Origin of the sequence: Amycolatopsis acididurans (assembly GCF_012328925.1) — a bacterium.
GTDB classification, from domain to species: Bacteria; Actinomycetota; Actinomycetes; order Mycobacteriales; family Pseudonocardiaceae; genus Amycolatopsis_E; species Amycolatopsis_E acididurans.
Window position 1 is genome coordinate 53,987 of the sequence record NZ_JAAXLS010000016.1, and the last position, 54,540, is coordinate 108,526.

Genomic DNA, 54,540 nt, shown 5'->3' on the forward strand with positions numbered 1-54,540 from the left:
GCGCGCCGAGCAGGCGCCCGGTGCCGCGTTCGGCGACCAACTTGACCAGGCCGCTGGTGTCGCGATTGACCAGCGCTCGGGGCACGTGTTCCAGGGGCAGCACCCGGCATTCGCAGTCATAGCCCTGCGCTTGGGCCTCGGCGTCGGTGAGACCGGCGGCGGCGACCTGGGGGCGGGTGAAGGTCACGCGTGGCAGGTGGTGGTAATCCAGTGTTCGACCGGCCTGGTGGAAGGCGTTGTCGACCACGACCGCACCGTGCGCGCCGGCGACGTAGACGAACTGCGGGTGCCCGGTCACGTCTCCGGCGGCCCAGATCCGTGGGTTGTCGGTGCGCAGCTGCTCGTCGGTGACGATCTGGCCGCGTTCGCCGATGCGCACCCCGACACTGTCGAGACCGAGCCCGTCGGTGACGGGCTTGCGGCCGGTGGCCATCAACAGCTCATCGGCCCGCAGCTGGTGGGGGTGTCCGTCCGCGTCGCGCAGCTCGGCGACCACCTGCCCGTCTTTTCGGCTCACGCGGGTGAGGATCGTGCCGGTGTGCACGCCGATCCCGGCTTCGGTGAAGATCTCGGCGAGCGCGCCGGAGATCGCGGGTTCCTCGGCCGGGGCCAGTCGATCCTGCATCTCCACGACCTCGACACGCGCCCCCAGGTGGGAGAACAGCTGAGCTTGTTCCAGCCCGACGTAGTTGCCGCCGACCACCAGCATCGAGCCGGGCAAGGCTTGGAGTTCCATGGCCGTGGTGGAGGACAGGTAATCCACCTCGTCGAGCCCGTCCACCGGCGGCGTCCACGGCGCCGATCCCGTTGCGAGGAGGTAGTGCTCGGCCTCAATCCGACGCGTGCCGCCCTCGGCGAGGGAGACCTCCAGCGCGGGACCGTCGACGAACCGGGCGTGGCCGGGAAGGATGTCCCAGCCGTACTCGGTGGCCAAACCGGTGTATTTGTCGTGCTGCATCCCAGCGACCAGGTCGGCTTTGCCCTTGATCAACTCGGCGAAGGCGAGCTCGTCGGCGCTGGCCCGAACACCGGGGAAGCGGTCGGCCGAGAGCGCGACGTGCCGGGCCTCGGCGGCGGCCAGCAGCGCCTTCGAGGGCACGCACCCGGTGTTCACGCAGGTGCCGCCGACGGTGCCGCGCTCGATCATCACGACCGAGCGGTCCTCCCGCCGGGCGGCGATCGCCGCGGCGAACGCGGCACCCCCGGAGCCGATGATCGCCAGATCGAAATCCATCCCATCACCCTTTCCGCGTGCGGCGGCGCACCCGCCCGCTCGTATTCGTCTTGCCGGATGTATGTTGGCACCATAATATCCGTCTTGGCGAATATGTACAGATGGCTGGGAGGCGCCCCGCATGAGTGAGGCCGCGAAGCTGGCCCCGGTCTCCGGGTTGCTCGGCGATGGAAACGAAGTGGGCACGGTGGCGAAGTTCTTCCGTGCCCTGGGTGATCCAAGCCGACTGCGGCTGCTGGAGTTCTTGCTGGACGGCGAGCGCTCGGTCAGCGAGTGCGTAACTCATATAGATCTGTCCCAGGGTCGGGTCTCCACCCACCTGGCGTGTTTGGCTGACTGCGGCTATGTGCAGGCTCGCCGGGAAGGTCGCTGGTGCTACTACCGGGTGGCCGATCCGCGGGTGGCCGAGCTGGTGATGCTGGCCCGCGCGCTGGCCGCTGACAACTGCGCGGCCCTGGCCGCCTGCGAGCGCATCGACGCCCCGGAGACCGCGCCGAGGCGGAGCTGAGCGAGGGAGAGCCGATGGCTGCCATGGACAAGCGGGGCGTGCTGGCCACACTCGGCGTCGGTGTGGTGCTGGTGTTGTGCTGTGCCGCTCCCGCCCTGATCGCCGCGGGCGTGTTGGGTGCGCTCAGTGCGTGGCTGCGTAACCCATGGGTGATCGGTGCTGCGATCGCGGCGGTGCTCGTGCTGGTGTGGCAGGTCCGGACGCGGGACCGGCGCGGAGACACAACCGGTAGTCACTCCGATCGCTGCCACCCCAGCGGCGACGACAGGCCGTCCTCCCCGTAGCACGCGCTGAAAACGATCGCGCCGTACACGACGGTGATCCGCACCGCGACGCTGCTGCTGTTGTCCTGCTCGGGTGGTGGATGCTTCGACGCCTCGCTCGCCAGCACCCTCGTTTGCGCTGGTGGACCAGGTCGTCGGACGCGTACGGGGCCAGCATGTTGCCGATGCGACGAATGCGAGCCCGCGCCGCACGGCGCTGCTGGTCTGCGGCGAATGCGATATGACCGCCCAATTCGACATCGGCCCCGGTCTCGTGATCCGCGGTCTCGACGCCTACCTCGATACCGCGAAGCAAGCCAGCGCGGCCAGCGCACGTTGACCCTGGCCTGTTGGCCTGTCAGCGGGTGCTACGTGCTGCCCCAGCTCGGTCGATTGCCGGTACAGGTCGAACCTTGTTGACATGTTGACCGGACTACGGCACGACACACTCGCGTGTCGGAACAGGCGAGGAAAACGGTCTCGATAAGGAGTTGCGCAGCCGAGTTGGAGGAGACTGCACGGTGCCACCAGGCGATGTCCCATGCTTCGCATAGAGCCCCGGCAACGGGCCCTGCTGGTGGAGATCGCCCGCAACCTCACCGACCGAATGGGGCTCAAGGTCAGCCTGGAGGCGGCGCGCACGAAACTGGTTTCACTGGACAGGCTGGTCCGCAACCATACCGTCGGCGGTCTCGTCGACATCGGCATGCCGGTCATTAGCCACCGGTAACGGTGCCGGGTCCCGGAAGTTCATGGCCTTGCCGAGCGACGGATCGGCGCCGCCGCAACAGCAGGTGCGCGGTGATCACGGTCAGCGCCCAGGCCGCGCCGAGCGCCGCGGCGGCGAGGACGTCGGTGGCCCAGTGCACGCCGAGGTAGACCCGGCTGGCGGCGACCAGCGCTGCCAGCGCGCACGCGCCGGGCCACCACGCCAACACCGCCACATGCGTGCGGGTGTGGCGGGCCAGCAGGTAGGCGGCGATCAGCAGCAGCGCGGTCGCGACCGTGGTGTGCCGTGAGGGAAAGGAGAACCCGGTTTCGGGCAGCAGTTGCCACCACGAGTCGGGTCGGGTGCGGCCGGTGAGGTTTTTCACCACCGTGGCCAGCACGACCGCGCCGAGCCCGGTCACCGCGGTCAATACCAGTGGTGCCCAGGTCCGCGCCCGCCACGTCATCACCATCGCGAACCCGACAACCAGGGCGGCGAGCGGGTCTCAGCGGCCGTCGATACTGCCTCGAAGAAACCGGTCAGCGGCCCAGCGCGGTGCTCGACCGCCTCGGCCAGCACGTCATTGTCGACCAGCGCGGTCTGCCGATCGAGCACCTGGTCGGACACCGCGCCGAACACCGCGAGGGCCAGCAGCGTGCCGGCGGCGGCGATGCCGGTCCGCAGGAGCAAGCCCTCCGGGCGGACTGAGCTGGTGGCGGGCTGGTGAACAGTCATCCACGTCTCCTCGGGGACACCTGGACCAGGTCGTTGTAAAGCCCGTAGCATAGCGACGTGACGAACGAAGCACACGAGCGGGCCTGGTCGCTGATCAGTGTCTCGACTGCCGGCGGTGCGGGCACGCTGCGCGTGCAGGTGTGGCGCAAGCTGCGCTCCCTCGGCGCGCTGTACTTGCAGCAGTCGGTCTGTCTGCTGCCCGCTCGCCCGGAGGTCGTCAAGGAGGTGCGGCGGCTTGCCGACCGGATCCGCCACCAGGGCGGCACCGCCCGCGTGCTGTCGATGGCGTTCACCGACCCGGCCGAGGAACAGGCCGTGATCGCCGAGTTCAACGACGCCCGTGACGCCGAGTACGCCGAGGTCCTCGAGCGCCTGCCGGAACTCCGGCAGGAGCTGGCCGCGGAAGAAGCGCGGGGCAACGCCACCTACGCCGAGGTCGAGGAATCGGAGGCCGACTTGGAACGCTTCCGCGCCTGGATGTCCAAGATCGCCGCCCGCGACTACTTCACCGCCCCCGGTGGGCAAGCGGCCCGCGACGCGATCGAACAGGCCGCCGCAGAACTCGCCGCGTTTGAGGAAGCCGCGCTACATGCCGAAGCCCCCGAGCACGGCCAGGCCCCGACCGGCACGCAGGCGCCGCACCTACGGGTGGTGGATCAGCCATGACCGACTCGTTTTGGCTGGACCTGCTCATCGGTATCGCCGCCGCGCTGCTGCTCGCGTGGCTGGCCCTAGTCGTCGTCCTCATTATCGCCCGCCCGCGCGGTGGCCTGCTACTGGAGGCGCTGCGGCTGCTGCCCGACGTACTTCGCCTGGCTCGGCGACTCGCCGCGGACAAGACCCTGCCGCGCGGGGTCCGCGTCCGGCTCGGCCTACTGCTGGCCTACCTCGCGTTCCCGATCGACCTGGTCCCCGACTTCATTCCCGTACTGGGCTACGCCGACGACGCCATCATCGTCACCGCCGTGCTCCGCAGCGTCGTCCGCCGCACCGGAATCGACGCCGTCCGCGCGCATTGGCCCGGCACCGACGACGGGTTTACCGCCGTCGCCAGCCTCACCGGACTCAATCACCCAGCGCGGTGACGCAGCTGGGCTCACCGTGCTGGCCGTCTCGGCCGCCGCGTTCGCGCTCGCCCTGCTGTCGGCGGTCGCAGGCTTCGGCGGCGGGGTGCTGTTGCTGCCGGTGTTCACCGTTCTGCTCGGACTCCGGGTTGCGGTGCCGATGCTGACACTGACCCAGTTGTCCAGCACCGCTAGCGGGTCTGGCTCAACCGCCGCGAGCTGCGCTGGCCACTCATCAGCTGGTTCGCGCTCGGCGCGGTGCCCTGCGCCGTCGCCGGCAGGCTGCTGCTCGCCCACGCGCCACTCGCCCCGCTCAAGTGACTCCTCGACGTGTTCCTGATCGGCTTGGTGATCTGGCGACGGATGCGGTTGCAACCGCGCCGACCCACCGAGCCGGCCTTCGCTGCGTCCGGCCTCGGGGCCGGCGCTACTGGGCTCGGTCGGACCGTTGACCGCACCGTTTTTCCTCACCGTCGGCCTGACCCGCGCGGCCTACGTCGGCACCGAGGCCGCCAGCGCCCTGACCATGCACCTGACCAAGATCGCCACCTACGGCTCCGGAGACCTGCTCACCAGCACCGTCTGGCTCTACGGCGCCGCGCTGACTCCGGCGACCCTGCTCGGCGCCTGGGCCGGCAAGAAGATCGTCGGCCGATCAGCGACCGCGCGTTTGTCCTGCTCGCCGAGATCGGCCTGCTCGCTGCGGGCGCGCTTCCTGATTGGCCTATAGGACAAGAACTTCGCGTTGGGATCGGCCGTATAGGACAGAGTGTTAGTCCAGTAAAGGCAGCGTTGCCCGACGTGGCGCGTCAGCGAGCAGGCTTCGCGGGGCGACTGTGGGATGTCGGCGCGGGTGCCGGCTGAAACCCGAGTCGAGGGAGGTTTCCGGGTTCGGTGTCCAGTCGGTGCGCCTGCTCGCAGAGGGCGCAGATGCACACGTCTGTTGCCCCACCCGAAGCAAGGGGCATCGGCAGCCGCCATTCATGGCCGGGTCGGGTCTCCCGGCTTGCCTGTTGGCAGTGCGGTGAGTCGCCGAGCGACCTCGGTGAGGTCTTGCCCGACGACGTCTGCGGGGAGGAACACGTCGGCGTAGTGGCCTTCCAGCCGACTGGCCCAGCCGGTGGTCAGCCCGGCGCGTTTCGCGCCGTGGCAGTCGAAAGCGTGCACGGCGACCAAGGCGACCTCGGAAGCGGCGTGGCCGATCTCATTCAGCGCATGCTCGTAGACCTGAATCGGCGGTTTCCAGCTGTGGATATCGGCCACGCTGATCACCTGATCAACGTGGTCGGCGAGCTCGTTGCGTTGCAGGAACTGGGTTGTGGTCTCGGCGGTGCCGTTGCTCAGGCACGCCAGGGAAATCCCCGCGTCGGCCAAGATCTGCATGGCGGGTTCGACGTCGGGGTGGGCAGGCAGGTCACCGAAGCCAGTCAGCACATGGGCGATGGCATCGTCGTCGAGTTCACCGCGGGCAAGCGTACGCAGGGCCGCTGCGGCCACGTTCGGGAACGGTTCGTAGTCGCCGGCCAGGGTCAAGGCCATGCCGTCGCGCAGCAGCCGGTCGAACCAACGTTCCAGCAGCTCCGGGGCCAGGCCAATCTCGGTGAATCGAAGCCGGAGAGGCTCCAGGGACATCAGCGTCTCCACGACGTCGAACGCCACTGTTCGAGGCCGAGTGGGCATAGGATCTGCCTCCTGTGGTCGTGGCTGCTTGCCCGATGAGAGCTGCGGGTGGGGTGGGCGCTCGCACCCACCCCACCCGCAGTGGGTCAGGTGTTCCAGGTGTGTTCCTGGAAGGCGTCGTCGACCGGGGTGTTGGCGAAGTGGTTGGTGTAGTTCGACAGGGTCTTCATCGCGACGCCGAGCACGATGTCCAGGATCTGGCGTTGGCCGTACCCGGCAGCGAGGAAAGCCTGCGTCTCGTCCTCGGGCACGAAGCCTTGATGGGCGATCACCGCCTGGGTGAAGCGCCGTACAGCCTCCAGCGACTCATCCGGGATGGGCTTGTCGGTGCGCACGGCTTCGATGGTGTCGGTATCCACCCCGGCTTGCTGGGCCATCGCCGAGTGCACCGCCATGCAGTAGTGGCAGGAGTTCTGTCGGCTGGCGGCCAGCCACACGACATGCTTGGCCTGTGTGGACAGTGACGTGTTCTGGAATTGTTCGCTCAGCGCCTGGTACCCGTTGAACGCCTGCGGCGACTCGGCAAACACGCCGTACAGATTCGGCACAAACCCGAAGTTCCGCTTGGCGTGCTCCAGCGCGGGGGCCACCTCCTGCGGGGCGGTGTGCTCGTCGTGGATGCGGAATTCCACCATGGACTCGATCCTTTCGTTAGTGGTGTTTTGTCGCGTCGTCGGCGAAACCAGCGCCGGAATCAGGCCGGGGACGCCTCCGGCCAGGTGGTGGCCGGGCTGGCCGGATGTCGGAGCACGCCCAAGGCGGCATCAACGGCCGAACGCAACGTGGACGGGTCGGCGCCCGCGCGCGACCGCAGGTTGACCCCTTGCGCGAGCAGTGCGAGATGTTCGGCACTGGCGTCGATCACCACATCGTCGCGGAGCTGACCACCCTGCTCGGCCGCGCGCAGCGCCGCGGCCAGGCCAGTGACGAGATGCTGGTGATGCTCGCCCAGCACCTCGCGAACACCCGGGTTCGTGCCTTCGGCGGCGACCTGCAGATTGGTGGCCAGGCAGCCCCAGCGGGCGCGCGGCCCCGAGCAGCGCACTGCGATCAGCTGACCGAAGAACGCCGCGACGGCTGGCAACCCCCGCCCGTCCGTTTCCAATTGCCGGAACGCCGGGTCCGCGTGATCGGCCAGGTACCGTCGCAAGGCGCTCAAGCAGAGTTCGTCCTTGCTGCCGAACGTCGCGTACAAGCTGGAGCGGCTCAGGCCCGTGGCGGCCACGATCTCTTCCATCCCGGTGCGTGACCAGCCGCGCCGCCACAGCAGCGGCACCACCTGGGCCACCGCCACATCAGGATCGAAGTGTCTGACGTCCGGCACCACACCTCCAACTTGGAACGACCATTCCAAGTTAGGTTGTTGGTAGGCCACTCCGCAACAGGGCTGTGGAACTGGGATCAGCACCGAGCTGCGTTGACCACGCCCCGGGTGCCGGCGAGGACGACGGCGCTGTTGGGCACGGCCCCTTCCTCCTCGGCGCTCCGGGCGGGTGAGCGCGTCATCCCGCCCGCTTACCCGCCGTGCCCCTCATGCGAACCCGCCCTCGCGCTGGAGCCGACGAAAATGTCAGCGTGATGACATGATGGGCCCATGACGTTCTCCCGCGTGTCGTCCGCGGCGCTGGACCGCGCCGTACGCCTGCTCGGGCCCGGTGGCGCTACGGAGATGGCCATCCGGCAGGCCGCGTGGGTGGCACGGTGCGTCGGGCGCGGAGAGTCCTCGCCATTGAGCCCCGACGATCTCACCGCGCTGGCGACATTCCTGCGCACCCGCGCGCTCGCTCGGGGCGAGCTGCTGTTCCCGGCCGGTTCGGCACCGCCCGGGGTGTGGATCATCCAGCACGGACGCGTCGAGCTGTCGGTGGGCACCGGCAGACGGCGTTCGGTGGTGCACGTACTGCAGCCCGGCGACGTCGACGGCGACATCCAGCACCTGCTGGACATGCCCCTGCCCTACACCGCCCACGCGCTCGACGAGGCCACCGTGCTTTTCTTGGCCGCGCCCGACTTCGAACAGCTGCTCGGGCAACGCCTGACGATCACACGGCGCTGGCTGTCCAGCGTCGCCGAGCGCCTGGCGGCCAGCCAGCACCGCGTGATCGGCCTGCTGGGCCGGTCGCTGACCGAGCAGGTCGCCCAGCTCTTGCTGGACGAAGCCGTCGAGGACCAAGTTCTGCTACCCCAGCGCACGCTGGCGGCCATGGTCGGCGTGCAGCGACCCTCGCTGAACAAGGTGCTCAAGGACTTTGAACGGCAAGGCTTGATCGCCGTGCGCTACGCGGCGATCGAACTGGTCGACCGCGACGGGTTGTACCGGCTCCTCGAACCGGGCCCCACGTAGTTCAGGCGGTGGCGGGGGCTAACTCCTCGCGGAATGGTGCGACGCACGCACAACGGGATTTCCCTGTTCGGGTGCTGACACTCCACCGGCGGACGGCGAGCACCCGTGGTGTGCTGACCGGCGGTGGTGCAGCCGCATGCTTGGAGGATCACTCATGGCCGCTGAAGAGGTCGACATCGTCGTGGTCGGGATGGGCCCGGGTGGCGAGGAGGTGGCGGCGCGGCTCGCCCGTGCGGGGCTGCACGTGGTGGGCGTGGACCGGCGCCTGGTAGGGGGTGAGTGCCCGTACTTCGCCTGCGTTCCGACGAAGATGATGGTCCGCGGCGCCGACGCTCTGGCCGAGGCCCGGCGGGTGCCAGAACTCGCGGGTACGACCGAGGTGCGGCCCGATTGGGCACCGATCGCAGACCGGATTCGCGAGGAAGCCACCACTGACTGGGACGACGCGAGCGCCGTGCGGCGATTCGAAGACACGGGTGGGCATTTCGTCCGGGGCACCGGTCGCGTGACCGGCCCCGCCGAAGTCACCGTCGCCACGGGCGAGAGTGAACGTGTCTTCCAGGCTCGCCGCGGGATCGTGCTCAACCCCGGCACTGAGCCCGCCATCCCGCCGATCGACGGCCTGGAGGGCACTGGATTCTGGACCAACCGGGAGGCTGCGCAGGCCCGCGAGATCCCTCGCTCCCTGGTGGTGCTCGGTGGTGGCCCTGTCGGCGTCGAGTTCGCCCAAGTGTTTTCCCGCTTCGGCAGTGATACCGCGCTGGTCGAGGCCGCACCGCGCCTGTTGCCCGGAGGGGAGCCCGAAACCTCCGAGAGCATCACCGACGTGCTCACCAGCGAAGAAATCACCGTCCACACCGGTGTCGCTGCCCGACGGGTGCGGCATCACGACGGCCAATTCACGGTGGAGCTTGATTCCGGCATGACCCTGTCGGCGGAACAGCTGCTCGTCGCGACTGGGCGGCGCACGGATCTCGCAGAGCTCGGTGTGAAGCAGGTGGGCCTCGACGACAGCGTGAACACCATCGAGGTGGACAAATGGATGCGCGCCGCCGACCGGGTGTGGGCCATCGGGGACGTGACCGGGCGTGGCGCCTTCACCCACACCTCTGTGTACCAGGCGCGGATCGCCGCCGCCGACATCCTGGAGCAGGGCGGGGAAACCGCTGACTACCGAGCAGCTCCTGCGGTGACGTTCACCGACCCGGAAGTCGCGGCAGTCGGACTCACTGAAGCACAGGCGCGCGAACACGGGCTCGCGGCCCGCACTGCTGTGAGCGAGATCCCGTCTTCGGCACGCGGGTGGATCCACAAAACCGGCAACGCTGGTCTGATCAAGCTCGTGGCCGACGGCGACCGTGACGTGCTCGTGGGGGCGAGTGTGGTCGCTCCCGCAGGCGGCGAGATTCTGGGAATGCTAGCCGTCGCGATACACGCCGAGGTGCCGCTTTCTCAGCTGCGGAGCATGATGTTCGCCTACCCTACGTTCCACAGGGCGATCGAACCCGCCCTGGAGGCCCTCTCCAGCTAAAGCTGCTTTGTCATCGGTCGTGGGCAAGTGCGCAGAGGCGGGCGCGTTCGGAGGCTGTGCTGGCTATCGACGCCCACATCGAGTAGGTCGACCAGCGAAACGCGGTCTCCTGCCGCTGGGAGCACGTGCTTCGCGCTGTGGTCAACCGTGGCCCCGTAGGCTGGTCGAACGCCGTCCGCGCGTCGGGCGTCTGCTGGGTGCGCACGTGCTCGCCGGGCTTGCGGGCGATATCCTGACGACCGTCATCCACGACTCGCAACCAAGTGATGGTGTGCGAGTCGGATCAGTCGTGCTGCCCACATCCGGCCCTGGTCACGCTCGTTTGCTGCCGCCGGGAGCAGGACATGGCGTAATCTTTGTAGATGGCCGATGCGGACATCCACTTCTATTTCGACCCGGTGTGCCCGTTCTGCTGGATGACGAGCAAATGGGTGCGCACCGTCCAGGCACAGCGCGGTTACAGGGTGGATTGGCGGTTCATCTCGCTGCGGCTGGTGAACGCTACCGTCGACTACGAGGCGCAGTTCCCGCCCGAATACGAGGCTGGCCACACTGCGGGGCTTCGTCTGCTACGGGTAGCGGCTCGTGCTCGCGCCGAACATGGGCGCGACTCGGTGGCCCTGCTGTACACCGCACTGGGAAGCCGCATTTTCGACCGGGAGCCCGTACCGGACACTGCTGCACACCATGGGTACCGTGGCACTCGCGAGTTCGTGGAGCCGATCCTGGCCGAAGTGGGTCTGCCCAGCCAGCTCGCTGACGCCCTGGACGACGACTGCCGAGATGAGGAGATCCGCGCGGAAACCGACGAAGCCTTGGCCCTGACCGGAAAGGACGTCGGCACACCGATCCTGCACTTCGAGCCCCCAGACGGGATCGCGTTCTTCGGCCCGGTGATCAGTCGACTACCTGACGAGGAACAGGCACTCGTGCTGTGGGACCACGTCGTCGGTCTGGCGCGCTTTCCCGGTTTCGCCGAGCTGAAGCGCAGCTTGCGTGAACTGCCGCAACTGCGTGCTCTCGGGATGAGCAACGACGAGGTGGGCGTGCAGGAGGACTGGCACGGTGGCAGCCGCCGCCAAAAGCGTTAACACCGCTCGTGAAGATTCGCCGGGGAAGGCGCCCCCGGAATGAGCCGTAGATGCCCGGCGACGTGGTCATCGTACGGCTCAATCCGGGCGGCGATGGGCTTTCGGGAACGGTCTGAAGTCGTCGCCGAGACTGCTACCGATCCCGATGGTTCCGATCAGGCTGCCACGCCGGGTGCGGCCGGGATGTCGAGTTCGGTGTGGGCGTAGTGGTTGAAGTAGTTGGTGAAGATGTTGACGATCACGTGGGTGAACAGCTCGGTCAGTTCGGTGTCGCTCCAGCCGGCGTTGCGGGCCTGATTCCAGGTGGCCTCGTCGACGTCGCCGCCGTTGCTGTTGATGGCGCGTGCCACGTTGAGCAGCGCTGTCAGCTTCGGGTCGGCGTCGATGCCGCCGTTGCGGATAGCCACGGTCTCGTCCTGCGACCAGCCGGCTGCCTTGGCGCCCTGGGTGTGGGCTGACTGGCAGTAGCCGCAGTCGTTGCTGTTACCGACAGCCAGGGCGATGGCTTCGCGCGTGGCGGCATCGAAGGTGCCGTGCTCGGCGATCGCGTCCTGAATACCGCCGTAAGCGGCGAGCACTACCGGGGCATGGGCCATCTCACCGTGAATGTTGAGCACTTTGCCCACCTGAGCCTGAAGCGCTTGCAGACGCTCGCGTGCCGCGTGCGGGGCGTTGTCCACTGAGTACACCGGGATGCGTGGCATTTGATGTTTCCTTTCGTCGCATGTTTCTCGTGCGTTCGGAAGCGACGACCATGCCCGGACCTCGCTGGTGCGGTGTCCGGTCGTTCGTCGGCGACTGCGCTTGTGGTCTAAAACTAGGCGAGTGCCTCCTTCATTCCAGGGAAAGCCGAACGAGGCGGCTGAGCCAGATGAGTGTCAGCGTGGTGACAGGACGACGCGGTGCGCAGCGCGATGCGCGTACCGAACGTGACGTTTCGCCGTGCCTCGGATAGGGAATCCCACAACTCGCACTGTGTTGAGGAGCGTGTTCATGAAGGCCGTCGTGTACCACTCGCCGTACGAACTCTCTCCGTTGACGACGTAGCTGATCCGACCATCAAGCATCCGACCGATGCTCTGGTGCGCATCACGACGACCGCGATCTGCGGATCTGACCTGCACATGTACGAAGGCCGCACGGACGCCGAGTCCGGGATCATCTTCGGTCACGAGAACATGGGGATCATCGAAAAGGTCGGGCAGGGCGTCACCACGCGTCGCGAGGGCGATCGCGTGGTCTTGCCGTTCAACGTCGCTTGTGGTTACTGCGACAACTGCCGAGCGGGCAAGACCGCGTTCTGCCTGACGGTGAACGCACCGGGCGCGGGCGGCGCCTACGGCTACGTCGGCATGGGGCCGTACTCGGGTGGGCAGGCCGAATACCTGCGCGTGCCGTTCGCGGACTTCAACTGCGTCCCGCTGCCGCCGGGCGAGCAGCACGAGGACGATTTCGCCCTGCTGGCCGACAGCTTCCCGACCGGGTACCACGCCACGGAGCTCGCCGGGATCCGGCCCGGGCAGACGGTCGCGGTCTACGGCGCGGGGCCCGTCGGTCTGATGGCTGCCTGCTCGGCGATGCTCAAGGGGGCCAGTCGGGTGTTCGTCGTGGACAAGGTCAGCGAACGGCTGAAGCTGGCCGAGCGCATCGGTGCCGAGCCGATCGACTTCACCCGTGGTGACCCGGCCGGGCAGATCAAGGAAGCGCTCTCCTCCGCAGGCGTGGATCGCGGTATCGACGCCGTCGGGTACCAGGCGACGGTGGCCGAAGGCGAGGAACAACCCGCGGTCGTGCTCAACCAGCTGATCGACACGGTGCGACCCACGGGTGCGATGGGTACGGTCGGCCTCTACTTGCCATCCGATCCGGGAGCGCCGAGCCAAGACGCCGCGAACGGCCGGCTGCTGATCAACATCGGTACCTTCTTCGAGAAGGGCCTGCGGATGGGGACCGGTCAGGCCGACGCCAAGAGGTACGCGCACCAGCTGCGGGATCTGATCATCGCCGGGCGCGCGGAGCCGAGTTTCGTCGTGTCCCAACGGCTACCGCTGTCCCAGGCGCCGGATGCCTACGCCCGGTTCGACAAGCGCGAGGCAGGTTATTCGAAGGTCTTGCTGCGGCCCGCGTTGGGCCGCTGAAGCGGTGCCTGTCACGGTGACAACCGACCTCTTGGCAGACCCATGTACCTGTAGCAACGTAGCTGGTCATCAGTGGTGACACCTTTCCGGACCGCCGAAACCTGGGCAGACCCCATGATGGAGGTGCACACTGTGCTCGTTTCGTTGCCAGCACGGAGGAATCCGGCGACACGTACCGCCTGGTTTCAGGCAGGTACAGGCATTCGCCCAGCCTACAGCGGGTTCCCGGGATCGGAGAGTGGTCGGCCACCGTCTTCAGCGTAGGTCAGCAGACGTTCCCGGTTGGTGACGGTGATCTTTCCACGATGCAGCCGGATCAGCCCGTGGTCGGCCAGCTCCCCCAGAGCAGTGGTGGTGCGTTCGCGGGTAGCGTTGACCAGGCTGGCGAGCTGGTGGTGAGTCAACCGGACCGGCTCGGGCTCTGTCCCCGAGGGAGTCCCCTTGGACAGGGTCCACAGTGTGCTGACCAGTCGTTCCGGGAGGCTCTTGCATGCCAGGTCGGTCAGGCGGTGTTCGAGTTCGCTGATCCGCTCGGTCATGTGCTCGACGATGCGGGTGGCGATTCGCGGGTCCGCGAGCAGCAGCTGCCGCACATCGTGCACACTCATGAGACACAGTTGCGACGGTTCCAGTGCCTCGGCCCAGTTGCCGCCCATCCGCAGCCCCATGAGCGGGATCTCCCCAAACACGGTGCCGGCGGCTCAGCAGCGCGGTGGTAACCGTCTGGGCCGTGGCGCTGATCTGGTAAAGGCGTAACCGGCCTCGTTTGATGATGAACAGCGTCTCGGTCGGCCGCTGCGGGCTGTAGACCACCTGCCCCGCCGCGACGGTGCGCAGCGGGGCATGCGCTCCCAGGTTGGCGATTTCCCGCCGGGACAAGTCCCGGAAGAGATCGACCTCGGACAGACAGTAGAGGTTGTCCGGCACCGGCCCTCCGGTAGTGGTTGCGGCTCTATTCACCATCGTCACCGAGCTGCGGGTTGTCCAGCCGGTACAAGAGCTCCCGCAATGAAGGGTTACCCAGTGCGATGGTGGTCTGCCCGAGCCGGTATAGGTCGGGGTGCCCACGAGCCCTTCGGGCGTCGGTCCCTCGTGTTGGGTGAGGTCGATGACCTCGACCGGCTGGGCTGGCCGCACGCGGCGCACGGTGTCCGCGAGTTTCTCGGCGGTCCGGCAACTGGCGCAGCCGGGCGAGGTGTAGATCCGCAGCACTGGGTGTTCTGCGCGGTGGCCCGTCATGTGTGGTTCGTCCTGCGCCGGAACCCGTAGACGATCAGTGCGGTGACGATGCCGTAGATCACGTGGCCCATCAGGCTCTGCATGGCGCTGGCGCCCATCTGAAACACCGGCATGCCCAGCCCGGCGGGCATAAGCAGCAGGCCGCCGAGCACCCACCAGATCACGCCGTAGACCACCCCGGCCCCCAGCAGCGGCCAGAACCGGGTCAGCGGCACGACAAGCCCGAAGCCCGCGCCGAGGACTGCCGAGATCGCCAGGTGCACGACAGCTCCAATAGCGGCGCTGTCGCTGCCCACGAGCATCGCGACCTGGGTGAGTTTTCCCATCATCGCCATCAGGATGCCGAACATGATGCCGCCGCCTGCCCCGGCGAGGGCACCGTAGAGCACGCGGGAGGCAGCCGCCTGGACCGGTCGGGCGGGGTGAGCAGTAGTGGACATGACAGATCCTTCCTTCGGTGTTGCGACGCGACGATCAATCTGATCCCCAGCGTGGCCGTCGCATCCCGGCTTGCTCGGTAACTGCCGTTACACAACGCCGCCCACGCCACCGTTGGGCGAGTAGTGCGACCTCCTGCACGGCATCTCCGGCTCGTCGCGAGGGGCAGTGCCACGTGGGAAGCGTGCTCGTGATTTGCGCTTGCCCCTGGGGGAAGGGGCTACAACCGGCACCCACGGGTCAGGACTGACCCGGCAGACGAGTCCGTTTCTGAGGAGGCCGTGATGCCCGCAACGATGATCGAGCAGCGGTATCAGGAGGCGGTGCAGGCGTGCGCGCGCTGCCGCCAGTCGTGCGAAACCTGCCATTACAACTGCTGCTTGCCCAACGGCAGCACCGCCTGCGGTCGGCTGTGCGTGGATTGCGCGGAGATCTGCCGGCTGTGCGAGACCCTGATGGCCCGCGGCTCGCAGTGGGCACCGCAGGTGGCTGCGCTGTGCGCCCAGGTGTGTGCTGCCTGCGCCGAACAGTGCGAGCGCAGCGACTCCGAGTACTGCCGGGCGTGTGCGCAAGCCTGCCGCGAGTGCGCCCGCCAGTGCCGCGCCGTTGCCGCAGGTTGACTCCGCTCGGACGTCGGATCGCGGGTGGGGCCTGGTGCCCCACCCGCTGATCAGGCTGGGCAGCGCTCTCGCTAGCAGGGACTCGGATCGTGCCCACGACCGCGCTGGTCGGTTCCCGGAGCGGGTGCAGGCTGGGCTTGGATGATCGCGCAGAACCCGGAACCGGGGTCGGCTCCGGCGTCATCGTGCTGGAGCAGGTTCTGGATCCGGTCGCGGAGCACGGAAAGTTCCGCGAGCACCGTGTCGAGCTCGGTTAGGCGCTGTCCGAGGGTGGCGCGCACCTGCTCGCAGGGTGTGTGCCCGTTGCGGTGCAGCTCCAGCACCGTTTTGATCTCGGTGAGCTGCAGGCCCGCGGCCTTGGCCTGGCCGACGAACCGCAGCGTCTCGACGTCGGCCTGGGTGAACAGCCGGTGGCCCTGCGCCGAGCGCGGGGCGGGCCGGAGCAACCCTCGGGATTCGTACAGCCGGATCGATTTCGCGCTCACGCCTGCCAGCCGGGCGGCTTGCCCAATCGTCCGGTGGTCCCCGACGGTCAACTCCTGCCTCCCCGCGGACGACGTCATTTCCGTACAGGCGAGCACATGCAGCCCGCCCCTCCAGTGTAGCCCCACCCCGGGTGGGGTGGGAATATCGAGGTAGGGGTGGGCGTTGCCCTAGTGAATACCGCAGACGAGGAGCACAGGATGGCCGACGAACTCACGGCGAAGAAGCGCGCGGCGTTGAACCGGTTGAAGACGGTGCGGGGTCACCTGGACGGGATCATCCGGATGCTCGAAGCCGACGCGTACTGCGTGGATGTGATGAAGCAGGTCTCGGCGACCCAGTCGTCGCTGGAGCGGGCCAATCGGATCATGCTGCATAACCACCTGGAGACCTGCTTTTCCGATGCAGTACTGGATGGCCGGGGACAGCCGGCGATCGACGAACTTCTCGAGGCGGTGAAGTTCAACCCCGCGCTGACCGGCCCGCACGCCCACGTCACCGGCGCAGCGGTCGGCGAAGCCGAGCCCGCCATCGAGACGCAGCCGGATTCCGTTGAGGAAGGGAGCGCTGTATGACGACCACGGTGCTGTCGGTGCCCGAGATCAGTTGTGGAGCCTGCCGGTCGGCGATCGAGACTGCGGTGGCACCAACGGCCGGGGTGCAGTCGGTCGAGGTCGACCTGGACACGAAGACGGTGACCGTCCACCACGACCAGACGGTGTCACTGGTCGCGCTAAGCACGCCCATCGAAGACCAGGGCTACGACGTGGCGGATACCCACGAGCAGGTCGGGCGAGGCGACCAGCAGTGACGACCTCCGAGCAGACAGCGCGCAGCGAGGGTGTTGACCGTCGGGAGTTCTCCGTCGAGGGCATGACGTGCGCCTCCTGCGCAGTCCGGGTGCAGAAGACCCTCAACAAGCAGCTGGGTGTGACCGAGGCTCAGGTCAACTTCGCCACCGGCAATGCCTGGGTCACCTACCAAGCCGACCACGCCACGGTCGACCAGTGGCAGGCGGCGGTCGATGGCCTCGGATACCACCTCGAACCCGTCACCGCCGAACAACCCGCCTTGGAGAGCAACGAGACCGAGCAGGCCAACCGCGGTTGGGTCTGGCGGATCGTGCTGGCCTGGCCGTTGGGGCTGGCCATTTTCGCGTTGACCATGTTTTTCGGCGAGCACCCTTGGGCGCGGTGGGCCGCGTTCGCCGCGGCGGTGCCCGTGCAGTTCGTGGCCGGCTGGCCGTTCCTGGTCGTCGCGGCCGAGCGGGCCCGGGCGCTGAGCGCGAACATGGACACGCTCATCGCCCTCGGCACGCTGACGGCGTTCGCCTATTCCACGGTTGAGTTGTTCACCGGCGGGCCCCTGTACTTCGACACCGCCGCGATGATCATCGCGTTCCTGCTGCTGGGCCGCTATTTTGAAGCCCGCTCCACCAGCCGTGCTTCGCAGGCGATCAACACGCTGCTGGAGATGGGCGCCAAACACGCCCGGCTCGTCGTCGACGGCGCCGAGCAGGACGTGCCGGTGGAACGGGTGCGGATCGGCGATGTGGTCCGGGTACGACCGGGCGAGAAGATCCCGGTGGACGGGGACGTTGTCGACGGGCGCGCGGCCGTTGACGAGTCGATGCTGACCGGCGAATCTGTCCCGGTCGACAAGACCACGGGCGCCCCCGTCGCGGGCGCGACGATCAACACCGACGGGCTGCTGACCGTGTGTGCCACCGCGGTCGGTGCGGACACCGCCCTGGCCCAGATCGTGCGCCTGGTCAAGGAAGCCCAAGGTGGTCAGGCGCCGGTGCAACGGCTCACCGATCGGGTCTCGGCGGTGTTCGTGCCGGTCGTGATCGGCATCGCCGTGGTGACCTTCGCCGCCTGGAGCCTGATCGCCGGTGACCCCACGGCGGGCACGGTCGCCGCGGTTGCGGTGCTGATCATCGCCTGCCCTTGTGCGCTTGGCCTGGCTACGCCGACCGCGATCATGGTCGGCACCGGACGGGCCGCGCACCTGGGCATCCTGGTCAAGGGTGCCCAGGTGCTGGAGGGGTCGAAGAAGATCACCACCGTCGTGTTCGACAAGACGGGCACGCTCACTCGCGGTCAGATGCGTCTGGCCGAGGTCGCCACCAGCGACAGCGCCGACGTGGAAGTACTGCGGCGGGCCGCTGCTGCGGAGTCGGGGTCCGAACATCCTGTCGCCGCCGCGATCACCACTGCCGCCCGCGAACGCGGCTTGGTCCTGCCGGAAGTGGCCGAGTTCAGCAGCGTGGCCGGTCACGGCGTGCGCGCCGAGGTGGACGGCACCACGGTGCACGTGGGCCGGCGTGAGCTGCTCGACCAGCAGCAGCTGCACCTGCCCGAACAGCTCGCGGCGCGGGCCGCCGACATGGAAGCCCAGGGCCACACCGCTGTCTACGTCGGCTGGGACGGACACGTGCACGGGGTGGTGGGCGTGGCCGACACCCTCAAGGACGAGGCCGCCGACGTAGTGCGGCACCTGCACGACATGGGCCTGCAAGTCGGCATGATCACCGGGGACAACCAGCAGACCGCCGAGGCCATCGCCGCCCAGGCCGGCATCGACCGCGTGCTGGCCGAGGTGCTGCCCGCCGACAAGGTCACCGAGGTGCGTCGGCTGCAGGACGAGGGCCATACCGTGGCCATGGTCGGCGACGGCGTCAACGACGCCCCGGCCCTGGTGCAGGCCAACTTCGGCATCGCGATCGGCACCGGCACCGACGTGGCCATCGAATCCAGCGACATCACCCTGATGTCCGGCCAGCTCGACGGCGTTACCCACGCCATCCAGCTGTCCCGCACCACGCTGCGCACGATCTACGAGAACCTGGGCTGGGCCTTCGGCTACAACATCGCCGCGATCCCACTGGCCGCACTCGGGCTGCTCAACCCGATCATCGCGGCCGCGGCGATGGCTTTCTCCTCGGTCAGCGTGGTCACCAACTCCCTGCGACTGCGGCGCTTCGCCCGACAAGCCCACTGAACTGAAGGGAAAGACGCGATGATGATGGATCACATGGGCGGCATGATCCCGCGTTCCGCAGCTGATGGCCGATTCTGGACACACGCCGCGGTATCGTCCCAGGTCAGTGGGTCGCGGTAGGTCCGGAACGACGAAAAGTACTGGACACACGTTCGATCGATGTTCGAGCGTGTGAGCTGCGTGTTGTCGTGTATCGTCTGGACACGTGCATGTGCGGGTGTCAACGCGGCGAAACAGGGACGGCACGGCCGTGCGGTACCTGCAGCTGACCCACAACGAGTGGGACCCGGCCACGAAGACGTCCCGGCCGAAGGTGCTGCACAGCTTCGGCCGCGAGGATCAGCTCGACCGCGACGCGATCAAGCGTCTGGTCGCGTCGTTGACTCGGCTACTCGACCCGGCCACCGCCCTGACCTCGTCCGGTGCCGGTCCGGCGGAGTTGGCGTTCACCTCGTCGCGCCCGGTCGGCGGCACGCTGGTGCTCGACGCGTTGTGGCGCCGGCTCGGGATCGACACCGTCATGGCGCGGCTGCTCGAGGGGCGCAAGCGCGATCCGCGCACCGAGCGGGTGCTGTTCGCGCTGGTCGCGAACCGGGCGCTGGACCCGGGCTCGAAGCTGGCCGCGGCCGGGTGGGTCACCCGGCGCGCGCACATCGACGGCCTGCCCGAGACCAGCGACGATGCCTGCTACCGGGCGATGGACTGGCTGCTCGACATCGCACCGGAGCTGGAGCGGGAGGTGTTCTGGCAGGTCGCCACCCTGCTCGATCACGAGGTCGACCTGCTGTTCTTCGATACCACCTCCACCTATTTCGAGACCGAGGGCCCCGACGACCCGATCACTCGTGACACCCGCGGCCGACCGGCCCCCGACCCGTCGGGTGACACCGGCACCGAGAACGACGCTGACAGCGGCACCGACAAGTCCGGCGGGGATACCGCAGGCGACGGGGTGGGGTTTCGGACCTACGGCAAGTCGAAGGACTCCCGTGACGACCTGCCCCAGGTCGTGATCGGCATGGCCGTCACCCGGGCCGGGATCCCGGTCCGGGTGTGGTGCTGGCCGGGCAACACCACCGACTCGGCGCTGATCCGCCAGGCCCGCGAAGACATGCGGGACTGGACCCTGGCCCGAGTGATGTGGGTCGCCGACCGCGGCTTCTCCTCCGCGGCGAACCGCCGCGAGCTGCGTCGCGGCGGCGGGCACTACATCATCGGCGAGAAGCTGCGTTCCGGCTCCGCGGAGGCCACCGCGGCGCTGTCCCGACCGGGCCGCTACCAGCATGTTCGGGACAACCTGCAGGTCAAAGAGGTACGGATCGCCGACGATGAGCGGTTCGTGCTCTGCTTCAACCCCGAACAGGCCGAGCGTGACGCCGCGCTGCGCGAGGTCATGACCGGCAAGCTGGCCGCGCTGATCGCCGCCAGCGACCGGCTGACCGCCGAGAAACGGGCCGAGCTGCGGGGACGGATCTCCACCATGCCCGGGCTGAACCGGTACCTGCGCACCACACCCGGCGGGCTGCTCCGCGTCGACAAGAAGAAGGTCACCAGCGAGACACACCTGGACGGGAAGTACCTGCTGCGCTGCTCGGACCCGCACCTGTCCGCGGAGGACATCGCGCTGGGCTACAAGCAGCTCCTGCAGGTCGAACGCGGCTGGCGGGACATGAAGACCACCTTGGAACTGCGGCCGGTCTATCACCGCCTCGAAGACCGGATCCGCGCCCATGTCATCCTCTGCTGGCTCGCGCTGCTGCTGGTTCGGATCGTCGAGACCACCACCGGGCGCACCTGGAACCAGGTCCGCGACGACCTGCAAGAACTCCACGTCGGCACCTTCGAAGGCCCCGCCGGCACCTTCCGGCAACGCACCGAGCTCTCCGCCGCCCAACGCGACATCCTCACCAAGCTGGGCATCGACACACCGAAGAAGATCATCGAACTCGGGCCGGCCACGACGCCCTGACCAGCACGAACACCACCGCCTGGACACACGCCTGTCCAGGCAGCTTCTCGCGTTCCCCCAGGTCACACCCTAAATTCCGTGTCCAGCCCCAACATCAGCTGCGGAACCCGGGATGATGGCCTGGATGCTGTTGTGGGGCCTGATCGGTCTCGCACTGCTGATTCTGATCATCGTGGCGATCATCTGGCTGATCCGCCACTTGCTCGCCGACCCGGCTTCCCGCGCCGATCCCGCGGGAGAGCAACTGCGGCGACGCTACGCCGCCGGCGACATCGATCACGAGGAATACGAACGCCGCCGAGCCGAGCTCCGAAAACGATAGCCGCCTCGTCCGGCGATGTCGTGTTGCCGTGTGAACCCACCGACACAGCGAGCGACAGCGTGCTGACCGATGGATGGCTGCAGCGGTTGGTCTCGTCAACGGGTCCGGCAGGCACACAGGTATCCGACGCTGGCGACGGTGAACGGAACCGCATAGTTGATCGCGACCTGGACCCACGTTGTTCCCGTGGCGTGCCCGCCCGCGATCACCGCTCCTTGATTCACTGCGGAGAGCACCGTACCGACCACAGTGGCTGTGGGTGCGGCGGTACGCACGGTTCGTCCCTGTAGGAACCATCGCACGGCTTGGCGTGGATGTGACCACGTCTGGGGTCGTTCGGTGCGCGCGCGCCCGCCGTCGTGGTCGTCGCCCGCGGAAGGAAACGAGGCCGCCCTGCCCATCACGAAACCACCTGAGCCTCGCGGATCAGGTCGCGGCACGACTCCGAACTCACGATCACGGCGGTCACGACCTATCCCGCGCACGGCCCAGAAAGGCCAGAATCGTCGTCGGTTCCGCGCTGGTTCAGCGTCCCGGGCCAGATGAGGCGCATACTCACCGACGGCGGCGTGCACGTGCCGGAAGCTCGGGTTGACCAGTGCATGCTGGCCAATGAAGACCGTGGGCACGGTCTCGTCGCCGCCGGTTGCTTGCCGCACGCGCGCGGCGGCTTGGGGATCGTCCCAGATGTTGACTTCCCGGACAGGCAAGCCGCTGCGGCGCAGGGGCCTCCGCAGTGCCATGCAGAACGGGCAACCGGGGCGCCAGTAGAACTCGACAGCACTGATCGACTCGGCCTGCTTGTTGCTCATCATGCCTCCACCGCGTGGTTACCCCTTTCGCGCGGCCCGGTAGCGACACCCGCCGCGCACGCCGAGGGAATCGGATGCCGAGCGGCGCCCGCCTCCGGTGTGTCAGCGCCCTGACAGAGATGCCCGACGATCGGCCAGCGATGGCCAGGATGGACCAGAAGAGACTGGGTGACAGCGGAGTGGACATGACCGACGCGGAGTGGCTGCGCTATCTGGCTGGCTTCCATCGCGACCAGCCTGGTGTTACCGAACGGGTGCGCTGAGCCGGGTGCCTGGCTCGCCGTACCCATGGCTCGTCGAGTCGCTTCCCGATGTGCCGGGCTGGGTCGTCGACCTCGCTTGCGGGTCCGCCCCGACACGGGATCATCTGGTCGAGCACCGCTGGGTGGGGGTGGATCTCAGCGCCGGTGAGCTGGCAGTGGCCGTCGCGGCTGGCCGGGGACCGGTCGTGCATGCCCGCGTCGACGCGCTGCCTTTCGGTGACGGTGCTGTCGATGCGGTGTGTGCTGCGATGGCGTTGCAGGTGGTCACGCCGCTGGACGGGGTGCTGGCCGAGATCCGTCGCGTGCTGCGGCCGGGCGGTGTTCTCGTCGCCCTTGTCCCCGGCCGGTTGGGGGTTTCTCCGCGAGGGTGGCTCGGCTGGGCACGGGTGCTGAGGGCTCTCGGGGTCACGAGCCAGCCTTGGCCCAACCCGCACGCCTGTGACAGCCTCGCCGGAATCCTGGCTCGACACGGGTTCACCGTCGTTTCCACCGCGCGGCGAACGTTCCCCTTTCCGCTCGACACAGCGGAATCCGCCGCACTGCTCGTGGACAGCCTCTATTTGCCCGGTATCAGCGCGGATCGTATTGCCGCCGCCAAGCACACCGTGGGCACCCAGGCCCGCATCGGCCGGAGCCTTCCGTTGCCGTTGCGTCGGGTCGTTGCCCGAGGCTAGGCCACGCTGCCCAGCCAGGTCGTCACGGCGTACAGCATGACGTACGTCGTCACCGCGACCCCCAGCATGCCGAGCAGACGCCACCGCCACCGCCGCACCCCGGCGAGGCTGCACTGGTCGCGGCGGCGCAACGCCAGCCAGACAAGCAGCGCCATGACGGCGAGCCCGCCGAGCCGGAACCACCACGCGTAGTTGCCGTAGAGATCGGTGGCCCAGGCAAAGGCGGTGCCAGCGCTGATGATGCCGAGCAGCGCGAGCACGGTGGGGCCCAAACAGCACAGGATGCCGATCACGCCACTGGTCAGGCCGATCCGCCACATCGGCAGCCGATCCGTGCCTACCGGCTGCGGGCTGGTCGTGTTCTCGCGGCTGGTGCTCACCGGTGACCACCCATTCTGGCGCGCAACCTGGCGAGTAGACCGGTGGACGGTCCTTCGGGCTCACCCTCGATGTCCACGTCGGGGTCGAAGGCGACATGGTTTTTGATCCGTCGCGCCAGCGGGGACGGATGGGGGTAGTACCACGCCGCGTCCGGCAGCGCCGTTTCGTCGGTGAGCAGGCTGTAGTAGCGAGCAATCCCCTTCCATGGGCACAGCGTCTTGGTCCGGCTGTCCACGAGGACGTCGCGGCGCACCGACTCCGGCGGAAAGTAGTGGTTCCCTTCCACGCGCACCGTCCGGGGTGTTTCCGCCAGAACCTGGCCGTGGTAAACGGCACGCAACATGACCGCGGCCCTCCTCACCGTCTGCCGCCCAGTCCACCGGACTTTTCGCTATTGGCGCTCGGAGAGTGTCAGCACGATGACACCTCGAACCTCGCCCGCTCGGTCTGGAGATCCGTTCTGTCAGCCAGGCGACAACCCGGTCACCGACCCTGGCCGTGCGTGGTTAGCTGCGGATGTGACGGACAGCGACGTGATGGTGATCGGTGGTGGGACGGCTGGTTTGGCCGCCGCGACCGCCGCGCGACGGGCCGGACTGACAGCGGTGCTCATCTCCGACGGTGATCCCGGTGGAGACTGCACGTTTACCGGCTGTGTGCCGTCGAAGACCCTGTTGCACGCGGCAGCGTTCGGGCTGCCGTTCACCAACGCGCTGGCCCGCGTCCGTCACACGGTCGCGCGCGTGGCTGCTACCGAGGACGACGATGCCCTCCGTCGGCAGGGAATCGAGGTAGTCCGGGGACGTGCTCGGATCGTGTCGCACCGCATGGTGTCCGTCGATGATCGGCGGATGACGGCGCGACGGATCGTCCTCGCTACGGGCGCCCGCCCGGACGTCCCGGCGGTTCCTGGGCTGGATCGGGTGCCGCTGCTGACGACCGAGACCGTGTTCGAGTTGACCGAAGCGCCGAGGTCGCTGGTCGTCCTGGGTGGGGGAGCCGTGGGATGCGAGCTCGCCCAGGCGTTCGCACAGCTCGGGGTGGGGGTGACGGTCATCGAAGCCGAGCTGCCTGCCCTCGACCCCGAGGCATCCGCGGTGTTGGCTGAGGCGCTGGCCGACGACGGGGTTCGGCTGCGCCTCGGCACGAGGGTCCAGTCGGCGCGCATGGAGGGTGAGCAGGTTCTGCTGGAACTCGACGACGGCGGGATGGTCCGCGCTGATCGGCTGCTGGTGGCTACTGGGCGTCGTCCGGACACGCACGAGCTGGGACTGGACGCGGTGGGTATCCGTACTGACGCACAGGGGTTCGTGGCCGTCGACCGGCACATGAGCACCAGCGTGGACGGGATCTTCGCCGCGGGCGACGTCACGGGACTGTTCCCCCACACCCACGGTGCCTACGCGATGGGACGCATCGCTGTCACCGCAGGGCTGCGACGCATGCGCCGCCCCGCCTTCGACCCGGGCTCGATCCCGACAGTGGTGTTCACCGACCCCGAAATCGCCGTCGTGGGCGCCACCGAACACGACCTCGCGGGCACATCGGCCCGGGTGGCCTGGCTGCCGATGACGGAGGCGGACCGAGCAATCACCGCCGCCGACCCCCGGGGCTTCGTCAAGCTCCTCGCCGGCCCGCGCCGCCTGCTCGGGCACGCAGGGGGTGGCCGCGTGCTCGGAGCGACGATCGTGGCCGAACGCGCCGGCGAGATGATCCACGAACCCGCACTGGCCATGGCTACCGGCATGTTCACCGGACGCCTGGCGCAGGCGGTGCACGCCTATCCCAGCTGGTCCCTGGCCATCCAGCAGACCGCAGCGCAATTCGTCGGCGGACATGGCGGACGCACCGCGAGGCCGGCCGGGCCAGCGCGCACGTGACCGCTGACGCCGCTCCGTCAGCGGCGTCGGCCAAACTGTCCGGTGGCGAACAGTGCTGCTGCGATCAGGGACGCGTGCTGCTGAGCTGTGCGCGTAGGTCGATCACCGAGACAGAAGCGGGGCTCCAGCGTGGCGCAGCAGAAGCAGGATCGCGACGAGGTGTTCGTCGAGTACACCAAGAGCATCTGCCCGGTGTGCAAGGTTGTCGTCGACGGCCAGGTCAACATCCGCGACAACAAGGTCTACCTGCGCAAACGCTGCGTCGAGCACGGATGGTTCGAGGCCCTGGTCTACGGCGACGCGCAGGCATACCTGGATTCGGGACGGTTCAACAAGCCGGGCACGATCCCCCTGGCATTCCAGACCGAAGTCAAAGAGGGCTGCCCGTCGGACTGCGGGCTGTGCCCGGAACACAAGCAGCACGCCTGCCTGGGCATCATCGAGGTCAACACCAACTGCAATCTCGACTGCCCGATCTGCTTTGCCGACTCCGGCCACCAACCCGACGGCTACTCCATCACTCTGCAGCAGTGCGAGCGGATGTTGGATGTGTTCGTCGAGGCCGAGGGCGAACCCGAGGTCGTGATGTTCTCCGGTGGCGAGCCCACCATCCACAAGCACATCCTCGACTTCATCGACCTCGCCCAGCAGCGTCCGATCAAGGCGGTCAACCTCAACACCAACGGCATCCGCCTGGCCACCGACAAACGCTTCGTGCAGACATTGGGTGAGCGCAACCGGCCCGGCAAGCGGGTCAACATCTATCTGCAGTTCGACGGGTTCGACCAGCGCACCCACCTGGAGATCCGCGGCAAGAACCTGCGCGACCGCAAACAGAAGGCACTGGACAACTGCGCCGAGGCCGGACTGACCGTCACCCTCGTGGCCGCGCTCGAACGCGGCCTCAACGAGCACGAGGTCGGCGACATCGTCCGCTTCGGCATCGAACATCCGGCGGTGCGGTCGGTCGCGTTTCAGCCGGTCACGCACTCCGGGCGGCACGTCGAGTTCGACCCGCTGAACCGGCTGACCAACTCGGACGTGATCGAACTGCTCGCCGACCAGTGCTCGGACTGGTTCCGCACGAGCGACTTCTTCCCCGTTCCGTGCTGCTTTCCCACCTGCCGCTCGATCACCTACCTGCTGGTCGACAAGACCGGCGAGAGCACCGACGTCATCCCCATCCCGCGCTTGATCAACCTCGATGACTACCTGGACTACGTGACCAACCGCGTCATGCCCGACCAAGGTGTCCGCGAAGCATTCGAAAAGCTCTGGAGCGCTTCGGCGTTCATGGGCACCGAAACCACCAGCACCAACCTGGAGACCACCGCGGCTGAGCTCGAATGCGAAGCATGCGGCATCGACCTGCCGGAAGCCGCCAAGGACCTGGGCGACAAGGCGTTCATGATCGTGGTGCAGGACTTCCAGGACCCCTACACCCTCAACGTCAAACAACTCATGAAGTGCTGCGTCGAGGAAATCACCCCCGACGGGCGCATCATCCCCTTCTGCGCCTACAACTCCGTCGGCTACCGCGAACAAGTCCGCGCCCAGCAGTCCGGCGTCGCTGTCGCCGGCGTGGTCCCCAACGCCACCGAACTGCAGCCCATCGTGACCGACTCGCCTTACGGCTCGAAAGTCGCGACCGCCGGAGACGCCGACCGGCACGCCGTCGCGCCGGACCGGACGAACGTGGGACGCAAGGCGGTGGAATCGTGAGCACCCGACACAGTCCGGCTGATGCGGCGGAGATCAAGAATTGCTGCGCGGCGGCCTACGGCAACGACGCGATGGCGTTGCTGCTCGGCGAGTCCTACCACCCCGGCGGGCAGGCTCTGACCGAGCGGCTCGCCGACGCCCTCGACCTGCGTGCCGGGCAGCGTGTCGTCGACGTTGCCGCCGGGCCCGGCGCCACGGCCCGCCTGCTGGCCGCCCAACGTGGTGTAAGCGTCGACGGAATCGAACTCAACGACAGCACCGTGGCCACAGCGCAGGCAACCACAGCCGGTGCGGGGCTCACGCAAGCGGTGCGTTTCCACACCGGCGATGCCGAACGAATTCCTCTTCCCGACGCTGAGTTCGACTCCGTGATCTGCGAATGCGCGTTCTGCACCTTCCCGGACAAACCCACTGCGGCAGCGGAATTCGCGCGTGTGCTGCGCCCCGGCGGGCGCGTGGGCATCACCGACGTCACGGTGCACCCGGATGGGCTCCCCGCCGAACTTGCCGGGCTGACCGGCTGGGTCGCATGCATCGCCGACGCCCGCCCCCTTAGCGACTACATCGCCATCCTCGACGCCGCTGGATTGCGCACCCTCCACACCCAACGCCACGACGAGGCATTGCGGTCGATGATCGACACGATCGAGGCGCGGCTGAAGCTGCTCCGCATGACCGCCCCTGACCAGCTAATCGCCGCAGGGGTCGACGTCGACGCCGTACTGCACTACACGCGACTCGCCGCCCACGCCGCCGCCACCGGCACCCTCGGGTATGCGCTCATCACAGCAGAGAAACCACGCTAAGAGCACACAACGCCCATCGATGAGGTCGCGAGACTGTGGGGCTCGGCGGTGGCTACGCCCGTAATGGCACTGAGTGGAGGCGCTTCAAGTACGGCACATAGTCGTTGAGGACCGCATCGAGACGACCACTGAGGACATGTGACGGAAATCACTTATCTAACGGGTGGGCGCGCGAGCGGGACGACTGACCATGGCGGCACTCGCGCGCCCCGCCCTCGTGTTGCATTTGGAAACCCGGAGCATTACCGTGCCTACTGACAGTTGTCGGCCCGGACCCCGCCACACACGCACGCAATGCGAAAAGAGGGCCCGATGGCATTCTCTGCGACCATCCACCAGCGCAGCCATTCGGAAAGACGACTTGACCTGGCAGGCCAGGTGTTGGAAAAGGACGCTGCGAGCTTGGAATGGCTGATTACCGGTGTGATCCTGAGTGAGTGGCCGGATCGGTTTGAAATCAACTTGGAGGGGTTACGCGAAATCAGCACCCCCACAGTCAATGCACTGCTAACGGGCTATGTCATTGCGATTGAACACGGAACCTCGTACCACGTCCTGCACGCATCCGGCCAGCCTCGTCGCGTACTCGATGCCGCTGGCGTCATTGAGGTCCTTGCGGATAGCGATGACCTTGGTGCGCTCTTAGAGGCAGTGGTAAGGCTCCCCGGATGGCGACGGCGGTCTCGTATTCGCTGTTCCGCTTGGGCCAGCAGCCTCAATTCCAATTCCACCGGAAATCCTCTGATCCAAAGAGAGCCGAACGTTGACCGCTAAACGCAGTCAACCTGTGGATATTCACGGCCTGGATAAGGGTGAGCTGTACCACCACAAGCGGCAGTTAGGCAGTAGGATCAGCAACACCATCGTCAACTGCCTCTGCGCCGCCTCGTGGCGCCTGCGCGTCGGCGTCGCCAAAGCTTCAAAGTTCAATCGACCGCTGCCAGCACCGCTCCGGGTTGGCGGTGTTGACGGACGTGGCGGGTGAGGGCTCGGGATCGTTTCGAGCCGATGCTGAGCTGGCGGCGGAGCGTGTCGGCTGAGATCGGCCGTTGGTAGTGGTTCCAGTGTTCGGCGTCGAGTCGGTATGCCTCTTCGCGCAGCGGATCACCATCTCCACCGTATGAGGCGGCGTCGGCGCTGTTGGCCCTGTGACGAGCCATGTTGTTCACGGCCGTGCGCAGGGCTGGCACCCTTTCGACCTCTTCAGGAGCGTCCAGCGTCTGGCTGGCCCTGCCCAAGTCCGCCGAAGCCGGCAGCGCTGATCCGGGCTCGGCAGACTCGTGACTCTCCCCGGTCGTCATCTCCGCACGGCGCCTCTTGAGGGCTTGGTTGAGTAGTTCGACCGAGAGCAGTAGCGCCAGCGGTGGGCAGGCGGCTACGGCAATGGCGAAGGCGTTCAGCTCGGGTGCGGAGGCTACGTTGGCGCAAAGCGACAATCCGATACCCAGACTGAACGACAGCCATGCCTTCCACTGTCCTGCGGCACGGCGATAATGGCTAGTTTTCCACAGCTCGACCGTTGCCATCGTCAAGAGCCCGTCCACAATGAGTGGCCAGAGGGTGGCAGTGGTTTCGTCGGCACCGAACCGCAGGGCGAACTGCCGGCCGTGCCGATAGGAGACGTAAGCAGCGCCCACGGCCACCAACAGCGTGCACGCGCACTGCAGACGCAGTGATCGATCAGGGACGGTACCTAGGCGGGATGACGTGCTTGTCATCGAGCGTCACCTACCCGGGGCTGCCCCTGGGTGTCGCGGATCGGGACGCCGCACTCGTGTAGGCGTTGGCGCACGGTGCCGGCAGCGACACCCATGCGGTCTCCGATCCGGGCCAGCGACCAGCCCTGGTAGTAGAGCCGAGCCGCGTCGTCGGCCTGTTCCTCGGACAGGCCACGGCGGCGCATCGGGACACCGTGGCGATGCAGAATCGCGGACACGGTGCGGCGCTCGATGCCGAACTGATCACCCAGCTCGTAGACGGTCGCACCCGACGTGTAGCCCTCGATCAGTTCCTGGACCTGGTCGTCATCGAGCTGCCGCGCGGGCCCGTCCACGGGGCTGACCTGGATTTCTGGACCTTCGACCAGTAGGTCGCGGTGGTTCGTATGCTTTAGCGTTAGGTCCACTCGAGGTCAAAGGCCCTCTTCCGGTTCGCCGGGGAGGGCCTTTTTGGTGCCGTGCAGCAGCACCAGTCATTGCAGGCCGTCTCCCAGCTTCTTCAGCGCCGCATCGGCCAGCAGGGAGCCACACGAGAGCGGCGACCGTCATGGACGGTGATGTAGCCGACGTCCGCGTTGGCTCGCCGGGCCTTAAGCACACCTAAAACAGCGTTTCAGAGCTGCTCCGATGGCTTCCGGTCGTCGTCGCTCACTTCGGCTCCGTCGTCCCAGCGGTGTATCTGTTCACCGAACACGACAAAGTCGACGGGGCCGGCCCCCGAACGGCAGAATCCTTTACTCCGGCAGGCGTTGATGCCGGGACGTGGCGCGACCGGACCACTGCTGCGCGCCCAGGAAGCGCTCGACGGTGACCGGTGGCGATCGGAACTATCCTGATGGGGAGGTGGTGGCGATGACCGATCCGATGTTGCGGGCCTCCGATGCCGACCGTGAGCGGGTGGTGTCGCAGCTGCGCGAGCAGGTGGGCGAGGGGCGGCTGACCCTCGATGAGTTCTCGGAGCGTTCGGCCGCCGCGTATGCCGCTCGCACGCTGGGTGACCTGGATGCGCTGACCCGAGACCTTCCCGCCGCTGCCCCTTCGACTGCGGTGGCGCCGACCGCGACCGCGATCCCGCGGTGGCTGGTGCCGTTGGCGATCGCCGTGGCCGTGCTGCTTGCGGTGGGCGCGCTGTCGGTCTGGGCGTGGCCGGCGACAGCGGACACGATGAACCACATGATGACGCAGATGGGCCGCATGTGCGGCTGAGTCCGGCGGCGTAGGGCTCCCGGGCGAGGACGAACTCCCCGCTCAGCGCCAACTGCTGTGGCTCGGGCGTCGCGGCGGTCGTGTCGCTGGTGCGGCACGACGCGCAGTGCCCGCTCCGCCCGCGCGAGCTCGGCGGCGCCGGAGGTGACCGGCCAAGGCACGAGCAGGCTGACGGTGCCGCCTCGCCAGCTCGCCGCGTCCGCGTGCAGGGTCAGCACGTTGTCGCCCGACGTCCGGTCCACAGTAGACACCAAACAGTATTCAGTGTGCTCGTGCCGACGGCGAAGTCGAACTCTTCCTCGACCTGGTCTCCATCGGACCCGGTGACCTGATCTGGGGCCGCCGAGGTCGACAGTGCCGTTCCGTGCGGTGGGCCGGACCGTCTGCGTTCGACCGGTGATGTGACGCCGGGTCTCGGTGTCGGTTACGCGCGGGTCGGTGGGCAGGCCCGGTTCGCGCCGTGCGCTGCGCCGGAGGAACAGGCCGACGGGACTCCCGCGCCGGCCATCAGGAGGCCGACGCGAAGCACCGTGCGGCGATTGATCGCGGTCACCGGCCTGCGGTCTGGAGTCGAGCCGTGGCACCGGTTTCCACCCGGGGTTCGATCGCGGGCGGTTCGGCGGGCGGCAGTGGTTCGGCGCGGTGGCGGCGCAGGCGGTTGGCGTTGCCGACGACCGACAGCGAGGACAGGGCCATCGCGGCGGCGGCGAGCATCGGCGAGAGCCGCAGCCCGAGCAGCGGGTAGAGCACTCCGGCGGCGACCGGGATGCCGATGGCGTTGTAGATCAGGGCGAAGAACAGGTTCTGCCGGATGTTGCGCATGGTGGCCCGCGACAACCGGATCGCGGTGACGACACCGGCCAGTGAACCGGAGATGAGCGTGATGTCCGCGGCTTCGATGGCGACGTCGGTCCCGGTGCCGATGGCCAGTCCGACGTCGGCCTGGGCGAGCGCGGGGGCGTCGTTGATGCCGTCGCCGACCATCCCGGCCCGGCGGCCCTCGGATTGCAGGCGGCGGATCTCGCCGGCCTTGTGCTCGGGCAGGACCTCGGCCAGCACGCGGGAGACGCCGACCTGGCGGGCGATCGCCGCCGCGGTGCGCGCGTTGTCGCCGGTGAGCATGACCACCTGGAGGCCGAGCTTGCGCAGCGCGGCGATCGCGGCGACCGAGTCGTCCTTGATCGTGTCCGCGACCGCGATCACCCCGGCCGGACGACCGTCGACGGCAGCGAGGACGGGTGTCTTGCCCTCCGCGGACAGGCGGGCGGTGATCGGTTCCAGCTCACCGGTGTCGATACCGGCTTCGGTGAGCAGAGTGGTGGTGCCGACGAGCACGGTGCGGCCGGTGACGGTGGCACGCACGCCCTTGCCGGTGATCGAGGCGAAGTCCTCGGCAGCGGGCAGGGTGTGACCGCGGTCGCGGGCACCGGTCACGATGGCGGTGGCCAAAGGGTGTTCGCTATCGGCTTCGGCGGCCGCCACCAGGATGAGCAGACCGGTCTCATCGAACGGACCGACGGCGTGGACGTCGGTGAGCGCGGGCTTGCCGGCGGTGATGGTGCCGGTCTTGTCCAGCACGATCGTGTCGAGCTTTTGTGCGGTCTCCAGTGCTTCGGCCGAGCGGATCAGGATGCCCGCCCGTGCGCCCTTCCCGGTGCCGACCATGATCGACAGCGGGGTCGCCAGCCCGAGCGCGCAGGGGCAGGCGATGATCAGCACAGCCACCGCCGACACCAGCGCCAGTGTCAACGCCGGAGCCGGGCCGGCGACGAACCATACGGCGAACGTGGCGATCGCAACCGCGATCACGACCGGCACGAAGTACGCCGAGGTCGCATCAGCCAGCCGCTGGATCGGCGCCTTGGAGGCTTGCGCCGCCTGCACCATCTTGATGATCTGGGCGAGCATGGTGTCCGCGCCGACCTTGGCCGCGCGCACTCGCAGTGACCCGGTGGTGTTGACGGTCGCGCCGATGACGGTGTCCCCGGCGTGCTTGGTGACCGGCATCGGCTCCCCGGTCACCATCGACTCGTCGACCGCGGACTGTCCGGAAAGGACAGTGGCGTCGACGGGGATCTTCTCGCCGGGCCGGATGAGGATCTCGTCGCCGACTACGACCTCCTCGATCGGGATCTCGGCTTCGGCGCCGCCGCGCAGGACGCGAGCGGTGCGGGCCTGCAGCCCGAGCAAGGCGCGGATGGCCTCGCCGGTACCTGCTTTGGCGCGGGCTTCCATCAGGCGGCCGAGCATGATCAGCGTGAGGATCACGCCAACAGCTTCGAAGTACACCTCCCGCACTTCCGCTGGCAGCAGCGTCGGGGCGAGGGTGACGAGCAGGCTGTAGGCGTAGGCCGCGACGGTGCCGAGGGTGATGAGGCTGTTCATGTCGGCGCCGCGGTGGGCGAGGGCGAGCCAGCCGGTGCGGTGGATCGGCCACCCGGCGTAGAACATCACCGGCGTGATCAGGGCAAGCTGCAACCAGCGGTTGAGCAGCACGGCCGGCAGCCAGTCCGCGCCGAACAGCGACTGGGCCATGACGGCGAACAGCACCGGGGCGGTCAGGATGGCGCCGATCACGACCCGGCGGGTCAGGTCGCTGATCTCCGCGCGCCGCTCCTGGGCCTGCGCGGCTTCGACCTCCGCGGCGGACTCGGACCCGCCGACCGTCGCGGCGGGCGGTGCCGGGTGATCGTCCGGAGCCGCGTCGTGGCCGTTGGGCGTGACGACGAGCGTGCCGTGGATCATGTTCATGCCGCAGGCGAACCCGAACGCCCCCGCTTCCCGTGGGGTGAACCGGACGGTCGTGTGCTCATGGGCGGGTAGGGCGGCCGAGAGCTGGAGATCGGGGAAGACCACCCGGGAGGTGCAGTCCCCGCTTTCCTGCCGGTCGAACTCGATCTCCACCGGCACGCCCTGATGCACCTGCACGACGTTCGGGCTGTACCCGCCCCGCACGATGACCTGGATGCGCTGGACTCCGTCGCTGACCGCGGCGGCGCGGGCGCGGCGCGGCGCGAAGAAGAACCACCCCAGGCCGGCGACGGCTGCGATCGCGACCACTACGACGACGAGGTCAACGCTCGACATGGCCTGCTCCTCGGTCGGGACGAGTGGCGGCGAGATCGTTCATGCGCGCCTGGTAGGTCGCGGCGCCGATCTGTCCGGACACTCGCTCGCGGACGATGAGCGCCTCGGTGATCGACGCGTGGCAGCGCGGGTGCGGATCCTCGGTGTCCTGTTCCTGTTCGCCGGTTCGCGGTGCGGCGGACGCCGGCGTTTTCGCTCCGTGGGACCGGCGGCGTGCGCGCCGCGCCGTGGCGACCGTCGTTAGGATGAGCGCGAGCAGCAGCATGGCCCCGATCGCGACCGCGGGCCAGTAGCTGGCGGTGACTTGTCTGTATGCCGCCAACACCGTGCTCACCTCTTTCCGGAGTATGTGGCCGGCGCGGCGTTCCCGTCGGTGGTGCCGTCCACTGTTCGCGCGCATACCCACCCCAGGTAGGGACCTCGGACACCCCACCGCGGGCAGGAGGTCCCTAGTCCCTTGCGAGGTGGGCGACCACCCTGGTGAGTGGAGAAGTGGCACAGCTAGGAGGTGCGACATGCACGGCTCTCCGGCGCCCAGCCACCGGATCATTCCTCGGTGGCGCACGGTGAACATCACCCGCACGGAACGGGCCGGCCGGATTCTGCTCGGCCTGGCCGCGATCGTCGGCGTCGTGTTCCTGACGAGCGCCGCGTCTGTGGTGGCCGTCGTGCTGTTTGCGCTGCTCGTGCTGGCCGGAGCAGACCTGGCCGGGACCGGAGCGCTCGGGCATTGCGCGCTGTATCAGAAACTCGGCTTCGTTCCGCCCTCGCTGAGGAGGCCCCGGTCGTGTGCACGCTGATGATGCGCGGCATGGGACACGGCGACAACCGCATGTAGACAACCGTTAGTCCTTTTTCGACATGTGACATGAGGAGTTCACGATGATGTACTGGTACGGCAATGGAATGAGCGGATGGGGATACGCACTCATGACGGTCAGCATGGTGCTGTTCTGGGGCCTGGTGATCTTCGGCGTCGTCGCCCTGATCCGTTACCTGACGCGCACTTCGCAACGCCCCGAGCACGACGCGACGCCGCGTCCCACCCCGGAGCAGCTGTTGGCCGAGCGGTTCGCGCGTGGGGAGATCGACGAGCAGGAGTACCACAGCCGACTGGCCGCGCTTCGCGGCAGCCCGCGCTCGACAACAGGTTCATGAGGACGAACTCGACGCACTGTCCTGAAAGGACAGTGTCATGGTTGATGCCTTGGCGCTGGTCTGCACGCTGGTCGTCGGCGGGGTCGGTGGGATCGACCAGGTGGTGTCCGACGCGCCGCGGCTGGCGCTGATCCTGGCCGGGTTCGGCACCCAAGTCGAACTCCGCATCACCGGACTGCCACCGGCCGCGGCTGGACCTTGGAGCTCGCCATGACCACCACGACATCGCACGACCCGCAGGTCCCGTTCGTTCGGGAGCTGTCACCGCTGCGCCGCCGATTGCGGCAGGCGGCCGGGCAAGTCCTGGCCGTCGAGCGCATGCTCGGTGAAGACCGCTCCTGCGAGGACGTGCTGATTCAACTCGCCGCCGTCCAGGGCGCCTTGCAGGCCGTCGGGCAGCAGGTCCTCGCCTGTCACCTCGCGGATTCCGTCGGCGCGGTCAGCACTGGAGATCTGCCCGCTGTCGCGGCGGCCGGGGAAGCCGCCTACCTGGCCGGGCTGCTGGCCAACGTCTCCTCGGCCCACAGCGGCACGCTCCCCACCGAACACCCCTCGCCCCCTACCGCGGCGATCCCGCAGCGGGCGGTCGCCGAAACCACGGCGCCAGCCTCATGAGAGTAGGTCGATCGCCATGCTCCCGGTCAGTTCCCCGGATACCACCCCGGCCACCGCCCCTGGTGACACACGCCGCGTGCCGGTGCTGGAGGCGGCCGGGATCGAGAAGACCTACCGACGCGGGATCTGGCCCGCCCGTCACCACCAACTGGTCCTCCGCGGGGTCGAGCTCACCCTGTACCCCGGCGAGGTCGTCGGCCTGGTCGGTGAGAACGGCTCCGGCAAGTCCACCCTGATGAAGATCCTCGTCGGCGCACTCGCCCCCGACGCGGGCACTGTGATCCACAATGGACGGTTGGGGTACTGCCCCCAGGAGCCGGTCGTGTACGAGCGGTTGACCTGCGATGAGCACTTCGAGCTGTTCGGCCGCGCCTACCGCCTGACCCCGGAGGACCAAGCCAGGTCGCGGCGCGAGCTGTACGCCGAGCTCGGGTTCGAGCGCTATGCGGGCACCCGTGCCGACCAGCTCTCCGGTGGCACGCTGGCAAAACTCAACCTCGGCCTGGCCCTGCTGGCCGATCCCGAGGTGCTGTTGCTGGACGAGCCCTATGCCGGTTTCGACTGGGACACCTACCTGAAGTTCTGGCAGCTGGTCGCAACGCGCCGCGACGCCGGACGAACCGTGTTGATCATCAGCCACTTCGTCGCGGACGAAGAACGGTTCGACTGCCTCGTGCAGTTGCGCGACGGCAGGGCGGTGCCGAGATGACCGCCCTGCCGTTGGCCGATACGGCCGTGTTCGTACGGCGGTTTCTCGCCGACTACTGGCGCAACCCGGTCAACCTCCTCGTGCTCGTCCTGGTGCCGGTCGTGTTCGTCGTGGTCGCCGCCGGGCCGATGGCCGACGCCGCGAAACTGCTGGGTGGCACCGGCTTGTCGGTCGAGACCGCCACCGCCGGCTGGGCCGCCGGATTCCTGGCCGGTATCGCGATGTACTTCCAGACCCGCGCTGCCCGCGCCGCCGACCGCCGCCTGATCCTGGCCGGGCTCCCCGCACCGCGGCTGGTGACGGCCCGGCTGCTCACCGGGCTCGCGCTCGCGTCGCTCGCGGCGGCCGCGGCACTGTTCGCCTTGGCCACCCGGAGCGGCATCGACGAGCCCGGCCGGGTGATCGCCGGCACTGCGATGTTCGCTGTGGTCTACCTGGCCATCGGTGCGCTGGTCGGGGTGCTGGTGCGCAGTCCCGTGAACGGCACGGTGCTGATCCTGTTCGTCTGGATCGTCGACGTGTTCTTCGGCCCCGCTCTCGGCTCCCCGGACCGGATCGAGACCCGGTGGTTGCCGACCCACTTCGTGACGCTGTGGATGGTCGACCTGCCCTCCCGCCACGGCGGCCGGCTCGGCGACCTCGGCTGGGGGCTGACCTGGACCCTCGGCGCCCTCGTCATCGCCGCGCTCGTGGTCACCGCGACCACTCGCGTCGCGCACGCCCGCCATCGCACCCGAACCGGTTCCGTCGTCGATCAGGTTGTCGCCGGGCTGCGGATGGGGCTGCGGGACTATCGCCGCAACCCCGTGTTGTGGGTGCTGCTCATCGTGGTCCCGGTGATCTTCATTTGGTTGTCCAAGGTGATCACGCCCGAGCAGACCACCACGTTGTCCCTGGTCGAGGACGGCCGTCCGGTCACGCCGACTTTCTGGCTGCCCGACGTCCACGCCGGCACCATGACCCCGATCGCGATCGCCTCCCTGGCCGCGCTCGCCGGGCTGTTCATCGTGCTCGACGCCCGCACCGGTGACCAGCGCCTGGCCCTGGCCGGTTTCCGCGTCCCGGCGTTGCTGACCGCGCGTCTCGGCGTGGTCGCCGCCGCGGTGCTGCTGACCACGGCAGCCTCCCTGGTCGTGACCGCGGCGGTGTTCGACGCCCACCAGTGGGGCGTGTTCATCGCCGCGAACCTGCTGCTGGCCGCGACCTACGCGCTGCTCGGCGTCTGCCTCGGCCCGATCTTCGGCCGGGTCAGCGGCGTGTTCATCGCCTTCCTGATCCCGTTCCTCGACCTCGGTATCGGCCAGAGTCCGATGCTGCGCACCGAACCTCCAGCCTGGGCGCAGGCGCTGCCCGGCTACGGCGCCTACCGCGTCCTGCTCGACGGCGGCCTCACTGACCACTTCGACGAGACCGGCCCATTGCTGCTCGGCCTGGCCTGGCTGGCCGTGCTCGGTGTCCTCGCGACGGTGTTGTTCCGCAGCACGTCCTCTCAGAGGTCAGCATGAAACCCCGGCCCGGCCTCGGCGCGTCGCCGTGCTCAGGGCAACAGCGACGTTCGTCCCCCGCCCGGGCTCTAGGCTTTGCCCATGGCTCGGGTGCTGGTGGTGGAGGACGACGCGACGATCGGCGGCGTGCTGGAGGCCAGTTTGCGACGGCACGGCTACACGGTCCGCTGGGAGCGCACCGGTACGGGCGGGCTCGCGGCCACCGACCGTGAGCCGTTCGACCTCGTTCTGCTCGATCTCGGGCTTCCCGATCTGGACGGGATCGAGGTGTGCCGGCGGATGCGCTCCGCCCAGCCGTCGACCGTGCTGGTGATCCTGACCGCCCGTCAGGACGAGATGGACGTCGTGGTGGGGCTGGAGGCCGGGGCGGACGACTACCTCACCAAACCCGTCCGCCTCGGTGAGCTGCTCGCCAGGATCCGCGCGCACCTGCGCCGCGGCCCCGCCACCACCCAGGACGCCATCGAGGTCGGGCCGCTGCGGGTGGACATCGCCGCGCGGCGGGTGTACCTCGACGGGCACGAGCTTGTCCTGCGTGCCAAGGAGTTCGACCTGCTCGCCCGGCTGGCGCAGACGCCGGGTGCGGCGGTGAGCCGCGACACGCTGATGACCGAGGTGTGGGACGCGCACTGGTACGGCTCCACCAAGACACTCGACGTGCACATCGCCGCCCTGCGCCGCAAGCTGACCGAGGCCGCCCCGGATCCGGAACGGGCGCTGCGGATCTCGACCCTGCGCGGCCACGGCTACCGGCTCGAGCGTCCCGGGGAGGGCCCGTGCGCAAGCGGATCGTCGCGCTGACGCTCGCCGCCGCGGTACTCGCGATCAGCCTCTTCGGACTGCCGCTGGCCGCCGGGGTCGCCAAGTACTACCTCGACGACGAGCGCGCCGAGCTGGAACGCGTCGCCGACTCCGCCGCGCTCGCCATCGCCGACACGCTGGCCACCCAGCCCACCGCGGTGCGCCTGCCGGCCGCGGGCCGCGACACCGACGTGGCCGTCTACGCCCCGGACGGCAGGCTTCTGACCGGAACCGGCCCTGCGACCGCGGACGAGATCGTGGGCCGCGCGCTCGCCGGGCAGGCCGTGCGCGGCGATCCCGATCTCGTGTTCGCGACGCCGGTCACCGACGGCGGGGTCCTTGTCGGGGTGGTGCGAACGGCGGGCGGCGGCTTCGGGTTCTACCTGCGGATCGGGCTGACCTGGCTGGCGATGGTCGGATTCGCCGTCGCCGCGCTGGGCCTGACCTGGCTCGTGGCACGCCGGATGGCCGCCCGGCTCGCGCGTCCGCTGGAGGAGCTGTCCACGACCGCGCGCAACCTCGGCGAAGGCGATTTCACCGTGCGTGCCCGCTCGACCGGGATCGCCGAGATCGACTCGGTCGGATCGTCGGTGAACTCCACGGCTGCGCGGATCGGCGACATGCTCGAACGCGAACGGGCCTTCTCCGCACACGCCTCCCACCAGCTGCGCACGCCGCTGGCCGGGCTGCGGCTCCAGCTCGAAGCCGCGCTCGACGCCCCGGACGCCGACACCCGCGCCGCGCTGCGCGACGGCATCGAGACCGCGGACCGCCTGGAACGCACGATCGACGACCTGCTCGCCCTCGCCCGCGACCGGCGCCCCGCCGCGGGCACCGCCGATCTCGGCGTGCTGCTCGCCGAGGCGGAACAAGACTGGCGCGGCCTGCTCGCGGCGGGGGACCGGGAGCTGCGGATCACCACCGACCACCCGCCGTCGCCGAAGGCTTCCGAGGCGGCGATCCGGCAGATCCTGGCGGTGCTGCTGGACAACGCGGTCACGCACGGCCGGGGCACCGTCACGGTGACCGCGCGCGACGCCGGGGACGCGCTCGCGATCGACGTCGCCGACGAGGGCCCAGGCCTCGGCCACGACGCCGACCCGTTCGCACGCCGCGCCGCCGGGACGGGCCGTGGCATCGGGCTCGCACTGGCGCGCGGCCTCGCCGAGGCCGAGGGCGGCCGGCTGTGGCTGTCGCGGCCGTCGCCGGCCACTTTCACGCTGCTCCTCCCGATTTGAACGGCCCGCTTGCCCTCGTTTAGCCAACCGTTAACCCGGCCCAGCCGACACTGCGAACGTGCACGTTCTCGCGTTGAACCCACTCGACCCGCACAGCCTGCTGGCCACGTTCGGCCCGCTCGGTGTGGCGCTGGTCCTCTTCGCCGAAACCGGCCTGCTGATCGGCTTCTTCCTGCCCGGTGACTCGCTGCTGTTCACCGCGGGCCTGCTGTGCGCGACGACGGCAGGCTCGTCCCTGCACCTGTCGCTGCCATGGGTGCTCGTGGCCGCCGCGGTCGGCGCGGTGCTCGGCGCGCAGACCGGCTACCTGATCGGCCGTCGCGCCGGCCCGCCGTTGCTCGACCGCCCGGACCGGCCGCGGTTGCACGCCGCGACGGTGCGCGCGCGCGAAGCCCTGGACAACTACGGCGTCGGCAAGGCGGTGGTGCTCGCCCGGTTCATCCCGCTGGTGCGGACGGTGCTCAACCCGCTCGCCGGTGCGCTCGGCGTGCCCGCGCGGGTGTTCGCCCTGTGGCAGGTCGTCGGCGGGCTGGTCTGGTCCCTCGGCGTGACGCTGGCCGGATACCTGCTGGGCAGCCAGATCCCGAGTATCGACACCTATCTGCTGCCGATCATCGCCGTGATCGTGCTGCTGTCGTTGATTCCCGTCGCGCGTGAACTGCTGCGCGCCCGCCGCAGAGCGCAGGAGAACCGATGAGCCTGACCTACCTCGAAGCCATCGTCGTCGGTGCCTTCCAGGGCGTCACCGAACTGTTCCCGGTGTCCAGCCTCGGGCACAGCGTCCTGGTGCCCGCGCTCGTCGGTGGCCGGTGGGCACAGGACCTCAACGTGTCCGCACCCGAATCGCCCTACCTCGCGTTCATCGTCGGTCTGCACGTCGCCACCGCGGCGGCGCTGCTGCTGTTCTTCTGGCGTGACTGGGTGCGCATCATCGGCGGGTTCATCACCTCGATCCGGTACCGCCGCGTGCGTACCTCGGCCGAACGCCTCGCCTGGCTGATCATCCTGGCCACCATCCCCGTCGGGATCTCCGGGCTGTTGCTGGAACATCTGTTCCGTACCGTGCTCGGCAAGCCGGTACCCGCCGCGATCTTCCTGATCGTCAACGGGTTCGTGCTCTACCTCGGCGAGCGGCTGCGCCGCCGCGCGGAGACCGTGGCCGTGCCCGCGGTCGAGGAGTCCGCCGACGACAGGCTGGCCCGGCTGCCGATGGGGCGGGGTGTGCTCATCGGGTCGGCGCAGATCCTCGCCCTGCTGCCCGGGATCAGCCGTTCCGGCGTGACCATGGTGGCCGGTCTGTTGCGCGGACTGTCCCACGAGGACGCCGCCAGGTTCTCGTTCCTGCTGGCCACGCCGGTCATTCTCGCGGCGGGTGCGCTCAAGATCCCGGACCTGACCGGACCGCTCGGGCAGGGGATCCACGGGCCGATCCTCGTCGGCAGCCTCGCCTCGTTCGTCAGCGCCTACCTCGCCGTGCGGTTCCTGATCCGCTACTTCCACACTCGCACACTCACCCCGTTCGCGATCTACTGCGGACTCGCCGGGGTCGCCAGCGTGCTGTGGCTGACGCTGGCCTGAAACGGGCCCGTCGCCCTGTCCGAAATGTCCTTGAACACCGTTAGGCGATCGCCTGACGGTTCGCGTTCCCGCAGCGTTCATCTTCGCGGGTCGGCCAAGTCACTTGCTGTGCCTAAGTTTCTGTGGCCGACCTGTGAAGAAGCTAAGGAACGCCATGGACACAGCGCCCGCAGTCCGCGCACGCGGGATCACCAAATGCTTCGGTGACGTCGTCGCGCTCGACGGCGTCGACCTGGACGTGGCGCCGGGCCAGATCCACGGGCTCGTCGGCCCGAACGGAGCAGGCAAAACGACGTTGCTCGGGCTGCTGCTCGGCCTCGCCGTCGCCGACGAAGGCGAACTCGAGATCCTCGGCGCACTCGTCGGGCGGGCACTCGCCGCGCCCGGCGGGGTGGCCGGATTCGTGGACGGCCCCGGCCTCTACCCGGCGCTGACCGCGCGGCAGAACCTGGCCGCGCTCGCGGCGCTGCGCGGTGTGGGCACGGCCGGCATCGACGACGTGCTCGCCGAAGTCGGGCTCACCGACGTCGCGGGCGATCGGGTCCGGGGCTTCTCGCTGGGCATGCGGCAGCGGCTGGGACTCGCCGCCGCGCTGCTGACCAAACCGCGCCTGCTCGTGCTCGACGAACCGGCCAACGGGCTCGACCCCGCGGGCAAGAAACACGTGCACGGGGTCCTGACGCGGCTCGCGAACGACGGCGCGACGGTGGTGCTGTCCAGTCACCGCATGGACGACCTCGAGGCGCTGTGTTCCGAGGTCACGATTCTGGCCACCGGTCGCGTCGTCTTCTCCGGCCCGCTGGGCAAACTCGCCGCCGAGAACCGCGAACTCGACTACCGCATCCGGACCTCCGACCCGGAAGCCGCGCGCCGGGTGGCCGCCGAAACGAGCGGAATCCACGACCTCAACGCCGCACCGGACGTGCTCGTGGTCCGCGCGCAGGTGCCCGCGCTCGACGAACTGGTCGCACGGCTCGTTCGGGACGGCATCGCGGTGCGCGAACTCGCTCCGGTGGTGTCGCCGCTGGAAGCCGCGTTCCTCGCCCTCACCGAGCAGGAGGTCACGCGATGACCGCGACCGTCGCCGAAACCACAGTCGCGCGCCCCGTTTCCGTCTCCCGCGCCTACCGCTTCGAACTGGTCAAGCTGCTCGCGCAGTGGCGGGTGCGCGCGCTGGTGCTCGCGTGCTGGATCGCGCCCGCGCTGTTCGTCGCCGCGGTCAGCCAGCAGGACTCCTTGCCCGTCGACACGCTCTTCGGCCGCTGGATGAACGCCACGGGATGGGCGGGATCCCTGGTGATGCTCGGTTTCGCCGGCACGTACGCGCTTCCGCTGCTGACCTCCGTGGTCGCCGGTGACGTGTTCGCCTCCGAGGACCGGCTCGGCACCTGGCGTCACCTTCTCGTCGCCGTCCGGTCGTACCGGCGGATCTTCGCGGCGAAGGCGCTGGCCAGTCTCACCGTCCTTTTCGTACTCGTCGCGGGAATGGCCGTGTCCGGCATCGTCGGCGGGCTCGCGGCGGTGGGCGACCAGCCGCTGGCCGGGCTCGACGGCCACCTGCTGTCGTCGGGAGACGCGGCGGGAAAGGTGCTGCTCGCCTGGGTTTGCGTGCTCGCCCCGACACTGGCGCTGGCCGCGATCGGACTGCTCGGGTCTGTCGTGTTAGGACGGTCACCGATGGGGTTGCTGGTGCCCGTCGTCGTGGCGCTCGCGATGGCGCTGGCCCAGATGCTGCCGCTGCCCGTCGCCGTGCGTCTCGCGCTGCCCACCTACGCCTTCGTCTCGTGGGACGGCCTGTTCAGCGCGCCCGCCCAGCTCGGCCCGCTGCTGATCGGCATCGCGGTGAGCCTGGTGTGGGCGATTCTCGCGACCGCGCTGGCCTATTTCCTGTTCCTGCGGCGCGATTTCACCAACCTCACCGACGAAGGCGCCGGCCGCAGGGCGCTGACCGCGGGGGCGCTTCCGCTGGCCGGGCTCGTCGCCGTGACCGTCGCGATCGTGGGCGTGTCCACGCCGTCCTGGGGTTCCGGGATCGAGCAGGACAAGGTGCAGCGCTCCGTCGCCACCGCGTTCGCCCACCTCTACCGCTTGCAGACCAAGGAACTCAACCGCCCCGACGTGAGCGAAGCACAGCTGGCGACCACGGCGGCGTGCACCAAGGGCGGCGGAATGAACACCCCCGAGGGACCGGGCAACGACTGGCGTTGCGTCGTGTCCTGGCATCTCCCCGACGTCGCGGCCGTGGGGACGGCCATCTATCAGCTCGACGTCACCCCGGACGGGCGGTTCATGGCCGACGGGGACGGGCCCAAGGAAGTGAACGGCTACTTCCAGGTCCACACCCCCTCCGGCGACACCCCGAACCCGCTCTGGCAGTTCGACGGCAACGTCGAACTGCTCCCCACCACACCGAAGGGATAACTCGATGCAGGTAACGCGCCGTCGTAGGCGTGTCGAGAAGGGCCCGTTCGTCCTTCTCGGCCGGCACAGAGGACATAGGAAACGGCTGGCGACCGCCGGCACCGTGACCGTCGCGCTCGTCGCGGTCGGCGGTGGCGTCGGATTCGCCCAGACGACCCAGTTCGGTACCGACCAGGTCGGGCAGACCACCGACAACGGACAGGTCGTCTCGGACGACCAGTACATCGCGCCCTACGGCGACCGCATGGTCATCAACAACGGCAAGATCATGTCGTCGACGGTCAGCCCGGACGGCAGCCACCTCGCGGCCTCGATCACCGACGGCGGCGAGGCGCTGTCCATTGTGGATCTCAAGACCTGGAAGGTGCAGCAGCTCGTCGGCAACAACGCCGCGGCCAATCTGCGTATCCCCGGCAACGACGTGGGCCAGGAAGGCCCCACCTACTCGCCCGACGGCAAATCGCTGTGGCTGGGCCAGACCGACGGCTACCGCAAGTTCACCGTCAACCCGGACGGCACGCTGGCCAATCCGGTCTTCGTGTCGATCCCGGCCGACGGGGCCAAGCACGCACTGGTGGGCGCCGCGGTCTTCTCGGCTGACGGGTCCACTGTGTACTCCGCGGTGAACGGCCAGAACCGCGTGGTCGCCATCGACGCGGCGACCGGTGTCATCAAGCAGAGCTGGGCGGTGGGCAACGCACCGCGTGCGCTGGCCCAGGTCGGCCACAAGCTCTACATCAGCAACGAGGGTGGGCGCCCGGCGGCATCCGGCGACACCACGCTGAACTCGTACAACACGCAGGTGCCCGCCGACCCGAACACCGGTGCGACGACCACCGGCACCGTCAGCGTCATCGACCTGGCCAATCCGGCCGCCGCCCCGGCGAGCATCGATGTCGGTCTGCACCCGACGGCGTTGTACGCCAAGAACGGCGCGCTGTTCGTCACCAACACCGCCACCAACGACGTGTCCGTCATCGACACGGCCAAGGACAAGGTGGTGCAGACCATCGCGACGCAGCCGTGGCCGGAGGCGTCGGTGGGCTACGAGCCGAACGCGGTGACGCTCACCGACGACGGTCACCTCCTGGTGACGCTCGGCCGGGCCAACGCGGTCGCCGTCTACCGCTACACCAACCCGCTGGCGCCGGTCAGCTACGTCGGGCTGCTTCCGACGGACTACTTCCCCGCGGAGATCGCGACCGTCGGCAACCAGATCGTCGTGTCCAACACCCGTGGCATCGACGCCCGCCGCTCCACGACCAACGTGCACGGAACCCACGACACCACCTCCAGTCTCACGCATTTCACGCTGCCCAGTGATGACGTGATCAAGGGTGAGACCGGCAAGGTCTTCACGCAGAACGGCTGGCACGGCGGCTCGGTCTCACTGGCCGACGGCTCGGGCAACAAGCAGCCGGTGCCGGTTCCGGTCAAGCTCGGCGATCCGTCGACGATCAAGCACGTCTTCCTGATCGTCAAGGAGAACCGGACCTACGACCAGCTCTACGGCGACATGACGCAGGGCAACGGCGATCCGTCGCTGGCGCAGTACGGCGAGAACGTGACGCCGAACCAGCACGCGCTGGCGCAGCAGTTCGGGTTGTACGACAACACCTACGACATCGGCACGAACTCCGCCGAGGGCCACAACTGGCTGATGCAGGCCGACAACCCGGAGTACACCGAGTCCTCCGCGGGCGAGTACACCCGCAGCTACGACACCGAGGACGACGCGCTCGGCCACCAGAAGTCCGGCTTCATCTGGAGCGGGGCGCAGGCGGCGGGCAAGAGCGTGCGCGACTTCGGCGAGTTCCAGCAGTTCCTGACCAAACCGGCGGGCGCGAGCTGGCAGAACCTGTACTGCGACACCAAGAACATGCAGGCCACCGGCAAGGACAGCGCCTACCCGATGGTCTCGTCCTCACCGATCCCGTCGCTGAACAACGTGTCGGTGCACGCCTACCCGAAGTTCGACACCAGCGTCCCGGACATCTACCGGGAGCAGATCTGGAAGCGTGACTTCGAGAAGAACGGGCCGGCCAACCTGAACATGCTGTGGCTGTCCAGCGACCACACCGGTGGTCCGCCGAGCGGCGCCGCGCAGGTCGCGGACAACGACCTGGCCACCGGCCAGATCGTGGACGAGATCTCGCACAGCCCGTACTGGAAGGACTCGGCCATCTTCGTCCTCGAGGACGACTCGCAGGCCGGTTCCGACCACGTCGACGGCCACCGGGCGCCGGTGCAGATCATCAGCCCGTGGGCCCAGCACGGTGTGGTCGACAACCACTACTACTCGCAGATCACCGCGGTCCGGACCATCGAGCAGATTCTCGGGGTCAAGCCGATGAACCAGAAGGACAGCGCGGCGACCCCGATGCGCGGGGCGTTCACCCAGAACCCCGACTTCACGCCGTACACCGCGCAGCCCAACCGGACCTCGCTGACCGCGGGACTGACGACGCTGCCCTCGTGCGGCGCCGACACCCCGGCGCCGCAGAACCCGGCCGCGGCTCCCGCGCCGTCGACCACGGTGCCCGCCTCCGAGCAGGCGGTCGCGGCGAAGTGGGACGCCTGGAAGGCGCAGCAGCCGCTCACCGGCCCCGACGCCAGGGCGGACGCGACCAACCCGGCGCAGATGAACCACTTCACGTGGTACGAAGCGCATGGCTGGACGCAGCCCTACCCGGGTGAGAACAAGATCTACGCGCCGGACAAGGTGCCCGGCGCCTACATCCCGTCCTCGGAGAACGACGGCTGAGTACACCGGGAGGCCCCTGGCCAGGTGCCAGGGGCTCCCCACTCCCGGCGCTCAGGACGTAGTGGAGTCACCTGCCCCGCCCAGTCACCCGCGCGCGCCCGGCTCGCCGCGTCGGCGGCGGCGGCGTACCAGCGCACGACGCGCCGGTGCGCCGCGACCCGTTCCGCGTCGTCCGCGTGCTCGGTGGCGGTGCTGTGCATCGGATCGAGACGCACCACGTCATCGTCGATCTCGACGTGTCCCCGCAGCTGCATGTCCAGGGTGGACAGTGGCTGGGGCGTTGAGCAGTCGTACCGCGCCCACGGTGGTGGGATCCAGATCGACTTCGACGCAGGGCTTCGGCGGCTTCCGGAAACGCTGGAGCTCCATGATCAGCGCACCGTCGACCGTTGCCAGATCGGCCTTACTCCACGCACCGCGGCCGGTTTGGCTACGGTGCGGCATAGCGCGGTCCTCGGACGGGCGAGTGCCTCCCTCCGAACGGGTCGTGGTTACGCGGTCCTGGTGTGCCGCTTGTGCTGCAGCCACCACTCCGCCACAAGAAGGTTCACGACCCAGCTCAACCACGCGCCGACGCCGACGATCTGCGCCACGGCGGTCTCGTCCTGAGGACTGGTCGCGGCCATGAGCGCCATGCCCCACGGCCGGTTCAGAATGATCGAGAAGCACAGCGCGAAACTGCGCACCATCCACTCGCGATGCTGTGCGTACCGCCGTTTCCGCGCCATCCGCCAGCCGGCGATCGTCGTCGCGACCCACAGCACGCCGAGCATCGTGTTCGCGGCCTGCTGGTTCGGTCCCCAGTACGTCATCGAGGAGAACGTGAGCACCGCGATCCCGCCCAGCACACAGGAAACCACGTACACGCGGCCGCTCCACCGGTGCACCAGCGGACACCGTTGCCGCAGCCACGGCCACAGCTGGAGACACGCGGTCAGCAAGGCGAGCGAACCGAGGAAGATGTGCGCGACCAGCATCGGGTAGTAGTAGGGCACGTTCGCCGGCGGGATCGTGCGCGCCCGCGCGGGATCCAGGCCGACGTAGTGCGGCAGCGAATAGCCGAGGAACAGCACCACCAGCACCATCAGGCCGACGAGCGGTGCTTTGATCGTCGCCGTCCTGGTGCCGGGGCGTTCGCGCGTGATCGTCATGTGAAAGCAGTGTTGTGCGCCTGCGGACGTACGACACTGCGGTACATGCCCGCTTTCGGGTAGGGACAGCCCTACGGGCGCCGCACGAGAAACGGCTCGAGCATCCCCGGTACCGCTTCGTCCGCGAGCCGCACCGCCTCCGCCACCGGTATGTCCGCGCTCGTGTAGTGCTGCCGCCCGGCCGCGGTGGTCGCGGTGACCGAGACGAGGCCGGCCCGCCGCTGGAAGAACGAACGGTGGAACACCCAGCCGATCACGCCGTCGGAGGACAGCATGTACCGGCGGCGCAGCAGACTGCCTTGCCGGAACACCAGCTTCCGCCCGAGCAGTGCGTGCCCGAGATTGCGATAACGGTCCTCGGCGAGCAGCGCGCCCAGCGGGAACAACGCCAGCGCCGCCTGCCACGGCCATGCCGACCAGCCGGCCAGCCACCACAGCAGAAGCAGGATCCCGGTGACGGCGGCGGCGAACAGGAACGCGCGTGTGTAACGGCGCAGGCGCGCGCGGTGCCCGTGGCGCACCAGCTCGGCCGTCGTGGGAGCGGTTCCACCGAGCACCTCGCCCGCGACCCGGCGTGCCTCCGCGACCGGCGCGGGCGGAAGGAGCACCGCACTGCCGTGCTCGCCCCGGCCGCGCAGCCCCGTCGTGATCGCCGCGCAGCGCGCCCCGCCCACGCCCCGCAGCAACAGCGGCTCGCTGATTTCCGCGCCACGCAGGCGCCGCGTCTCGATCGTCGTGGAGCGTGTGGTCAGCAGACCGCGGGTCACGTGCAGCGTGCCGTCCTTGCGCACCAGCCGGAAATGCCAGTACGCGAGCACATACGCGATCGAGGACAACACGGCGACGGTCACCGCGGCGAACACCGTGATCTCCAGGACGGCCACCGCGACCGGTGCCGACGTGAGGTGCGCGATGAGCGAGTTGAGCAAGCCGAACTCGTCCGGGTTGAGATGCGTTTCGTTGACGATGTTGGCCAGCGAGCCGACCACGACACCGATCGTCGCGATGCCGGACAGGGTGAACGGCCCGAACCGGATCCACGCCGGCACGAGCCGCGCGAGCTCCGAGCCGGCGGATTCTTCTTCGGGTGCGGGCGCTCGGCGCAGCAGCTCTTGGCGTAGCCGGGCGGCCTGCGGGGTGGCCAGTGCGTCGAGGGTGAGGCCCCGGTCATGGTGGTCCGAGCGGCCGGTGCCGATGACCACGCTGCTCAGCCCGAGGATCCGTTGCAGCGGACGTGCCGTGAGATCGACCGTACGCACGCGATCACGTGGTACCGACATCTCCCGTCGGCTGAGCAGGCCGCGGCGGACGCGGATGTGGGTCGGCGTGATCTGGTAGGTCGTGGTGAACCAGCGCAGCACCCCGCCGAGCACGGCGATGCCGACGCCGACCAGGCTCCAGATCTGGCCCTGGCCGTTGCGCCCGATGAACAGCACGCCGATCAGCACGGGCAGGAGCCGGATGACTTCCTGAACGGGGTGGACGGCGAGCATCTTCGCGCTCAGCCGGTGCCAAATCACGTCGCGTCCCCCGCCGTCGCCTGCGTGCGGGTGGCCAGTTCGGCCGCGAGCCGTTGCGTGGTCTGCACATCGAGCCCGTGGATGTGCACCGGACCGCGTGCCGACGCGGTGGTCACGGTGAGGTTGGCGAGCCCGAACAGTCGTTCCACCGGGCCGCGTTCGGTGTCCACGGTCTGGATGCGCGACACCGGCACGATGCGGCGTTCCTGGTTGATCCAGCCCGCCTGCGTGTAGACGACCTGTTCGGTTACTTCCCAGCGGTGCACGTGAAAGCGCCATTGCGGCATCACGGTGAGGTGGGTGAGCGCGAGCACGCCCGTCACGAAGAAGACGATCAGCGCGGGCGGGCCGCCGTCGGCGAGCAGGAGCCACAGCAGCTCGCCGGCGAGCGGCACGAGCCAGCCCAGTGCCGCCCTGGTCGCCCAGAACAGCATCGCGCGGCGGTTGACCAGGTTCGCCGGTGGGCGCAGGTCCAGGACAGGCTCGGTCACGCAGACCACTTTGCCAGTTATGCGGTGTCCGAGCGGTCCTCGACGCCGAGCCGGAGGTGTTCGATGTGGTAAACGGCCTCGTCGAGCAACTGGGCGACGTGGTTGTCGTAGAGGCTGTAGACGATGCTGCGACCGGTTCGTTTGCCCGCGACCAGGCCGAGATTGCGCAGCAGCCGCAGCTGATGCGACACCGCGGACTGCTCCATTTCGACGGCCTCGGCGAGTTCGCCGACCGAGCAGGGACCCTGGCGCAGGCGGGTCAGCATGAGCAGGCGGCTCGGCGTGGCCAGCGCCTGCAGGGTCGCGGCGACCGTGGCGGCGCTCGCCGCGTCCAACGACGCCGCAGGAGTGCTCCTGCCCTCGACTCCGTGACCCACGGAACAATCCTAACAAGAGAACACATGTAGACGTCTTCATATGTTCTTGTAAGGTGGGGGCCGTGACGAACACCGGGGAACGAACGCGCCACTTCGATGTGCCGGAGGTGCGCTGGGCGGCCGCGTCGACCGTGCTGTTTCTCGCGGGGATCGCCGCGCAGTTCGCGGGAGCGCCGACGTGGGCATGGTGGGCGCTGTACCTGGCCTGCTACGTCACCGGTGGCTGGGAACCGCTGCTGGCCGGTCTGGCCGCGTTGCGCGCGAAGACTTTGGACGTCGACCTGCTGATGATCGTCGCGGCGATCGGCGCGGCCGCGATCGGCCAGGTGCTCGACGGCGGCCTGCTGATCGTCATCTTCGCGACTTCCGGCGCGCTGGAGGCGGTCGCCACGCGGCGCACGGCCGATTCCGTGCGCGGCCTGCTCGACCTCGCCGGAGACACGGCGACCCGTGTGACCGCCGACGGCGAGGAAGTCGTGGACACGACGTCGCTGGTGATCGGCGATGTCGTGCTGATCCGGCCGGGAGAGCGTGTCGGGGCCGACGGTGAGGTGCTCGACGGCGCGAGCGAAGTCGATCAGGCTTCGATCACGGGCGAGTCGATGCCGGTGCTGAAGACGACGGGCGACGAGGTGTTCGCGGGCACGCTCAACGGCACCGGCGCGCTGCGCGTACGCGTGAGCAGGGCCGCGTCGGACACGGTGCTGGCCCGGATCGTCGCGATGGTCGAGGAGGCATCCGCGACCAAGGCCCGGACACAGCTGTTCATCGAGAAGATCGAGCAGCGGTACTCGGTGTGCGTCGTGGCGGCGACGCTCACGTTGTTCTTCCTCCCCTTGGCATTCGGCGCGTCGCTGCAGCCGACGTTGTTGCGCGCCATGACGTTCATGATCGTGGCGTCACCCTGCGCGGTCGTGCTCGCGACCATGCCGCCGCTGCTTTCCGCGATCGCCAACGCGGGCAGGCACGGGGTGCTGGTCAAGTCCGCGGCGGTGCTGGAGCGGCTCGGCACGATCACCCGGGTCGCGTTCGACAAGACCGGCACCCTCACGGAAGGAATGCCGCGGGTGATCGACGCCGAGGACGCGGTGCTGCGCCTCGCGGCGGCCGTCGAATACGCGAGCGAGCACCCCGTGGGCCGCGCCATCGTCGCCGAGGCACGGTCCCGTGGTCTGGATGTGCCGCAGGCGCGGGAGTTCGCCTCGATCCCGGGCCAGGGCGTGACCGCGATCGTGAACGGCACCCGCGTCGCGGTGGGGCGGCCCGAGCGGAAAGCCGGGGCCGTACGCGTCGGTGCGGCGGCGGCCCTGAACGTGGCGCCGAGCCTGCCCGCCGACGAGGGTGTCGCGGTCACGGTCGACGAGGTCGAGATCGGCCGGATCCGGCTCAGCGACCGGGTCCGGCCCGGCGCGTCCGAGGCCGTGGCGCGCCTGTTGGATCTGAACCCCGTGCTGTTGACCGGCGACAGCGAAGCAGCCGCACGGCGGGTGGCCGCCGAGGTCGGAATCGAGGACGTCCGTGCGGAACTTTTCCCGCAGGACAAGGTGTTCGCCGTGCGCGCCCTCGGCGACCGGGTCCTGGTCGTCGGCGACGGAGTCAACGACGCGCCGGCGTTGGCCGCCGCACACACCGGTATCGCGATGGGACGCGCCGGATCGGATCTGGCTCTCGAAACCGCCGACGCGGTCGTGGTCCGCGACGAGCTGAGCGCGATTCCCGCGGTGGTCACGCTCGCGCGGCGTGCCCGGCGGCTGGTGCTGGTCAACCTCGTGATCGCGAGCACGTTCATCGTCGGTCTCGTGGCGTGGGATCTGCTGGGCGAGTTGCCGCTGCCACTGGGCGTGGCCGGGCACGAGGGTTCGACGATCATCGTGGCGCTCAACGGATTGCGGCTGCTGCGGAAGTCCGCGTGGGTCTGAGCCTCAGCCCGGAGCCTGATCGCGTTCCCCCTCGATCTTGCGCAGGAAGTCCTCCACGACGGTGATCATGGCGGCGTGGCCGGTGTTCACGTCGAAGGCCTCCTCCAAGCGCAGGAAGCGGGACAGCCCCCGCACGGGCCCCAGCGCACGTTCCCAGGTGTCCAGCATGTCCATGAAGCACCCCGGCACGCGCTCCGGGGTGGCAGGGACAGCGAAGGTGTGCGCCGCAGGCCCGTCACCTGGCAGGGGCCCCGCGTGTCCCGTAGCCCGGTGAGCCCGGTGAGCCCGGTGAGCCCGGCGAGTGCGAGATGCCGAGACGCCGAGACGCCGAGACGCCGAGACGGCGGAGTGAACGCCGAAGTTCGCCGAGCGTGGACGTCAGCCGAGGTACGTGCTGAGCGTGACCTCCAGCGTCGTGTCGACGTCCGGACGTCCCTCGAGGCCACCGCCGAGCCACAGTTCAGCGATGCCGTGCAGAGCCGCCCAGAGTGAGGCGGCCAGCGTCCGGGCGTCCGCTTCCGGGCGCCAGCCGTCGGCCTGTGCCTCGGTCACCAGCTCGGTGAACCAGGCGAAAACCTCGCTGTGTGATTCAGCCAGTTCGCTCGGGTCGGTCAGATCGTGCCGGAACATCAGCTCGAACATCGCCGGATTGTCGAGCGCGAAGTCGAGGTACCGGCGGCATGCCGCCACCAACCGGTCCTGCGCACCCGTCTCCGGGAGTTCGTCCCGACGCTTGTGCAGTTCGGCGAACCCCTCGGTCGCGACCGCCGACAGCAGTTCCGCACGACCTGCGAAATGCCGCAGCGGCGCACCGTGGGACACGCCCGCGGCGCGGGCGATCCGGCGCAATGTGACGGCCTCGACCCCCTCCTCGTAGAGGAGTCCGACCGCCGTCGAGATCAGGCGCGTCCGGGAATCCACGGGGTCATCTCGTCGGCGAGCACGGGACGCAACTCCGGGCGCTTCGCGGTGAAGCCATCCCCGGGAGACCGGCCGACAAACCAGTTCCGAGTCCTGGTCATGGCAACCGGCAGCACCTCCTGCCACACCCAGCGCGCATGCCCCCGCACGCCCGGCCGCAGCGGCTCGCCGGGCAGCGGCGCCAGCCATTCCGGGTCGAACGCGACGTTCAGCCCGTTCAGCAGATGCGCGGCCAGCCTGCGGTGGCCGGGCTCGGACAGATGCAGCCGATCGGGGCCGAAGTAGCGCAGGTCGTGCACGTCTTCGGTCGCGAGCTCCACGAGCTGAGCCCCATGGGCCTGCGCAGCCGTCCGGATCGCCTCGTTGAGTGCGTCGATCCGAGGGCGGACACGGAACAACCCGGGCAAACGGTTCGACACGTCGCTCAGGGTGAACACGACCACCGTCGGCACGGCCCTCGTCAGGATTCGCACCGCCGCATTCACCCGCAGCGCCACGACGTCGGCCCGGAAGTTCCGGGTCATCACGTCGTTGGCGCCGCCGAAGAGGGCGACCAGATCCGGTTGCAGATCCAGAGCGGTGGGAATCTGCTCCACGATGATCTGGTCGAGCCGCCGTCCACGCACGCCGAGGTTGGCGTAGCGGAACTCGGGCTCGGCCGCGGCGAGGGTGGCCGCGGCCAGATCTGCCCAACCTCGGTACTGCTTGCTGTCGGGGTACAGGTCATGCAACCCCTCAGTGCAGCTGTCGCCCAGCGCGACGAACCGTTTGTAGCCCATTCAGGTCTCCGTCATGCTTTGTTAACTCAGGAGACCAGGTTTATCAAACTTCTGTAGACACTGTCTACCAATCGATTTGCGGCGAGTGGTAGAAGCCAATCCCCTCGGCCGTCCACCGGGGGCCTTGTAAAGCCAACCGGGCTCGGTAGGAGTCCCAGTTGTGGCTCGACCTCGGCGACCAGCCGATCTCGGCGATCCGGCCAGTCTCGGGAAGGCCATGTACTCGATGTTGTCACTCGTTGTGAGCGTCTCTGACCACAACGGGGCCTCCACCCCGGCCACCGACTGCTCACCGACACCCTGGACCGTCGTCGCCGGGTCCCAGTCGTAGGCGTCGCGTACCTCGACGTAACCGGCCCAATGCAGGCCGAGCGGGCTGTCGGCGTTGTACTGCATGTCCAGGTACGCCTTGTTCGCGGGCGACATGAGGATCTTGTTGCCACGCGCGGCCGCAGCCGCGGTGTCGGTGTCTTGACCGTCGGTATCCCAGAACTGCGGCACGGCCGAGACCGGCGGGTCAGCTTTCGCGATCTCGTTCCAGCCCTGCATCAGCTTGCCGTGTTTCGCCACCAACGGCAGCACGCGGCCCATGAACTTGGCGTAGTCCTCGGGCGTGGTCGCGTGCGCCTCGTCCCCTCCGATGTGGAGGTACTGGCCTGGGGTGAGCGCGGCC

At 68.6% G+C, this 54,540-nt stretch carries 62 protein-coding genes and 3 pseudogenes (2 of these 65 only partly in view); 37 read left to right on the plus strand and 28 right to left on the minus strand.

Annotated elements, in window-relative coordinates:
* On the minus strand, positions 1 to 1,234 hold the 5' portion of the coding sequence (gene merA, locus HFP15_RS22350) for a mercury(II) reductase (protein ID WP_168518663.1). 182 nt of this gene lie to the left of the window's left edge; the window shows 1,234 of its 1,416 coding nt (coding positions 1-1,234); it begins with the start codon at positions 1,232 to 1,234; the stop codon falls past the left edge of the window.
* Positions 1,235 to 1,355: 121 nt separating this feature from the next.
* Between merA and HFP15_RS22355 the strand changes: the two genes are divergently transcribed.
* The 4 genes from HFP15_RS22355 to HFP15_RS22370 all read left to right on the plus strand — a co-directional run bounded on the left by HFP15_RS22355 (position 1,356) and on the right by HFP15_RS22370 (position 2,735).
* Positions 1,356 to 1,742, plus strand: coding sequence for an ArsR/SmtB family transcription factor (locus HFP15_RS22355; protein ID WP_168518664.1), 387 nt, complete (start codon positions 1,356 to 1,358; stop codon positions 1,740 to 1,742).
* Positions 1,743 to 1,756: 14 nt separating this feature from the next.
* The gene (merT, locus tag HFP15_RS22360; RefSeq protein WP_168518665.1) at positions 1,757 to 2,026 is read left to right on the plus strand and encodes a mercuric ion transporter MerT; all 270 of its coding nucleotides are present in this window, start codon (positions 1,757 to 1,759) and stop codon (positions 2,024 to 2,026) included.
* Between the two features lie 121 nt (positions 2,027 to 2,147).
* Positions 2,148 to 2,345 (plus strand): hypothetical protein, encoded by a 198-nt coding sequence (locus HFP15_RS22365; protein WP_210717701.1) that lies wholly within the window; start codon positions 2,148 to 2,150, stop codon positions 2,343 to 2,345.
* 201 nt (positions 2,346 to 2,546) lie between these two features.
* A complete protein-coding gene (locus HFP15_RS22370) occupies positions 2,547 to 2,735 on the plus strand; it encodes a hypothetical protein (protein WP_168518666.1) in 189 nt (62 codons plus the stop codon).
* Here HFP15_RS22370 and HFP15_RS22375 read toward each other — a convergent pair.
* Entirely contained in the window at positions 2,722 to 3,180 is a 459-nt protein-coding gene (locus HFP15_RS22375) for a phosphatase PAP2 family protein (RefSeq protein WP_168518667.1), read from the minus strand. The genes HFP15_RS22370 and HFP15_RS22375 overlap by 14 nt on opposite strands.
* Positions 3,180 to 3,449 carry a hypothetical protein gene (locus HFP15_RS22380; protein WP_168518668.1) on the minus strand — a complete coding sequence of 90 codons (270 nt, stop codon included), beginning with the start codon at positions 3,447 to 3,449 and terminating at the stop codon, positions 3,180 to 3,182. The genes HFP15_RS22375 and HFP15_RS22380 overlap by 1 nt, the downstream gene beginning before the upstream one ends.
* Before the next feature lie 57 nt (positions 3,450 to 3,506).
* On the opposite strand from HFP15_RS22380, the gene HFP15_RS22385 reads away from it, so the two are divergent.
* Together HFP15_RS22385 and HFP15_RS22390 are read left to right on the plus strand one after the other, a co-directional pair.
* Positions 3,507 to 4,115 (plus strand): Chromate resistance protein ChrB, encoded by a 609-nt coding sequence (locus HFP15_RS22385; protein WP_168518669.1) that lies wholly within the window; start codon positions 3,507 to 3,509, stop codon positions 4,113 to 4,115.
* Positions 4,112 to 4,534, plus strand: a complete 423-nt coding sequence (locus HFP15_RS22390) for a YkvA family protein (protein ID WP_168518670.1) — start codon at positions 4,112 to 4,114, stop codon at positions 4,532 to 4,534. The genes HFP15_RS22385 and HFP15_RS22390 overlap by 4 nt, the downstream gene beginning before the upstream one ends.
* 170 nt (positions 4,535 to 4,704) lie before the next feature.
* Here HFP15_RS22390 and HFP15_RS43550 read toward each other — a convergent pair whose 3' ends face one another.
* A complete protein-coding gene (locus HFP15_RS43550; RefSeq protein WP_281355621.1) occupies positions 4,705 to 4,830 on the minus strand; it encodes a hypothetical protein in 126 nt (41 codons plus the stop codon).
* Between the two features lie 131 nt (positions 4,831 to 4,961).
* Between HFP15_RS43550 and HFP15_RS42225 the strand changes: the two genes are divergently transcribed.
* Positions 4,962 to 5,243, plus strand: coding sequence for a hypothetical protein (locus HFP15_RS42225; RefSeq protein WP_210717702.1), 282 nt, complete (start codon positions 4,962 to 4,964; stop codon positions 5,241 to 5,243).
* Between the two features lie 251 nt (positions 5,244 to 5,494).
* On the opposite strand, the gene HFP15_RS22400 is transcribed toward HFP15_RS42225, so the two are convergent.
* From HFP15_RS22400 to HFP15_RS22410, 3 genes are all read right to left on the minus strand, one after another.
* Complete coding sequence (locus tag HFP15_RS22400) at positions 5,495 to 6,172, minus strand: haloacid dehalogenase type II (protein WP_312871692.1); 678 nt, start codon at positions 6,170 to 6,172, stop codon at positions 5,495 to 5,497.
* Between the two features lie 107 nt (positions 6,173 to 6,279).
* Entirely contained in the window at positions 6,280 to 6,828 is a 549-nt protein-coding gene (locus tag HFP15_RS22405) for a carboxymuconolactone decarboxylase family protein (RefSeq protein ID WP_168518672.1), read from the minus strand.
* A 59-nt stretch (positions 6,829 to 6,887) separates the two neighbouring features.
* Complete coding sequence (locus tag HFP15_RS22410) at positions 6,888 to 7,520, minus strand: TetR/AcrR family transcriptional regulator (RefSeq protein ID WP_312871693.1); 633 nt, start codon at positions 7,518 to 7,520, stop codon at positions 6,888 to 6,890.
* A 267-nt stretch (positions 7,521 to 7,787) separates the two neighbouring features.
* Between HFP15_RS22410 and HFP15_RS22415 the strand changes: the two genes are divergently transcribed.
* The 3 genes from HFP15_RS22415 (at position 7,788) to HFP15_RS22425 (ending at position 11,159) form a co-directional block, all read left to right on the plus strand.
* Entirely contained in the window at positions 7,788 to 8,537 is a 750-nt protein-coding gene (locus tag HFP15_RS22415; protein ID WP_168518673.1) for a Crp/Fnr family transcriptional regulator, read from the plus strand.
* 154 nt (positions 8,538 to 8,691) lie between these two features.
* A complete protein-coding gene (locus tag HFP15_RS22420) occupies positions 8,692 to 10,068 on the plus strand; it encodes a dihydrolipoyl dehydrogenase family protein (RefSeq protein ID WP_168518674.1) in 1,377 nt (458 codons plus the stop codon).
* A gap of 362 nt (positions 10,069 to 10,430) precedes the next feature.
* Positions 10,431 to 11,159 carry a mycothiol-dependent nitroreductase Rv2466c family protein gene (locus HFP15_RS22425; RefSeq protein ID WP_168518675.1) on the plus strand — a complete coding sequence of 243 codons (729 nt, stop codon included), beginning with the start codon at positions 10,431 to 10,433 and terminating at the stop codon, positions 11,157 to 11,159.
* 155 nt (positions 11,160 to 11,314) lie between these two features.
* On the opposite strand, the gene HFP15_RS22430 is transcribed toward HFP15_RS22425, so the two are convergent.
* Positions 11,315 to 11,863, minus strand: coding sequence for a carboxymuconolactone decarboxylase family protein (locus HFP15_RS22430; protein ID WP_168518676.1), 549 nt, complete (start codon positions 11,861 to 11,863; stop codon positions 11,315 to 11,317).
* Between the two features lie 289 nt (positions 11,864 to 12,152).
* Between HFP15_RS22430 and HFP15_RS22435 the strand changes: the two are divergent.
* Positions 12,153 to 13,297 (plus strand): annotated as a pseudogene (locus HFP15_RS22435) (glutathione-independent formaldehyde dehydrogenase).
* 212 nt (positions 13,298 to 13,509) lie between these two features.
* Here HFP15_RS22435 and HFP15_RS42230 read toward each other — a convergent pair.
* On the minus strand, positions 13,510 to 13,965 hold the full coding sequence (locus HFP15_RS42230; protein ID WP_210717703.1) for a Crp/Fnr family transcriptional regulator: 456 nt from the start codon (positions 13,963 to 13,965) through the stop codon (positions 13,510 to 13,512).
* Positions 13,966 to 14,532: 567 nt separating this feature from the next.
* Positions 14,533 to 14,976 carry a DUF1440 domain-containing protein gene (locus HFP15_RS22445; RefSeq protein ID WP_168518677.1) on the minus strand — a complete coding sequence of 148 codons (444 nt, stop codon included), beginning with the start codon at positions 14,974 to 14,976 and terminating at the stop codon, positions 14,533 to 14,535.
* Positions 14,977 to 15,258: 282 nt separating this feature from the next.
* Here HFP15_RS22445 and HFP15_RS22450 point away from each other — a divergent pair, with 282 nt between their 5' ends.
* Positions 15,259 to 15,594: a four-helix bundle copper-binding protein gene (locus HFP15_RS22450; protein WP_210717704.1), complete on the plus strand. Its 336-nt coding sequence runs from the start codon at positions 15,259 to 15,261 to the stop codon at positions 15,592 to 15,594.
* 71 nt (positions 15,595 to 15,665) lie between these two features.
* Here HFP15_RS22450 and HFP15_RS22455 read toward each other — a convergent pair whose 3' ends face one another.
* Entirely contained in the window at positions 15,666 to 16,130 is a 465-nt protein-coding gene (locus HFP15_RS22455) for a MerR family transcriptional regulator (protein WP_168518678.1), read from the minus strand.
* Positions 16,131 to 16,277: 147 nt separating this feature from the next.
* On the opposite strand from HFP15_RS22455, the gene csoR reads away from it, so the two are divergent.
* The 5 genes from csoR (at position 16,278) to HFP15_RS22480 (ending at position 21,371) form a co-directional block, all read left to right on the plus strand.
* Positions 16,278 to 16,652 (plus strand): copper-sensing transcriptional repressor CsoR, encoded by a 375-nt coding sequence (gene csoR / locus HFP15_RS22460; RefSeq protein ID WP_168518679.1) that lies wholly within the window; start codon positions 16,278 to 16,280, stop codon positions 16,650 to 16,652.
* Entirely contained in the window at positions 16,649 to 16,888 is a 240-nt protein-coding gene (locus tag HFP15_RS22465; protein WP_168518680.1) for a cation transporter, read from the plus strand. The genes csoR and HFP15_RS22465 overlap by 4 nt, the downstream gene beginning before the upstream one ends.
* Positions 16,885 to 19,080 (plus strand): heavy metal translocating P-type ATPase, encoded by a 2,196-nt coding sequence (locus HFP15_RS22470; RefSeq protein WP_312871694.1) that lies wholly within the window; start codon positions 16,885 to 16,887, stop codon positions 19,078 to 19,080. Before HFP15_RS22465 ends, HFP15_RS22470 begins: the two co-directional genes overlap by 4 nt.
* A 205-nt stretch (positions 19,081 to 19,285) precedes the next feature.
* Positions 19,286 to 21,049, plus strand: a complete 1,764-nt coding sequence (locus HFP15_RS22475; RefSeq protein ID WP_168518681.1) for an IS1634 family transposase — start codon at positions 19,286 to 19,288, stop codon at positions 21,047 to 21,049.
* 115 nt (positions 21,050 to 21,164) lie between these two features.
* Positions 21,165 to 21,371 carry an SHOCT domain-containing protein gene (locus tag HFP15_RS22480; protein ID WP_210717706.1) on the plus strand — a complete coding sequence of 69 codons (207 nt, stop codon included), beginning with the start codon at positions 21,165 to 21,167 and terminating at the stop codon, positions 21,369 to 21,371.
* A gap of 95 nt (positions 21,372 to 21,466) precedes the next feature.
* Here HFP15_RS22480 and nrtS read toward each other — a convergent pair whose 3' ends face one another.
* A complete protein-coding gene (gene nrtS, locus HFP15_RS22485; RefSeq protein WP_168518750.1) occupies positions 21,467 to 21,772 on the minus strand; it encodes a nitrate/nitrite transporter NrtS in 306 nt (101 codons plus the stop codon).
* Between the two features lie 138 nt (positions 21,773 to 21,910).
* Positions 21,911 to 22,183: pseudogene (locus HFP15_RS22490) on the minus strand (glutaredoxin family protein); the annotation flags it as partial.
* Between the two features lie 313 nt (positions 22,184 to 22,496).
* Between HFP15_RS22490 and HFP15_RS22495 the strand changes: the two are divergent.
* The gene (locus HFP15_RS22495) at positions 22,497 to 23,120 is read left to right on the plus strand and encodes a class I SAM-dependent methyltransferase (RefSeq protein ID WP_210717707.1); all 624 of its coding nucleotides are present in this window, start codon (positions 22,497 to 22,499) and stop codon (positions 23,118 to 23,120) included.
* Here the strand turns inward: HFP15_RS22495 and HFP15_RS22500 are convergent.
* Together HFP15_RS22500 and HFP15_RS22505 are read right to left on the minus strand one after the other, a co-directional pair.
* The gene (locus HFP15_RS22500; protein WP_168518683.1) at positions 23,117 to 23,500 is read right to left on the minus strand and encodes a hypothetical protein; all 384 of its coding nucleotides are present in this window, start codon (positions 23,498 to 23,500) and stop codon (positions 23,117 to 23,119) included. The genes HFP15_RS22495 and HFP15_RS22500 overlap by 4 nt on opposite strands.
* A complete protein-coding gene (locus tag HFP15_RS22505) occupies positions 23,497 to 23,862 on the minus strand; it encodes a DUF427 domain-containing protein (RefSeq protein WP_512699084.1) in 366 nt (121 codons plus the stop codon). Before HFP15_RS22505 ends, HFP15_RS22500 begins: the two co-directional genes overlap by 4 nt.
* 157 nt (positions 23,863 to 24,019) lie before the next feature.
* Between HFP15_RS22505 and HFP15_RS22510 the strand changes: the two genes are divergently transcribed.
* From HFP15_RS22510 to HFP15_RS22525, 4 genes are all read left to right on the plus strand, one after another.
* On the plus strand, positions 24,020 to 25,381 hold the full coding sequence (locus HFP15_RS22510; RefSeq protein WP_168518685.1) for a dihydrolipoyl dehydrogenase family protein: 1,362 nt from the start codon (positions 24,020 to 24,022) through the stop codon (positions 25,379 to 25,381).
* Between the two features lie 129 nt (positions 25,382 to 25,510).
* Positions 25,511 to 27,103: a radical SAM protein gene (locus HFP15_RS22515; protein ID WP_168518686.1), complete on the plus strand. Its 1,593-nt coding sequence runs from the start codon at positions 25,511 to 25,513 to the stop codon at positions 27,101 to 27,103.
* Positions 27,100 to 27,909, plus strand: coding sequence for a class I SAM-dependent methyltransferase (locus tag HFP15_RS22520; RefSeq protein WP_312871695.1), 810 nt, complete (start codon positions 27,100 to 27,102; stop codon positions 27,907 to 27,909). The genes HFP15_RS22515 and HFP15_RS22520 overlap by 4 nt, the downstream gene beginning before the upstream one ends.
* Positions 27,910 to 28,221: 312 nt before the next feature.
* Positions 28,222 to 28,683 (plus strand): hypothetical protein, encoded by a 462-nt coding sequence (locus HFP15_RS22525; RefSeq protein ID WP_168518687.1) that lies wholly within the window; start codon positions 28,222 to 28,224, stop codon positions 28,681 to 28,683.
* A gap of 152 nt (positions 28,684 to 28,835) precedes the next feature.
* On the opposite strand, the gene HFP15_RS22530 is transcribed toward HFP15_RS22525, so the two are convergent.
* Entirely contained in the window at positions 28,836 to 29,627 is a 792-nt protein-coding gene (locus HFP15_RS22530) for a DUF2637 domain-containing protein (RefSeq protein WP_168518688.1), read from the minus strand.
* Positions 29,624 to 29,995, minus strand: coding sequence for a sigma factor-like helix-turn-helix DNA-binding protein (locus HFP15_RS22535; protein WP_210717719.1), 372 nt, complete (start codon positions 29,993 to 29,995; stop codon positions 29,624 to 29,626). Before HFP15_RS22535 ends, HFP15_RS22530 begins: the two co-directional genes overlap by 4 nt.
* Positions 29,996 to 30,479: 484 nt before the next feature.
* Here HFP15_RS22535 and HFP15_RS22540 point away from each other — a divergent pair, with 484 nt between their 5' ends.
* Positions 30,480 to 30,833: a DUF1707 SHOCT-like domain-containing protein gene (locus tag HFP15_RS22540; RefSeq protein ID WP_168518690.1), complete on the plus strand. Its 354-nt coding sequence runs from the start codon at positions 30,480 to 30,482 to the stop codon at positions 30,831 to 30,833.
* 549 nt (positions 30,834 to 31,382) lie between these two features.
* Here HFP15_RS22540 and HFP15_RS22545 read toward each other — a convergent pair.
* Both HFP15_RS22545 and HFP15_RS22550 read right to left on the minus strand, forming a co-directional pair.
* The gene (locus HFP15_RS22545; RefSeq protein WP_168518691.1) at positions 31,383 to 33,920 is read right to left on the minus strand and encodes a heavy metal translocating P-type ATPase; all 2,538 of its coding nucleotides are present in this window, start codon (positions 33,918 to 33,920) and stop codon (positions 31,383 to 31,385) included.
* Complete coding sequence (locus tag HFP15_RS22550; protein ID WP_168518692.1) at positions 33,907 to 34,245, minus strand: hypothetical protein; 339 nt, start codon at positions 34,243 to 34,245, stop codon at positions 33,907 to 33,909. Before HFP15_RS22550 ends, HFP15_RS22545 begins: the two co-directional genes overlap by 14 nt.
* A gap of 190 nt (positions 34,246 to 34,435) precedes the next feature.
* Between HFP15_RS22550 and HFP15_RS22555 the strand changes: the two genes are divergently transcribed.
* From HFP15_RS22555 to HFP15_RS22615, 13 genes are all read left to right on the plus strand, one after another.
* The gene (locus HFP15_RS22555; protein ID WP_210717708.1) at positions 34,436 to 34,720 is read left to right on the plus strand and encodes a YgaP family membrane protein; all 285 of its coding nucleotides are present in this window, start codon (positions 34,436 to 34,438) and stop codon (positions 34,718 to 34,720) included.
* An 82-nt stretch (positions 34,721 to 34,802) separates the two neighbouring features.
* Positions 34,803 to 35,078, plus strand: a complete 276-nt coding sequence (locus HFP15_RS22560; RefSeq protein ID WP_168518693.1) for an SHOCT domain-containing protein — start codon at positions 34,803 to 34,805, stop codon at positions 35,076 to 35,078.
* A 37-nt stretch (positions 35,079 to 35,115) separates the two neighbouring features.
* Positions 35,116 to 35,292, plus strand: a complete 177-nt coding sequence (locus tag HFP15_RS22565; protein ID WP_168518694.1) for a hypothetical protein — start codon at positions 35,116 to 35,118, stop codon at positions 35,290 to 35,292.
* Positions 35,289 to 35,693: a metal-sensitive transcriptional regulator gene (locus HFP15_RS22570; protein WP_168518695.1), complete on the plus strand. Its 405-nt coding sequence runs from the start codon at positions 35,289 to 35,291 to the stop codon at positions 35,691 to 35,693. The genes HFP15_RS22565 and HFP15_RS22570 overlap by 4 nt, the downstream gene beginning before the upstream one ends.
* A 76-nt stretch (positions 35,694 to 35,769) precedes the next feature.
* A complete protein-coding gene (locus tag HFP15_RS22575; protein WP_312871696.1) occupies positions 35,770 to 36,402 on the plus strand; it encodes an ABC transporter ATP-binding protein in 633 nt (210 codons plus the stop codon).
* Positions 36,399 to 37,907, plus strand: coding sequence for an ABC transporter permease (locus HFP15_RS22580; protein WP_168518697.1), 1,509 nt, complete (start codon positions 36,399 to 36,401; stop codon positions 37,905 to 37,907). The genes HFP15_RS22575 and HFP15_RS22580 overlap by 4 nt, the downstream gene beginning before the upstream one ends.
* Positions 37,908 to 37,988: 81 nt before the next feature.
* On the plus strand, positions 37,989 to 38,708 hold the full coding sequence (locus HFP15_RS22585) for a response regulator transcription factor (RefSeq protein WP_168518698.1): 720 nt from the start codon (positions 37,989 to 37,991) through the stop codon (positions 38,706 to 38,708).
* Positions 38,684 to 39,946 (plus strand): HAMP domain-containing sensor histidine kinase, encoded by a 1,263-nt coding sequence (locus HFP15_RS22590; protein WP_168518699.1) that lies wholly within the window; start codon positions 38,684 to 38,686, stop codon positions 39,944 to 39,946. The genes HFP15_RS22585 and HFP15_RS22590 overlap by 25 nt, the downstream gene beginning before the upstream one ends.
* Positions 39,947 to 40,004: 58 nt before the next feature.
* A complete protein-coding gene (locus HFP15_RS22595) occupies positions 40,005 to 40,643 on the plus strand; it encodes a DedA family protein (protein ID WP_312871697.1) in 639 nt (212 codons plus the stop codon).
* Positions 40,640 to 41,524 (plus strand): undecaprenyl-diphosphate phosphatase, encoded by an 885-nt coding sequence (locus HFP15_RS22600; RefSeq protein WP_168518700.1) that lies wholly within the window; start codon positions 40,640 to 40,642, stop codon positions 41,522 to 41,524. The genes HFP15_RS22595 and HFP15_RS22600 overlap by 4 nt, the downstream gene beginning before the upstream one ends.
* A gap of 154 nt (positions 41,525 to 41,678) precedes the next feature.
* Positions 41,679 to 42,596 carry an ABC transporter ATP-binding protein gene (locus HFP15_RS22605; protein ID WP_168518701.1) on the plus strand — a complete coding sequence of 306 codons (918 nt, stop codon included), beginning with the start codon at positions 41,679 to 41,681 and terminating at the stop codon, positions 42,594 to 42,596.
* Entirely contained in the window at positions 42,593 to 43,945 is a 1,353-nt protein-coding gene (locus HFP15_RS22610) for an ABC transporter permease (RefSeq protein ID WP_168518702.1), read from the plus strand. The genes HFP15_RS22605 and HFP15_RS22610 overlap by 4 nt, the downstream gene beginning before the upstream one ends.
* A gap of 4 nt (positions 43,946 to 43,949) precedes the next feature.
* Entirely contained in the window at positions 43,950 to 46,709 is a 2,760-nt protein-coding gene (locus HFP15_RS22615; protein ID WP_168518703.1) for an alkaline phosphatase family protein, read from the plus strand.
* Here HFP15_RS22615 and HFP15_RS22620 read toward each other — a convergent pair.
* The 5 genes from HFP15_RS22620 to HFP15_RS22640 all read right to left on the minus strand — a co-directional run bounded on the left by HFP15_RS22620 (position 46,679) and on the right by HFP15_RS22640 (position 50,248).
* Positions 46,679 to 46,963 carry a hypothetical protein gene (locus HFP15_RS22620; protein WP_168518704.1) on the minus strand — a complete coding sequence of 95 codons (285 nt, stop codon included), beginning with the start codon at positions 46,961 to 46,963 and terminating at the stop codon, positions 46,679 to 46,681. The two genes, HFP15_RS22615 and HFP15_RS22620, sit on opposite strands and share 31 nt — an antisense overlap.
* A gap of 237 nt (positions 46,964 to 47,200) precedes the next feature.
* Positions 47,201 to 47,860, minus strand: coding sequence for a DUF2306 domain-containing protein (locus HFP15_RS22625; protein ID WP_168518705.1), 660 nt, complete (start codon positions 47,858 to 47,860; stop codon positions 47,201 to 47,203).
* Positions 47,861 to 47,931: 71 nt separating this feature from the next.
* Entirely contained in the window at positions 47,932 to 49,380 is a 1,449-nt protein-coding gene (locus HFP15_RS22630) for a PH domain-containing protein (RefSeq protein WP_312871698.1), read from the minus strand.
* On the minus strand, positions 49,377 to 49,814 hold the full coding sequence (locus HFP15_RS22635; protein WP_168518755.1) for a PH domain-containing protein: 438 nt from the start codon (positions 49,812 to 49,814) through the stop codon (positions 49,377 to 49,379). Before HFP15_RS22635 ends, HFP15_RS22630 begins: the two co-directional genes overlap by 4 nt.
* 74 nt (positions 49,815 to 49,888) lie before the next feature.
* Entirely contained in the window at positions 49,889 to 50,248 is a 360-nt protein-coding gene (locus HFP15_RS22640) for an ArsR/SmtB family transcription factor (protein ID WP_168518706.1), read from the minus strand.
* A 62-nt stretch (positions 50,249 to 50,310) separates the two neighbouring features.
* Here HFP15_RS22640 and HFP15_RS22645 point away from each other — a divergent pair, with 62 nt between their 5' ends.
* On the plus strand, positions 50,311 to 52,167 hold the full coding sequence (locus HFP15_RS22645) for a heavy metal translocating P-type ATPase (RefSeq protein WP_312871700.1): 1,857 nt from the start codon (positions 50,311 to 50,313) through the stop codon (positions 52,165 to 52,167).
* Between the two features lie 3 nt (positions 52,168 to 52,170).
* On the opposite strand, the gene HFP15_RS22650 is transcribed toward HFP15_RS22645, so the two are convergent.
* The 4 genes and pseudogenes from HFP15_RS22650 to HFP15_RS22665 all read right to left on the minus strand — a co-directional run.
* Positions 52,171 to 52,341 (minus strand): hypothetical protein, encoded by a 171-nt coding sequence (locus HFP15_RS22650; protein ID WP_168518708.1) that lies wholly within the window; start codon positions 52,339 to 52,341, stop codon positions 52,171 to 52,173.
* A gap of 204 nt (positions 52,342 to 52,545) precedes the next feature.
* Positions 52,546 to 53,088, minus strand: coding sequence for a TetR/AcrR family transcriptional regulator (locus HFP15_RS22655; protein ID WP_168518709.1), 543 nt, complete (start codon positions 53,086 to 53,088; stop codon positions 52,546 to 52,548).
* Complete coding sequence (locus HFP15_RS22660; protein ID WP_168518710.1) at positions 53,067 to 53,867, minus strand: SGNH/GDSL hydrolase family protein; 801 nt, start codon at positions 53,865 to 53,867, stop codon at positions 53,067 to 53,069. The genes HFP15_RS22655 and HFP15_RS22660 overlap by 22 nt, the downstream gene beginning before the upstream one ends.
* A 64-nt stretch (positions 53,868 to 53,931) precedes the next feature.
* A pseudogene (locus HFP15_RS22665) lies at positions 53,932 to 54,540 on the minus strand (beta-N-acetylhexosaminidase) (it continues 929 nt past the right edge of the window).

What these genes read in the sequence shown, in the direction of transcription:
- HFP15_RS22650 (WP_168518708.1), bottom strand. Translation starts at nt 52,341, where the DNA reads ATGGACATGCTGGACACCTGGGAACGTGCGCTGGGGCCCGTGCGGGGG.
- HFP15_RS22390 (WP_168518670.1), top strand. Translation starts at nt 4,112, where the DNA reads ATGACCGACTCGTTTTGGCTGGACCTGCTCATCGGTATCGCCGCCGCG.
- HFP15_RS22530 (WP_168518688.1), bottom strand. Translation starts at nt 29,627, where the DNA reads ATGACAAGCACGTCATCCCGCCTAGGTACCGTCCCTGATCGATCACTG.
- HFP15_RS22585 (WP_168518698.1), top strand. Translation starts at nt 37,989, where the DNA reads ATGGCTCGGGTGCTGGTGGTGGAGGACGACGCGACGATCGGCGGCGTG.
- HFP15_RS22355 (WP_168518664.1), top strand. Translation starts at nt 1,356, where the DNA reads ATGAGTGAGGCCGCGAAGCTGGCCCCGGTCTCCGGGTTGCTCGGCGAT.
- nrtS (WP_168518750.1), bottom strand. Translation starts at nt 21,772, where the DNA reads ATGGGCAGGGCGGCCTCGTTTCCTTCCGCGGGCGACGACCACGACGGC.
- HFP15_RS22415 (WP_168518673.1), top strand. Translation starts at nt 7,788, where the DNA reads ATGACGTTCTCCCGCGTGTCGTCCGCGGCGCTGGACCGCGCCGTACGC.
- HFP15_RS22660 (WP_168518710.1), bottom strand. Translation starts at nt 53,867, where the DNA reads ATGGGCTACAAACGGTTCGTCGCGCTGGGCGACAGCTGCACTGAGGGG.
- HFP15_RS22625 (WP_168518705.1), bottom strand. Translation starts at nt 47,860, where the DNA reads ATGACGATCACGCGCGAACGCCCCGGCACCAGGACGGCGACGATCAAA.
- HFP15_RS22375 (WP_168518667.1), bottom strand. Translation starts at nt 3,180, where the DNA reads ATGACGTGGCGGGCGCGGACCTGGGCACCACTGGTATTGACCGCGGTG.
- HFP15_RS22565 (WP_168518694.1), top strand. Translation starts at nt 35,116, where the DNA reads ATGGTTGATGCCTTGGCGCTGGTCTGCACGCTGGTCGTCGGCGGGGTC.
- HFP15_RS22570 (WP_168518695.1), top strand. Translation starts at nt 35,289, where the DNA reads ATGACCACCACGACATCGCACGACCCGCAGGTCCCGTTCGTTCGGGAG.
- merT (WP_168518665.1), top strand. Translation starts at nt 1,757, where the DNA reads ATGGCTGCCATGGACAAGCGGGGCGTGCTGGCCACACTCGGCGTCGGT.
- HFP15_RS22445 (WP_168518677.1), bottom strand. Translation starts at nt 14,976, where the DNA reads ATGTCCACTACTGCTCACCCCGCCCGACCGGTCCAGGCGGCTGCCTCC.
- HFP15_RS22635 (WP_168518755.1), bottom strand. Translation starts at nt 49,814, where the DNA reads ATGCTGTTCTGGGCGACCAGGGCGGCACTGGGCTGGCTCGTGCCGCTC.
- HFP15_RS22620 (WP_168518704.1), bottom strand. Translation starts at nt 46,963, where the DNA reads ATGCAGCTGCGGGGACACGTCGAGATCGACGATGACGTGGTGCGTCTC.
- HFP15_RS22600 (WP_168518700.1), top strand. Translation starts at nt 40,640, where the DNA reads ATGAGCCTGACCTACCTCGAAGCCATCGTCGTCGGTGCCTTCCAGGGC.
- HFP15_RS22380 (WP_168518668.1), bottom strand. Translation starts at nt 3,449, where the DNA reads ATGACTGTTCACCAGCCCGCCACCAGCTCAGTCCGCCCGGAGGGCTTG.
- HFP15_RS22425 (WP_168518675.1), top strand. Translation starts at nt 10,431, where the DNA reads ATGGCCGATGCGGACATCCACTTCTATTTCGACCCGGTGTGCCCGTTC.
- HFP15_RS22560 (WP_168518693.1), top strand. Translation starts at nt 34,803, where the DNA reads ATGATGTACTGGTACGGCAATGGAATGAGCGGATGGGGATACGCACTC.
- HFP15_RS22610 (WP_168518702.1), top strand. Translation starts at nt 42,593, where the DNA reads ATGACCGCGACCGTCGCCGAAACCACAGTCGCGCGCCCCGTTTCCGTC.
- HFP15_RS22545 (WP_168518691.1), bottom strand. Translation starts at nt 33,920, where the DNA reads ATGTCGAGCGTTGACCTCGTCGTCGTAGTGGTCGCGATCGCAGCCGTC.
- HFP15_RS22430 (WP_168518676.1), bottom strand. Translation starts at nt 11,863, where the DNA reads ATGCCACGCATCCCGGTGTACTCAGTGGACAACGCCCCGCACGCGGCA.
- HFP15_RS22370 (WP_168518666.1), top strand. Translation starts at nt 2,547, where the DNA reads ATGCTTCGCATAGAGCCCCGGCAACGGGCCCTGCTGGTGGAGATCGCC.
- HFP15_RS22580 (WP_168518697.1), top strand. Translation starts at nt 36,399, where the DNA reads ATGACCGCCCTGCCGTTGGCCGATACGGCCGTGTTCGTACGGCGGTTT.
- HFP15_RS22405 (WP_168518672.1), bottom strand. Translation starts at nt 6,828, where the DNA reads ATGGTGGAATTCCGCATCCACGACGAGCACACCGCCCCGCAGGAGGTG.
- HFP15_RS22605 (WP_168518701.1), top strand. Translation starts at nt 41,679, where the DNA reads ATGGACACAGCGCCCGCAGTCCGCGCACGCGGGATCACCAAATGCTTC.
- HFP15_RS22540 (WP_168518690.1), top strand. Translation starts at nt 30,480, where the DNA reads ATGACCGATCCGATGTTGCGGGCCTCCGATGCCGACCGTGAGCGGGTG.
- HFP15_RS22615 (WP_168518703.1), top strand. Translation starts at nt 43,950, where the DNA reads ATGCAGGTAACGCGCCGTCGTAGGCGTGTCGAGAAGGGCCCGTTCGTC.
- HFP15_RS22480 (WP_210717706.1), top strand. Translation starts at nt 21,165, where the DNA reads ATGGCCTGGATGCTGTTGTGGGGCCTGATCGGTCTCGCACTGCTGATT.
- HFP15_RS22525 (WP_168518687.1), top strand. Translation starts at nt 28,222, where the DNA reads ATGGCATTCTCTGCGACCATCCACCAGCGCAGCCATTCGGAAAGACGA.
- HFP15_RS22420 (WP_168518674.1), top strand. Translation starts at nt 8,692, where the DNA reads ATGGCCGCTGAAGAGGTCGACATCGTCGTGGTCGGGATGGGCCCGGGT.
- HFP15_RS22555 (WP_210717708.1), top strand. Translation starts at nt 34,436, where the DNA reads ATGCACGGCTCTCCGGCGCCCAGCCACCGGATCATTCCTCGGTGGCGC.
- csoR (WP_168518679.1), top strand. Translation starts at nt 16,278, where the DNA reads ATGGCCGACGAACTCACGGCGAAGAAGCGCGCGGCGTTGAACCGGTTG.
- HFP15_RS42230 (WP_210717703.1), bottom strand. Translation starts at nt 13,965, where the DNA reads ATGGGGCTGCGGATGGGCGGCAACTGGGCCGAGGCACTGGAACCGTCG.
- HFP15_RS22465 (WP_168518680.1), top strand. Translation starts at nt 16,649, where the DNA reads ATGACGACCACGGTGCTGTCGGTGCCCGAGATCAGTTGTGGAGCCTGC.
- HFP15_RS22450 (WP_210717704.1), top strand. Translation starts at nt 15,259, where the DNA reads ATGCCCGCAACGATGATCGAGCAGCGGTATCAGGAGGCGGTGCAGGCG.